This is a genomic window from Streptomyces cyslabdanicus, assembly GCF_052663305.1.
Window position 1 is genome coordinate 1 of the sequence record NZ_JBQRUW010000058.1, and the last position, 56,413, is coordinate 56,413.

At 73.6% G+C, this 56,413-nt stretch carries 49 protein-coding genes, 3 pseudogenes and 1 riboswitch (1 of these 53 cut by a window edge); of the genes and pseudogenes, 24 read left to right on the top strand and 28 right to left on the bottom strand.

Annotation, left to right across the window (positions count from 1 at the left end):
• Window positions 1-1,116 (bottom strand): RNA-guided endonuclease InsQ/TnpB family protein (locus ACTYVM_RS30835; RefSeq protein ID WP_445529122.1); only part of this gene is annotated, 1,116 nt, incomplete at its 3' end.
• A 75-nt stretch (window positions 1,117-1,191) separates the two neighbouring features.
• Between ACTYVM_RS30835 and tnpA the strand changes: the two are divergent.
• From tnpA to qcrB, 5 genes and pseudogenes are all read left to right on the top strand, one after another.
• Window positions 1,192-1,634 (top strand): annotated as a pseudogene (gene tnpA / locus ACTYVM_RS30840) (IS200/IS605 family transposase).
• A gap of 514 nt (window positions 1,635-2,148) precedes the next feature.
• A complete protein-coding gene (locus ACTYVM_RS30845) occupies window positions 2,149-3,414 on the top strand; it encodes a S1 family peptidase (protein ID WP_445529123.1) in 1,266 nt (421 codons plus the stop codon).
• A gap of 243 nt (window positions 3,415-3,657) precedes the next feature.
• The gene (locus tag ACTYVM_RS30850) at window positions 3,658-6,105 is read left to right on the top strand and encodes a SpoIIE family protein phosphatase (RefSeq protein ID WP_445529124.1); all 2,448 of its coding nucleotides are present in this window, start codon (window positions 3,658-3,660) and stop codon (window positions 6,103-6,105) included.
• A gap of 98 nt (window positions 6,106-6,203) precedes the next feature.
• Window positions 6,204-6,521, top strand: coding sequence for a hypothetical protein (locus tag ACTYVM_RS30855; RefSeq protein WP_445529125.1), 318 nt, complete (start codon window positions 6,204-6,206; stop codon window positions 6,519-6,521).
• Window positions 6,518-8,044 (top strand): cytochrome bc1 complex cytochrome b subunit, encoded by a 1,527-nt coding sequence (gene qcrB / locus ACTYVM_RS30860; protein ID WP_445529126.1) that lies wholly within the window; start codon window positions 6,518-6,520, stop codon window positions 8,042-8,044. The genes ACTYVM_RS30855 and qcrB overlap by 4 nt, the downstream gene beginning before the upstream one ends.
• Here qcrB and ctaF read toward each other — a convergent pair.
• From ctaF to ACTYVM_RS30880, 4 genes are all read right to left on the bottom strand, one after another.
• Entirely contained in the window at window positions 7,974-8,363 is a 390-nt protein-coding gene (gene ctaF / locus ACTYVM_RS30865) for an aa3-type cytochrome oxidase subunit IV (protein ID WP_445529127.1), read from the bottom strand. The two genes, qcrB and ctaF, sit on opposite strands and share 71 nt — an antisense overlap.
• Complete coding sequence (ctaD, locus tag ACTYVM_RS30870) at window positions 8,360-10,036, bottom strand: aa3-type cytochrome oxidase subunit I (protein WP_445529128.1); 1,677 nt, start codon at window positions 10,034-10,036, stop codon at window positions 8,360-8,362. Before ctaD ends, ctaF begins: the two co-directional genes overlap by 4 nt.
• A 492-nt stretch (window positions 10,037-10,528) precedes the next feature.
• The gene (locus tag ACTYVM_RS30875; protein WP_445529129.1) at window positions 10,529-11,116 is read right to left on the bottom strand and encodes a hydrolase; all 588 of its coding nucleotides are present in this window, start codon (window positions 11,114-11,116) and stop codon (window positions 10,529-10,531) included.
• A 49-nt stretch (window positions 11,117-11,165) separates the two neighbouring features.
• Complete coding sequence (locus tag ACTYVM_RS30880) at window positions 11,166-11,627, bottom strand: MarR family winged helix-turn-helix transcriptional regulator (RefSeq protein WP_445529130.1); 462 nt, start codon at window positions 11,625-11,627, stop codon at window positions 11,166-11,168.
• A gap of 125 nt (window positions 11,628-11,752) precedes the next feature.
• On the opposite strand from ACTYVM_RS30880, the gene ACTYVM_RS30885 reads away from it, so the two are divergent.
• Window positions 11,753-12,259 (top strand): metallophosphoesterase family protein, encoded by a 507-nt coding sequence (locus ACTYVM_RS30885; protein ID WP_445529131.1) that lies wholly within the window; start codon window positions 11,753-11,755, stop codon window positions 12,257-12,259.
• 402 nt (window positions 12,260-12,661) lie between these two features.
• Here ACTYVM_RS30885 and ACTYVM_RS30890 read toward each other — a convergent pair whose 3' ends face one another.
• Genes ACTYVM_RS30890 through ACTYVM_RS30920 form a run of 7 tightly spaced genes read right to left on the bottom strand, consistent with a single transcriptional unit; the run spans window position 12,662 to window position 20,358 of the window.
• The gene (locus ACTYVM_RS30890; RefSeq protein WP_445529132.1) at window positions 12,662-13,345 is read right to left on the bottom strand and encodes an SRPBCC family protein; all 684 of its coding nucleotides are present in this window, start codon (window positions 13,343-13,345) and stop codon (window positions 12,662-12,664) included.
• Window positions 13,346-13,360: 15 nt separating this feature from the next.
• Window positions 13,361-14,467: an XdhC family protein gene (locus ACTYVM_RS30895; protein ID WP_445529133.1), complete on the bottom strand. Its 1,107-nt coding sequence runs from the start codon at window positions 14,465-14,467 to the stop codon at window positions 13,361-13,363.
• Window positions 14,468-14,469: 2 nt separating this feature from the next.
• A complete protein-coding gene (locus tag ACTYVM_RS30900) occupies window positions 14,470-15,711 on the bottom strand; it encodes a vWA domain-containing protein (RefSeq protein ID WP_445529199.1) in 1,242 nt (413 codons plus the stop codon).
• Entirely contained in the window at window positions 15,711-16,595 is an 885-nt protein-coding gene (locus tag ACTYVM_RS30905; RefSeq protein WP_400028684.1) for an AAA family ATPase, read from the bottom strand. The genes ACTYVM_RS30900 and ACTYVM_RS30905 overlap by 1 nt, the downstream gene beginning before the upstream one ends.
• Window positions 16,596-16,601: 6 nt before the next feature.
• Window positions 16,602-17,456 carry an FAD binding domain-containing protein gene (locus tag ACTYVM_RS30910; protein WP_445529134.1) on the bottom strand — a complete coding sequence of 285 codons (855 nt, stop codon included), beginning with the start codon at window positions 17,454-17,456 and terminating at the stop codon, window positions 16,602-16,604.
• Window positions 17,453-19,855 (bottom strand): xanthine dehydrogenase family protein molybdopterin-binding subunit, encoded by a 2,403-nt coding sequence (locus ACTYVM_RS30915; RefSeq protein WP_445529135.1) that lies wholly within the window; start codon window positions 19,853-19,855, stop codon window positions 17,453-17,455. Before ACTYVM_RS30915 ends, ACTYVM_RS30910 begins: the two co-directional genes overlap by 4 nt.
• On the bottom strand, window positions 19,852-20,358 hold the full coding sequence (locus ACTYVM_RS30920) for a (2Fe-2S)-binding protein (RefSeq protein ID WP_445529136.1): 507 nt from the start codon (window positions 20,356-20,358) through the stop codon (window positions 19,852-19,854). The genes ACTYVM_RS30915 and ACTYVM_RS30920 overlap by 4 nt, the downstream gene beginning before the upstream one ends.
• 263 nt (window positions 20,359-20,621) lie before the next feature.
• On the opposite strand from ACTYVM_RS30920, the gene ACTYVM_RS30925 reads away from it, so the two are divergent.
• On the top strand, window positions 20,622-22,592 hold the full coding sequence (locus tag ACTYVM_RS30925) for a GTP-binding protein (protein ID WP_445529137.1): 1,971 nt from the start codon (window positions 20,622-20,624) through the stop codon (window positions 22,590-22,592).
• A 73-nt stretch (window positions 22,593-22,665) separates the two neighbouring features.
• Here the strand turns inward: ACTYVM_RS30925 and ACTYVM_RS30930 are convergent, their stop codons facing one another.
• Both ACTYVM_RS30930 and ACTYVM_RS30935 read right to left on the bottom strand, forming a co-directional pair.
• Window positions 22,666-23,895, bottom strand: coding sequence for a glycosyltransferase (locus ACTYVM_RS30930; RefSeq protein ID WP_445529200.1), 1,230 nt, complete (start codon window positions 23,893-23,895; stop codon window positions 22,666-22,668).
• Window positions 23,896-24,034: 139 nt separating this feature from the next.
• A complete protein-coding gene (locus tag ACTYVM_RS30935; protein ID WP_445529138.1) occupies window positions 24,035-24,883 on the bottom strand; it encodes a bifunctional 5,10-methylenetetrahydrofolate dehydrogenase/5,10-methenyltetrahydrofolate cyclohydrolase in 849 nt (282 codons plus the stop codon).
• Window positions 24,884-24,905: 22 nt separating this feature from the next.
• Window positions 24,906-24,991: riboswitch (ZMP/ZTP riboswitch) on the bottom strand.
• Between the two features lie 430 nt (window positions 24,992-25,421).
• Here ACTYVM_RS30935 and ACTYVM_RS30940 point away from each other — a divergent pair.
• The 6 genes from ACTYVM_RS30940 (at window position 25,422) to ACTYVM_RS30965 (ending at window position 30,306) form a co-directional block, all read left to right on the top strand.
• The gene (locus ACTYVM_RS30940; protein ID WP_445529139.1) at window positions 25,422-26,507 is read left to right on the top strand and encodes an S-(hydroxymethyl)mycothiol dehydrogenase; all 1,086 of its coding nucleotides are present in this window, start codon (window positions 25,422-25,424) and stop codon (window positions 26,505-26,507) included.
• On the top strand, window positions 26,507-27,136 hold the full coding sequence (locus ACTYVM_RS30945) for an MBL fold metallo-hydrolase (protein WP_445529140.1): 630 nt from the start codon (window positions 26,507-26,509) through the stop codon (window positions 27,134-27,136). The genes ACTYVM_RS30940 and ACTYVM_RS30945 overlap by 1 nt, the downstream gene beginning before the upstream one ends.
• Before the next feature lie 180 nt (window positions 27,137-27,316).
• Window positions 27,317-28,231 (top strand): SDR family oxidoreductase, encoded by a 915-nt coding sequence (locus ACTYVM_RS30950; protein WP_445529141.1) that lies wholly within the window; start codon window positions 27,317-27,319, stop codon window positions 28,229-28,231.
• Between the two features lie 143 nt (window positions 28,232-28,374).
• The gene (locus ACTYVM_RS30955) at window positions 28,375-29,181 is read left to right on the top strand and encodes an SDR family NAD(P)-dependent oxidoreductase (RefSeq protein ID WP_445529142.1); all 807 of its coding nucleotides are present in this window, start codon (window positions 28,375-28,377) and stop codon (window positions 29,179-29,181) included.
• Between the two features lie 137 nt (window positions 29,182-29,318).
• The gene (locus ACTYVM_RS30960) at window positions 29,319-30,014 is read left to right on the top strand and encodes a L,D-transpeptidase family protein (protein ID WP_445529143.1); all 696 of its coding nucleotides are present in this window, start codon (window positions 29,319-29,321) and stop codon (window positions 30,012-30,014) included.
• A gap of 106 nt (window positions 30,015-30,120) precedes the next feature.
• Window positions 30,121-30,306, top strand: coding sequence for a hypothetical protein (locus ACTYVM_RS30965; RefSeq protein WP_445529144.1), 186 nt, complete (start codon window positions 30,121-30,123; stop codon window positions 30,304-30,306).
• Between the two features lie 59 nt (window positions 30,307-30,365).
• Here the strand turns inward: ACTYVM_RS30965 and ACTYVM_RS30970 are convergent, their stop codons facing one another.
• On the bottom strand, window positions 30,366-31,745 hold the full coding sequence (locus tag ACTYVM_RS30970) for a S1 family peptidase (RefSeq protein ID WP_445529145.1): 1,380 nt from the start codon (window positions 31,743-31,745) through the stop codon (window positions 30,366-30,368).
• Window positions 31,746-31,977: 232 nt separating this feature from the next.
• Here ACTYVM_RS30970 and ACTYVM_RS30975 point away from each other — a divergent pair, with 232 nt between their 5' ends.
• On the top strand, window positions 31,978-32,358 hold the full coding sequence (locus ACTYVM_RS30975) for a PPOX class F420-dependent oxidoreductase (protein ID WP_445529146.1): 381 nt from the start codon (window positions 31,978-31,980) through the stop codon (window positions 32,356-32,358).
• Between the two features lie 122 nt (window positions 32,359-32,480).
• Window positions 32,481-33,743: a glycosyltransferase 87 family protein gene (locus ACTYVM_RS30980; RefSeq protein WP_445529147.1), complete on the top strand. Its 1,263-nt coding sequence runs from the start codon at window positions 32,481-32,483 to the stop codon at window positions 33,741-33,743.
• A 49-nt stretch (window positions 33,744-33,792) separates the two neighbouring features.
• Here ACTYVM_RS30980 and ACTYVM_RS30985 read toward each other — a convergent pair whose 3' ends face one another.
• Both ACTYVM_RS30985 and ACTYVM_RS30990 read right to left on the bottom strand, forming a co-directional pair.
• Complete coding sequence (locus tag ACTYVM_RS30985; RefSeq protein WP_445529148.1) at window positions 33,793-34,206, bottom strand: Zn-ribbon domain-containing OB-fold protein; 414 nt, start codon at window positions 34,204-34,206, stop codon at window positions 33,793-33,795.
• A gap of 144 nt (window positions 34,207-34,350) precedes the next feature.
• Entirely contained in the window at window positions 34,351-35,115 is a 765-nt protein-coding gene (locus ACTYVM_RS30990) for a TetR family transcriptional regulator (protein WP_445529149.1), read from the bottom strand.
• Between the two features lie 180 nt (window positions 35,116-35,295).
• On the opposite strand from ACTYVM_RS30990, the gene ACTYVM_RS30995 reads away from it, so the two are divergent.
• Entirely contained in the window at window positions 35,296-36,129 is an 834-nt protein-coding gene (locus ACTYVM_RS30995) for an ATP-grasp domain-containing protein (protein WP_445529150.1), read from the top strand.
• Between the two features lie 53 nt (window positions 36,130-36,182).
• Here the strand turns inward: ACTYVM_RS30995 and ACTYVM_RS31000 are convergent, their stop codons facing one another.
• Window positions 36,183-36,842: a nucleoside/nucleotide kinase family protein gene (locus ACTYVM_RS31000; protein WP_445529151.1), complete on the bottom strand. Its 660-nt coding sequence runs from the start codon at window positions 36,840-36,842 to the stop codon at window positions 36,183-36,185.
• A gap of 142 nt (window positions 36,843-36,984) precedes the next feature.
• Here ACTYVM_RS31000 and ACTYVM_RS31005 point away from each other — a divergent pair, with 142 nt between their 5' ends.
• Both ACTYVM_RS31005 and ACTYVM_RS31010 read left to right on the top strand, forming a co-directional pair.
• Window positions 36,985-37,737 (top strand): HAD family hydrolase, encoded by a 753-nt coding sequence (locus ACTYVM_RS31005; RefSeq protein ID WP_445529152.1) that lies wholly within the window; start codon window positions 36,985-36,987, stop codon window positions 37,735-37,737.
• Window positions 37,734-40,076, top strand: coding sequence for a glycoside hydrolase family 65 protein (locus ACTYVM_RS31010; RefSeq protein ID WP_445529153.1), 2,343 nt, complete (start codon window positions 37,734-37,736; stop codon window positions 40,074-40,076). The genes ACTYVM_RS31005 and ACTYVM_RS31010 overlap by 4 nt, the downstream gene beginning before the upstream one ends.
• Before the next feature lie 47 nt (window positions 40,077-40,123).
• Here ACTYVM_RS31010 and ACTYVM_RS31015 read toward each other — a convergent pair whose 3' ends face one another.
• Window positions 40,124-41,017 (bottom strand): M56 family metallopeptidase, encoded by an 894-nt coding sequence (locus tag ACTYVM_RS31015; RefSeq protein ID WP_445529154.1) that lies wholly within the window; start codon window positions 41,015-41,017, stop codon window positions 40,124-40,126.
• Entirely contained in the window at window positions 41,014-41,397 is a 384-nt protein-coding gene (locus ACTYVM_RS31020; RefSeq protein WP_400028621.1) for a BlaI/MecI/CopY family transcriptional regulator, read from the bottom strand. The genes ACTYVM_RS31015 and ACTYVM_RS31020 overlap by 4 nt, the downstream gene beginning before the upstream one ends.
• 176 nt (window positions 41,398-41,573) lie before the next feature.
• Between ACTYVM_RS31020 and ACTYVM_RS31025 the strand changes: the two genes are divergently transcribed.
• Window positions 41,574-43,070 (top strand): hypothetical protein, encoded by a 1,497-nt coding sequence (locus ACTYVM_RS31025; protein WP_445529155.1) that lies wholly within the window; start codon window positions 41,574-41,576, stop codon window positions 43,068-43,070.
• Entirely contained in the window at window positions 43,067-44,014 is a 948-nt protein-coding gene (locus ACTYVM_RS31030) for a lysylphosphatidylglycerol synthase domain-containing protein (protein WP_445529156.1), read from the top strand. Before ACTYVM_RS31025 ends, ACTYVM_RS31030 begins: the two co-directional genes overlap by 4 nt.
• Window positions 44,015-44,044: 30 nt before the next feature.
• On the opposite strand, the gene ACTYVM_RS31035 is transcribed toward ACTYVM_RS31030, so the two are convergent.
• The 5 genes and pseudogenes from ACTYVM_RS31035 to ACTYVM_RS31055 all read right to left on the bottom strand — a co-directional run bounded on the left by ACTYVM_RS31035 (window position 44,045) and on the right by ACTYVM_RS31055 (window position 49,643).
• Window positions 44,045-44,779 carry a response regulator transcription factor gene (locus ACTYVM_RS31035; RefSeq protein WP_445529157.1) on the bottom strand — a complete coding sequence of 245 codons (735 nt, stop codon included), beginning with the start codon at window positions 44,777-44,779 and terminating at the stop codon, window positions 44,045-44,047.
• A 29-nt stretch (window positions 44,780-44,808) separates the two neighbouring features.
• Window positions 44,809-47,451: an FtsX-like permease family protein gene (locus tag ACTYVM_RS31040; protein ID WP_445529158.1), complete on the bottom strand. Its 2,643-nt coding sequence runs from the start codon at window positions 47,449-47,451 to the stop codon at window positions 44,809-44,811.
• Window positions 47,448-48,020, bottom strand: a pseudogene (locus ACTYVM_RS31045) (ABC transporter ATP-binding protein); the annotation flags it as partial. The pseudogene ACTYVM_RS31045 and the gene ACTYVM_RS31040, both read right to left, overlap by 4 nt.
• Before the next feature lie 244 nt (window positions 48,021-48,264).
• Window positions 48,265-49,017, bottom strand: a complete 753-nt coding sequence (locus ACTYVM_RS31050; RefSeq protein WP_445529159.1) for an ABC transporter ATP-binding protein — start codon at window positions 49,015-49,017, stop codon at window positions 48,265-48,267.
• The gene (locus ACTYVM_RS31055) at window positions 49,008-49,643 is read right to left on the bottom strand and encodes a hypothetical protein (RefSeq protein ID WP_445529160.1); all 636 of its coding nucleotides are present in this window, start codon (window positions 49,641-49,643) and stop codon (window positions 49,008-49,010) included. Before ACTYVM_RS31055 ends, ACTYVM_RS31050 begins: the two co-directional genes overlap by 10 nt.
• 180 nt (window positions 49,644-49,823) lie before the next feature.
• Here ACTYVM_RS31055 and ACTYVM_RS31060 point away from each other — a divergent pair, with 180 nt between their 5' ends.
• Window positions 49,824-51,116, top strand: coding sequence for a sensor histidine kinase (locus tag ACTYVM_RS31060; RefSeq protein ID WP_445529161.1), 1,293 nt, complete (start codon window positions 49,824-49,826; stop codon window positions 51,114-51,116).
• Window positions 51,091-51,288, top strand: a pseudogene (locus ACTYVM_RS31065) (hypothetical protein); the annotation flags it as partial. The gene ACTYVM_RS31060 and the pseudogene ACTYVM_RS31065, both read left to right, overlap by 26 nt.
• 87 nt (window positions 51,289-51,375) lie before the next feature.
• Here the strand turns inward: ACTYVM_RS31065 and ACTYVM_RS31070 are convergent.
• Window positions 51,376-51,594 (bottom strand): response regulator, encoded by a 219-nt coding sequence (locus ACTYVM_RS31070; RefSeq protein ID WP_445529162.1) that lies wholly within the window; start codon window positions 51,592-51,594, stop codon window positions 51,376-51,378.
• Window positions 51,595-51,823: 229 nt separating this feature from the next.
• Between ACTYVM_RS31070 and ACTYVM_RS31075 the strand changes: the two genes are divergently transcribed.
• The gene (locus tag ACTYVM_RS31075; protein ID WP_445529163.1) at window positions 51,824-52,201 is read left to right on the top strand and encodes a hypothetical protein; all 378 of its coding nucleotides are present in this window, start codon (window positions 51,824-51,826) and stop codon (window positions 52,199-52,201) included.
• Window positions 52,202-52,409: 208 nt separating this feature from the next.
• On the opposite strand, the gene ACTYVM_RS31080 is transcribed toward ACTYVM_RS31075, so the two are convergent.
• Window positions 52,410-53,804, bottom strand: coding sequence for an NAD(P)/FAD-dependent oxidoreductase (locus tag ACTYVM_RS31080; RefSeq protein WP_445529164.1), 1,395 nt, complete (start codon window positions 53,802-53,804; stop codon window positions 52,410-52,412).
• Between the two features lie 132 nt (window positions 53,805-53,936).
• Entirely contained in the window at window positions 53,937-54,653 is a 717-nt protein-coding gene (locus tag ACTYVM_RS31085) for a TetR/AcrR family transcriptional regulator (protein WP_445529165.1), read from the bottom strand.
• A gap of 265 nt (window positions 54,654-54,918) precedes the next feature.
• On the opposite strand from ACTYVM_RS31085, the gene ACTYVM_RS31090 reads away from it, so the two are divergent.
• A protein-coding gene (locus ACTYVM_RS31090; protein ID WP_445529166.1) for an amidohydrolase crosses the window boundary here: on the top strand, window positions 54,919-56,413 show its 5' portion. Its footprint extends 143 nt past the window's final position; 1,495 of the gene's 1,638 nt are visible here — the first part of the coding sequence; its start codon is at window positions 54,919-54,921; the stop codon falls past the right edge of the window.

Genomic DNA, 56,413 nt, shown 5'->3' on the forward strand with positions numbered 1-56,413 from the left:
GGCGACGATTCGGCGTCCTTCGAAGAGGACGTTGCGTGCTGCGTTGTGGTCACGGTCGTGCACGGTGGCACACTGGCCGCACGTCCACTCCCGGACGTGCAGGGGCTTGGGTCCGTCCCTGAATCCGCAGGCCGAGCAGATCTGAGAGGACGGGAAGGTCCGGTTCACCTTGGCGAAGGTGCGGCCGTGCTTGACCGCCTTGTACTCCAGCATGCCGACGAACGCGGACCATCCCGCGTCGTGCACGGACTTGGCGAGTCGGGTGCGCCCGAGGCCGGACACCGCGAGGTCTTCCACGTACACCGCTTGATTGTCGCGAATGATCTGTGTGGAAGCCTTGTGGTGCCAGTCCCGGCGCCGGTCCGCCACCCTGGCGTGCTGGCGAGCGACCTTGATACGGGCCTTGGCCCGGTTCTTCGATCCCTTCACCTTGCGGGACAGCTCCCGCTGAAGGCGCTTGAGCTTCTTCTCGGCCCGGCGCAGGAAGCGGGGGCTGTCGATCTTGCTGCCGTCGGACAGGACGGCGAAGGCGGACAGGCCCAGGTCGATACCGGACTCCGTCTCCAACTCGGGGAGGATGTCCGGCTCGGTGTCCACGACGAAGCTGAGGAAGTACCGGCCACAGCTGTCCTTGGTGACAGTCAGGGACGTGGGCGCCGCCGGAAGCCGACGGGACCACCTGGCCTTGAGATGGCCGACCTTGGCCACGTACACCGTGCCGTCTTCCTTCAGGGAGAAGGCGTTGGTGTTGAGGCGGATCGACTGCCGGGTGTCCTTCTTCGACTTGTACCGGGGCGGGCCGACCTTGTGGCCCTGTCGCTTGCCCTTGATCGAGTCGAAGAAGTTCTGGTAGGCGGTGTCCAGGTCCCGCAGGGACTGTTGCAGGACGACCGCCGACACGTCGGCGAGCCAGGCGCGTTCTTCGGTGCGCTTGGCCTGGGTGATGCGCAGTCGGGACAGATCTGCCGACTTCGGGTACGGCAGTCCTGCCGCGTGCGCTTCCTTCCGGTCGCGCAGGCAGTCGTTCCACACGACGCGGGCGCACCCGAACGCACGCGCCAGCGCACGGCGCTGGGAGGCGTCCGGGTAGGCCCGGTAGTTGTAGCGGAGCTGCATGACCACGACCCTACTTCGATTGGTCTCGTGGATCAGGAGAACGACTACAGGCGTGGCAGGCACGTTGTCTCGGCGATGCATGTGCACTTGGTCTTTGTGACCAAGTACCGGCGCGGCGTCTTCAACGACGAGATGCTGACGCGCTGCGAAGAGATCATGCGCAAGGTGTGCGAGGACTTCGAGGCGGAGCTGAAGGAGTTCAACGGCGAACGCGATCACATCCACCTCCTGGTGCACTACCCGCCCAAGGTCACCGTCTCCAAGCTGGTCAACAGCCTCAAGGGCGTTTCCGCCCGCCGGATACGGCAGGGGGTACCTCCCGGCCGAAGGCTGGGGGAGAGTTCGCCGGCCAGATCAACCGCGCCATCATGCACGGGCACCTGTGGTCGCCCTCGTACTTCTCCGCATCAGGCGGCGGAGCACCGTTGGCGATCATCCGCCAATACATCAAGCAGCAAAAACACCCGCTCCAAGGTGCACGTCAGAGCAGTCTTGAGACGCATTCATCCCCGGCGTGAACGCCGGGGCCTTCTGCAAGAGTCCCGGTAAGCGCGGCGCGGCCCGCCGCTTCCACTCAACCAGGCATCCCACCAGGGGAGTTGTCGGTAGGGCCGGACAACCGTGCAGGCCCGGCAACGGCATGGCGGCGACTTCTTCACGCACCGCACCGCATCGGTACAGGGCCTCCCTTGCCCATGCGCCGGTGTATCCGGAGCCGGACGCCGAACGCCTCGTGGGGGGCGCGCGGTTGTTCGGATCCTCCGACCGCGGTGACCTCACTGGGCATTCGATGTGCAGATTCGCTGAAGCCCGGATTCCGCTTCCTGTTCGCGACCGACCGTCGCCGTGCGATCACGAGGTGTGTCAACGGATCGCGCCGGGCCGGTGAGTTGACGGATTCCGCATGACCCGCGGGCAGTTGGCGAACGGGATTGAACGCGGCGCCCGCCTCCTGCGTACCAACAGCCGTCCAGGCGTCCCCCAACCGCCACGGACGGCGGCACGGGCCCCGTCCCCAGGAGGTCGAGAAGTTTGAGTCACAAGCGAATTCCGAAGCGCAGGGCCGCGATAGCAGCGGGCGGCGCGGTGGCGCTCGGCGCGGCGGCGATGCTGCTTCCGAACGCCAACGCCTCCCAGGACGGCGCGGCGGACGACGCCACTCCCAGGACCCTCGCGGCCGCGGACGCCTCCGGCCTTTCCGTACGGCTCGCCACGACGCTCGACGACTCCTTCGCCGGCTCCTACTACGACAGCGCCGAACGGCGGCTCGTCGTCAACGTGGCGGGCGGCGACGCCGACGCCGTCCTCCGGGCGAGGAAGGCGGGCGCGACCGTCCGCAAGGTCGGCAACAGCACCGCCGCCCTGCAGTCCGCGGCGCGGACCCTGAAGGCCGACGCCTCCATCCCCGGCACCTCCTGGGCGGTCGACCCCCGCACCAACAAGGTCGTCGTCACCGCCGACAGCACGGTCACCGGCGCCGACTGGGACAGGCTCCAGTCCACCGTCCGCGTCCTCGGCTCCGGCATGGCGACGCTGAAGAAGTCCGCCGGCACCTTCAGGACCTTCGCCGCCGGCGGCGACGCCCTCTTCGCCCGCACGCAGGGCGGCACCGTCCGCTGCTCCCTCGGCTTCAACGTCACCGCGGGCGACGGCAGCCCCGCCTTCCTGACCGCCGGGCACTGCGGCGTCGCGGCCGGGCAGTGGTCCGACTCCCAGAACGGCGCACCGGTGGCCACGGTGGACCAGGCCACCTTCCCCGGCAGCGACCTCGCCCTGGTCACGTACGACGATCCGAACACGCGGGCGCCGAGCACGGTCGACGTCGGCAACGGGCAGAGCGTCGAGATCACCGGGGCGGCCGAGGCCACCGTCGGCGCGACGGTGTTCCGCATGGGCAGCACCACCGGACTGCACAACGGCACGGTCACCGGCCTCGACGCCACCGTCAACTTCCAGAGCGAGACCGGCGGTGTCGACACCGTCACCGGCCTCATCCAGACCGACGTCTGCGCCGAGCCAGGCGACAGCGGCGGCCCCCTGTTCACCCAGGACGGCGGCGCGGTCGGCCTCACCTCGGGCGGCAGCGGCGACTGCACCCGGGGCGGCGAGACCTTCTTCCAGCCGGTCACCACCGCCCTCAGGGCGACGGGCGCGACGCTCGGCGCGAGCGACGGCGACGGTGCCGCGGCCGACGCGGGTGCCGCCGACGGTCAGCGGTCCGGCGGCGACGACCACTCCGGCGCCGGCACCCACAACCCCGGCGCGTCGTACGGCGCCGGGCGCACCCGGACCCACTGAACGGCCCACCGAACGGCCACTGAACGGCCCGCCGAGCGGCTGTCCCCTGAGCCGCTCGCCCGGGTCGCTGACCGGCTCCCCCCCCCACGCCACCGACCGGCCTGCCGGCCGGCGGCACCGGCCGGTCAGCGGATCGGTCCGGCCCTCCCCGTGAAGGGCCGGACCGATCGTCCCCCCAGAACTTCCGGAACAGAAATCCCGGAACTGTCCCAGGGGCTGCGTAACCGGCCGATACGCGCTGTAATGACCAACGTGGTCAGTGAGGGCGCTACAGCACGAAGAACGGGAACCCCGCGCGCCGAACTCGCTCTCAGGACGCTCATCTCCGCACCGGCCTCCCCCGACCGGCTGCGCCGCGTGCTGGAGCAGGCCCTGGTCTTCACCGGGGCCGCGTTCGCCGGCGTCTACGTCCGCGCCGCCACGGGCGAGGCCCTGTGCCTGTCCGAGTCGGCCGGCGTGCCCCGGACCCTGTACGGGCTGCGGGACAGCTACCGCCTGGCCGGCCGCTCCCCGGTGGCCGACGCCTGCCGCACCGGGCAGGCCGTGTGGCCGGAACCCGAGGAACTCGCCGGCTCCGCCGACTTCCGGCGGATGCCGGCCCAGGACGCCTTCTTCCTGGCCGCGCTGCCCCTGCGCGGGCCGGACGGCGGCGCGCTGCTCGCCGTCACCGGCCAACCGGCCGGCTTCGGCAGCGAGGACCGCGACACCCTCGCACTGATCGCCGAGGCCGTCGCGTGCCCCGCCGCCGCGGAGGCCGCCCAGGGCGGGGAACTGCCGCCGGACGCGTTCAGCCTCGCCATGGACAGCGGGAGAGTGGAGGTCGGCGAGCACATCCTGGACCTGTTCGGCATCGTCCGGTCCGGCTTCGACGGCAAGGTGGAGACGCTGCTCGCACGGACCGAGCCGGAGGACCTGCCGTCCCTGATGTCCGTGGTCGAGGCCGACCACATGTCCATCGGCGAGCGCGAACTGGAATTCCGCGCCCTGCGACCGGGAGGCCCGCCCAGGTGGCTGCGGCTGCGCGGACGGCTGCTGCCCGGCGGCGAGGGCCACCCGGCCCGCCTGGTCGGCACCGTCGCCGACGCCTCCGCGCCGCGCCCCGGCGTCACCGACGTCGCCCGCGTCCAGCGGCTCGCCGCCGCCCTGGCGACCGCCGGCACCGTCCGGGACGTCGGCCGGGCGGTGGTGGCCGCGCTGCGCACACCCCTGGGGGCCGACCGGATCGCCCTGGCCGAGCTGGAGAACGACCGGTTGGTCGTCACCGTCCTCGACCCGCCCGCACCTCAGGCCTGGCCCGAGCTGTGGCGCCTCCAATGGCGCACCGAGTGGCCGGACGCGCCGGTGCGGACCATGCCCACCCTGGCTGCCGCGCTGCGCGAGGGCCGCCCCCAGATCTGGCCCGCCGGGACCGCCCTCGAACCGGCCCTCGCCGACGTCGGCCCGGGCGGCCTCGCGGTCCTGCCGCTGCCCGCGGCCGGCCGCATGGCGGGCGCCTGCCTGATCGGCTGGGACCGCCCGCACGACTTCGGCCCCGACGAGCGCGCCCTGCTCACCGCCTCGGCCGGCCTGGCCGGGCAGGCCCTGCTGCGTGCCCGCGCCTTCGACGCCGAGCACGAACTCGTCGGCATGCTCCAGCGCACCCTGCTGCCCCGCCGCCTGCCGGAGCTGCCCGGTGCCGAGGCCGTGGCCCGCTATCTGCCGGCCACGGCCGGACTGGAGGTCGGCGGCGACTGGTACGACGTGATTCCGCTGCCCGACCACCACGTGGCCCTCGTCATCGGCGACGTGCAGGGCCACAACGCGGGCGCCGCCACCCTGATGGGCCAGATGCGCACCGCCCTGCGCGCCTACGCCGCCGAGGGCCACCCGCCGGACGTGGTCGTCTCGCACGCCAACCGCCTCCTGCTGGAGATGGAGACCGACCTGTTCGCCACCTGCGCCTACGTCGAGGTCGACATGGAGCAGGGCTCCGCCTGGTGCGTACGCGCCGGGCACCCTCCGCCCGTGCTGCGCCACCCCGACGGCCGTACCGAGATCGCGGAGGGCGAGGGCGGGCCCCCGCTCGGCGTACTGGCGCAGGCCGACTTCCCGATGACGCCGCTGCGCCTGCAACCCGGCACGGTGCTCGCCCTGACGACCGACGGCCTGGTCGAGTCCGCGGACACCGACATCGACGAGGGCCTGGCGCGGCTCGCCCACGGCCTGGCCGCCGCCGACCCCTCCCGTCTCGGCCCGGTCGCCGACCTCCTGCTGACCGGCGCGGGCCGCGACGACGACATCGCGCTGCTGCTGATGCGCTACGACGGCATGGCCGTACGCCCGCTCAGGGAGAGCTGGTCGGTGTGGCGGGTGCCCGAAGCCGTCCGGCACGCCCGCCGCTTCACCCGGCGCACCCTGCGCTCCTGGGGTGTCACGGAGGACACCGACGCCGTGCTGCTCGTCGTGTCCGAACTGGTCACCAACGCCCTCGTGCACACCGACGGCCAGGTCCGCCTGGACCTCACCCTCGTCGACCGGCGGCTGCGCGTGGCCGTCGCCGACGCCTCTCCCCGCACCCCGGTCAAGCCGACCAGCATCGGCTGGCAGGCCACCGGCGGCCGCGGCATCCTCCTCGTCGAGGCCGTGTCGGCGGCCTGGGGCGCCGTGCCGGCCGGCGGCGGCAAGCAGGTGTGGAGCGAACTGGTGCTGTGAGACCGCCCGCGGGCCCCGACCCGCCACACGGGTGCGCCGCGTCCCCGCCCGGCAGGTCGGGCCCGCCGCGCGTGCCGGTCGTGCTTAGGGTCCGGGCTGTGTCACACACCTTCGAAGAGCTCGTGGCCAAGCAGCGGGCGGCCGACGAGGCACACGCCCGGGTCGAGCAGCTGCGGCTGAACTACGGACCGCCCGCGCAGGCGCAGTGGACCGGAACGCAGAGCGAGACGTACGAGACGGCGTGGCGGGCCTGGCGCGACCTGGCCCGTGATCTCCAGGGCGCCCTGGGCGAGTACGCGAGCGACGAGGGCAAGCCGCGCACCGAGATCGAGGCCGACGTGGAGAGGGCCGCGCGTTCGGCGCCGGAGCCGGGCGAGGGCGGCCGGGACGAGGGCGGCGGAGCGGGGCGGACATGAGCCCCGCACGGCGCGGGCGCACGGCGCGCGGCGCCGGGGCCGGTGAGCGGCTCACCGGCTACCTGGACGCCCGGCTCCCGGTGTCCGAGGGCGGCGGCCTGATGCGCAAGGCGTTCCCCGAGCACTGGTCGTTCCTGCTCGGCGAACTCGCCCTGTACAGCCTGCTCGTGCTGGTCCTGACCGGTGTGTGGCTGACCCTGTTCTTCCAGCCGGGGATGAGCGAGATCGCCTACACGGGCTCGTACGCGCCGCTGCGCGGGGTGCTCATGTCGGAGGCGTTCGACTCCACCCTGCGCATCAGCTTCGACATCCGCGGCGGGCTGCTGCTGCGCCAGGCCCACCACTGGGCGGCGCTCGTCTTCGTCGCCGCGATCGGCGCGCACCTGCTGAGGATCTTCTTCACCGGCGCCTTCCGCAGGCCCAGGGAGATCAACTGGGTCATCGGGGTGACGCTGTTCGCCCTCGCCGTCGCCGAGGGCTTCGCGGGCTACTCCCTGCCCGACGACCTGCTCTCCGGCACCGGGCTGCGCATCGCCCAGGCGATCATGCTGTCCCTGCCGGTGATCGGCACCTACGTCAGCTTCTTCGTGTTCGGCGGCCAGTACCCCGGGCAGGTGATCATCCCCCGGCTGTACAGCCTGCACATCCTGCTGCTGCCCGGTGCCCTGATCGCGCTGGTCGTCGTGCACCTGATCCTCGTCTTCTACCTCAAGCACACCCACTGGCGGGGCCCGGGCCGCGGCAACCGCAACGTACGGGGCAAGCCGCTCTACCCCCAGTTCACCGCCTCCTCGCTGGGTCTTCAGTTCACCGTCTTCGGCGTGCTGGTCCTGCTCGCCGGGATCGCCCAGATCAACCCGGTGTGGACGTACGGCCCCTACCGGCCGGACCAGGCGTCCACGGGCTCCCAGCCGGACTGGTACGTCGGGTTCCTGGAGGGCTCGCTGCGGCTGATGCCGGCCTGGGAGACGAACGTGGCCGGGCACACGATCATGTGGAACGCCCTCCTGCCGGCGGTCGTCCTGCCGGCACTGCTGTTCGCCGTCCTGTACGCGTATCCGTTCGCCGAGCAGCGGCTGACGGGGGAGTGGCGCGAGGAACACCACCTGTGCGACCGGCCGCGGGAGCGTCCCGTGCGCACCGGCCTCGGCGTCGCCGGGATCGTCTTCTACGGCGTGCTGCTGCTGGAGGGCGGCAACGACGTCATCGCCGCCGCCTTCCGGGTCTCCGTGAACACGATCACCTGGGTGCTGCGGATCGCGTTCGTGCTGGCCCCCGTCGTCGCCTTCCTGGTCACCCGGGCCCTGTGCCACGCCCTGCTGGCCAAGGAGCGGGAGACCCTCGCACAGGGCGAGGAGACCGGCGAGGTGCGCCAGTCCGTCACCGGGGGCTACGAGAGCGGCCACCGCCCCGTCGAGTCCCGCCGCCCCGGGGCCCCGGCCGGGCCGGTCGTCACTCGCCCCGGTGCACGTACTGGAAAGCCATCCCCGCAACCCCCCGCGCGAGCACCCCGAGACCGATGAGGAACAGCCACAGCCCGTAGACCACGCCCAGCGCGCTGACCGAGAAGCCCAGCGCGGTGGTGATCGGCCAGGTGCTCTCGGGCGGGAAGAACTCCAGCGGCCCGGTGGCGTCGGCGACCTCGGCCTCACGGCGGTCCTGCGGGCGTACCCCCTTGCGCCGGTACTGGATCAGGCAGAAGAAGGAGACCAGCGCCGCCATCCCGCACGCGATGACCAGTGCCGCGGTGCCGGCCGGCTCGCCCGACCAGACGCCGTACAGGGCGGCGCTGCCACCGAAGAAGAGCGCGACGCCGCCGAAGAGCAGGGACTCCACCTTCATCGGTGTCCCTCCAGTTCCGCCCGCTGCACGATGTCGGGGTGGTGCAGGTCGAAGGCGGGGGCCTCCGAGCGGATCCGGGGCAACGCGTCGAAGTTGTGCCGCGGCGGCGGGCAGGAGGTCGCCCACTCCAGGGCGCGCCCGTACCCCCAGGGGTCGTTCACGGTGACCCTCCGTCCGTACCGCGAGGTGTGCCAGACGTTGTAGAGGAAGGGCAGGGTGGACGCGCCGAGCAGGAACGCCCCCGCCGAGGAGAGGGTGTTCAGGAGGGTGAAGCCGTCGGCGGGCAGGTAGTCGGCGTACCGGCGGGGCATCCCCTCCGCGCCGAGCCAGTGCTGCACCAGGAAGGTCAGCTGGAAGCCGGGGAACAGCAGCCAGAAATGGATTTTGCCGAGGCGTTCGTCCAGCATCTTCCCGGTCAGTTTGGGCCACCAGAAGTAGAAGCCGGCGAACATCGCGAACACCACGGTGCCGAACAGCACGTAGTGCAGGTGCGCCACGATGAAGTACGAGTCGGTCACGTGGAAGTCCAGCGGCGGCGAGGCGATCAGCACCCCGCTGAGCCCGCCCAGCAGGAACGACACCATGAAGCCGAACGACCACAGCATCGGCGTCTCGAACGACAGCGAGCCGCCCCGCATCGTCCCGATCCAGGCGAAGAACTTGATCCCGGTGGGCACCGCGATCAGGAACGACATGATCGAGAAGAACGGCAGCAGCACCGCGCCGGTGGCGAACATGTGGTGCGCCCACACCACCGCGGACAGCATGGTGATCGCGATGGTCGCCCCGATCATCGGCAGGTACCCGAACTGCGGCTTGCGGGAGAAGACCGGGATGATCTCACTGACGATCCCGAAGAACGGCAGCGCGACGATGTAGACCTCCGGGTGGCCGAAGAACCAGAACAGGTGCTGCCACAGCAGCGCCCCGCCGTTGGTCGCGTCGAAGACGTGCGCCCCGAACTTCCGGTCCGCCTCCAGGGCGAGCAGCGCGGCGGTCAGCACCGGGAAGGCGGGCAGCACCAGGACCGAGGTGAACAGCACGTTCCAGGTGAAGATCGGCATCCGGAACATCGTCATCCCGGGTGCGCGCAGGGTGATGATCGTGGTGATGAAGTTGACCGCGCCGAGCGTCGTCGACACACCCGTCACCACCAGCCCCATCACCCACAGGTCGCCGCCCGCGCCGGGGGAGTAGTACGCGCTGTTGAGCGGCGCGTAGGCGAACCAGCCGAAGGCCGCCGAGCCGCCGGGCACGAGGAAGCCCGACACGACCATGAGCCCGCCGAAGAGGTACATCCAGTACGACAGGGCGTTCAGGCGGGGGAAGGCCACGTCGGGGGCGCCGATCTGCAGCGGCATCACCGCGTTGGTGAAGCCCGCGAACATGGGCGTGGCGAAGAGCAGCATCATGATCGTGCCGTGGATCGTGAAGAGCTCGTTGTAGGTCTGCTCGTTCATGAACTGGAGGCCCGGCCGCGCGAGCTCGGCGCGCATCCCCATCGCCAGCAGACCGGCCAGCAGGAAGAAGCAGAACGCGGTGACCATGTAGAGCCTGCCGATCACCTTGTGATCGGTCGTCGAGGCCCACTCCAGCAGTTTCCGGCCGAACGGGCGGACGCGGGCGGCGGGCCGCTCGGTGGCGGATGCGGATGCTTCGGACATGTCGGTCATCGGCGGCGAGGCTACCGCCCTGCCTCGCGACCGGGCCCGCGCCACGCCCTCGTCGGCCCGGCGTGCGTCGGGGGCTGCGACGGCAGGTGACCTGGGGGCGGGTGCCGGTCGGGGTTTGTCGGGGCCGCATCCGGGGGACCCGGCCGCCTGGAGTGCGATGTCCCGGAGGGAACCGCTCCACAGCACCCGACGCGGAAGGAAGATGAGGCGTCGTGACCGCGCGCACCAGTGGGAAACACCTTGTCCGGCACCCCGAGACGGGGTGGGCGCAGGCCCGCCGTAGGCGGGAGGAGGGCGTGCGCACCTGTATTCCCGCGCGCGAGGAGCGCGGCGGCCCCCGGAAGGACCGCACGGGGGCCGAGTCGAACAGCGTCGAGTCGAACATCGTGCGGGGTGAGGACTGAGCCCCGGGCCCGAGGCGGGTGCCGGGGCGCCGGGGCCCGGGGAGGCGGTCGGGGAGGGGCGCGGCGCGGGGCGCGCCCCTGCGCCGCGTCAGCCGTGCGTCTTGGCCAGCAGTTCGAGGACCTCGGCGGTGGTGCCGGTCTCGCCCAGGCGCGGGAAGATCCGCTCCACGCTGCCCCGGTGGGCCTCGGCGTCCATGTCGCTCATGGCGTCGGTGGCCAGGGTGACGTGGTAGCCGTGCTCGTGGGCGGCGCGGGCGGTGGACTCCACGCCGATGCTGGTGGCGACGCCGGCCAGCACGATCTGCGTCACACCGCGGCGGCGCAGCTGCACGTCGAGGTCGGTGCCGTGGAAGGCGCCCCAGTTGTGCTTGGTGACGGTGATGTCGCCGGGGTGCCCCGCCAGTTCGGGAACGATCACGTCCCAGCCCTCGGGACGCGCGCCGCCGCCCGGCCGCACCGCCTCGGTGCGGCCGGGCGGGACGTCGGCGAAGTCGTCGGCGAAGGAGACCCGGACCAGCACGACGGGCAGGTTCCTGGCGCGGAACGCGTCGGCGAGCGCGACCGCGCGGGAGACCACCTCGGTGCCGGAGTGCGGGACGGTCGGCGCGGCGACGATGCCGGCCTGGAGGTCGATCACGACGAGTGCGGTGCGCGGGTCGAGTGCGGTGAGTGCCATGGGGGGCAGGCCTTTCGGGGGTGAGCTGTTCGGGGTGATGGGGTGCTTGTCAGGGCTGGATCAGCCGCTCCAGCAGGGCGAGCGCCTCGAGGAGCGTGTCCCGCTCGGCCTCGGTGTAACGGTCCTGCAGGGCCCGGGTCAGCCACTCCTCGCGGGTCTGCCGGTCGCCCGCGATGCGCTCACGGCCCCCCTCGGTCAGGGTGACGAGCTGGCGCCGCCCGTCCTCGGGGTCGGGGCTGCGCAGAATGAGCCCGTGCCGCTCCAGGGCGGCGAGCGTGGCGGCCATGGACTGCGGGCGGACCCCCTCGGCGGCGGCCAGGGCGCTGGCCGTGGCGGCGCCGTGCTTGCCGACCAGGGTGAGCGCCGACACCTGGGGCGGGGTCAGGTCCTCGTCCCGCGCGACCTCGCGGATCCGGCGCCGCAACCGGCTGAACACCACGCGCAGGTCGCGGGCGGCCCGCGCGGCGGAGACGGAGGTGCCCGGCGGTACCTCGCCGGCCTGGTGATCCATGACAGCACCGTAGGACCGCTCGAACCGAACTGTCCAGTCTGGACTGAACAGTCTTGACTGAAGATTTGTACCGCGCCGGATGTGTGCCGCGCCCCCGCGACAGCGCCCCGCAGTACGCTCACCCCGTGCGTCTGCTGCTGATGTCCGACACCCATCTGCCCAAGCGCGCCAAGGAACTGCCCGCGCGACTGCTCGCCGAACTCCCGCACGCCGACGTCGTCCTGCACGCCGGGGACTGGGTCGACAGCGCCACGCTGGACCTGCTGGAGAGCCGCAGCCGCCGCCTGATCGGCGTGTACGGCAACAACGACGGTCCCGAACTGCGCGCCCGGCTGCCCGAGGTGGCCGAGGCCGACCTGGACGGGCTGCGCCTCGGCGCCGTCCACGAGACCGGACCGGCGCAGGGCCGTGAGGCCCGCTGCGCCGCCCGCTTCCCCGACCTCGACGTCCTGGTCTTCGGCCACAGCCACATCCCCTGGGACACCACCGCGCCCTCCGGCCTGCGCCTGCTCAACCCGGGCTCGCCGACCGACCGCCGGCGCCAGCCCTACTGCACCTACATGACCGCGACCGTCACCCGCGGGCGTCTGACCGACGTGGAACTGCACCGGCTGCCGCGCCGGACCGCGTGAGGCCCCGGGACCGCGCGGCGTCGTGACCACGCAGGAGGGCAGCCCCTGAACTCAGGGGCTGCCCCGGGGTCACTCTTCCCTTTCTCGTTTCCGACTTCTCGGCGAGATCCGGGCCGCTGTGTGCGTGGCGGCGGCCCGGGCGCTGCGAGTGTGCGCTGTCACGGACCTCCTTCCCACTGGGATGTGCGGCACATGTGCTGCGGAGGCCATGCATGCCTCATCCGTTGATGGCGCGCGTACCCTTCCCGCACCACCTCACACCACCGAATCCGCAAAACCCGGCCGAAAGCCGAAACACGTCGAAACAGCAGGGCACAGTGGCAACGAGGGGCTGCTCGCGGCTCACGCGCACCCTGCGCACCGGACACGGACCGGCGACCGTCCGCTCCGGCGGCCGGCCGGTCAGGGGCGCCGGAGCCGGCGTACGCCCGCGATCAGCAGCGCCACCGCCAGGGCCACGCAGACCGCCGCGGCGGCACGCTTGGCGACCGGTACGCCGGCGGTGCGCAGCAGGTCGAGCGGCTCCGGCTCCGGCTCCGCGGACCGGGGTGCGTGCCGCGCGGGCTCCTCGCGCACCCCTGCCGGAGCGCTCCCTGCGGCACCCTCGGCGGCGCGGGGAGGAGACTCGGCGGCGCCGGGAGGCGTCTGTGCGAGGCGCTGCGAAAGACACTCGGCGAACTGCCCCACCAGCCGGTCGCCCACCTCCGCCAGCACCCCGCGCCCGAACTGCGCCGGGCGGCCGGTCACCGTCAGATCGGTCCGCACCGACACCGCCGTGCCGCCGTCACACTCCTGAAGCGTGCCCGTGACGGTGGCCCGCGCCGTGCCCTGCCCGCGCGTCTCCCGGCCGTTGGCGAGGAGGACCATGCGGTGCGCCGCCTCGTCCTGTTCCTCGAAGACCGCCGTCCCCTTGTACGTCACCATGATCGGCCCCAGCCTGACCTTGACCGAACCGGTCACGGTCCTGCCGTCGTACTCCTGCACGGAGGCCCCCGGCAGACACGGCGCCACGCGCTCGATGTCCAGGAACGCCCGCCAGGCGTCGTCGACCGGCACGGGCACGGTGAACTCGTGGTGCATCTCCATGACGTCTCCTCGTCCTCAGGCGGAGCCGGTCGCGTGGATGGCTCCGGCGGTCGCGGTCAGGGGCGCACCGGTGCCGCCCCAGCGCAGCGCGACGATCTCGGCCGCCACGGACACGGCCACCTCCTCCGGGGTGCGGGCGCCGAGGTCGAGACCCACCGGGGAGCGCAGCCGGGCGAGTTCGTCCTCCGTCAGGCCGGCGTCGATCAGCCGTTCGAGGCGGTCGTGGTGGGTACGGCGGCTGCCCATCGCGCCGACGTAGGCGGCGGGCCGGCGCAGCGCCTCCTCCAGCAGCGGCACGTCGAACTTCGGGTCGTGGGTCAGGACACAGATCACCGTGCGCTCGTCGGTGTCCGTACCGTGCAGATAGCGGTGCGGCCAGTCCACGACCACCTCAACACCCTCGGGGAAGCGTTTCGGCGTGGCGAACACCGGGCGGGCGTCGCACACCGTGACGCGGTAGCCGAGGAAGGCGCCGATGCGGGCCACCGCGGCCGCGTAGTCGATCGCGCCGAACACCAGCATCCGCGGCGGCGGCGCGAAGGACTGGAGGAACACCGTGACGGCGTCCTCGCGGCGCTCGCCGTGCGCCCCGTAGTGCCTGAGCCCGGTGGCGCCCAGGGCGAGTTCGCCGCGGGCGTCGGCGGTCACCGCCACGTCGAGGCCGGACGCGCCCAGCGTGCCCGCCACCGCCCGGGGCCACACCGTGAGCGTCGCCCCGCGCGGGGCCGGTCCGTCGACCACCGTCGCCACGGTCACCGGGTCGCCCGCCGCGACGGACGCGGCGAGCGCCCCGAAGCCCGGGTCGGACTCCTGGGTCACCCGCCTGACCAGCACGGAGATCTCACCACCGCAGGTGAGCCCCACCGCGAAGGCGTCCTCGTCGCTGTAGCCGAACGTCGCCACCCGCGGCGCGCCGCCGGCCGCGACCTCCTGGGCCAGGTCGAACACCGCCCCCTCCACGCATCCGCCGGACACGCTCCCCACCACCTCGTCGTCCGGGCCCACGGCCATCGCCGCACCGGGCTCGCGCGGCGCGCTGCGGCTGACCGTGACGACGGTGGCGAGGCCGAACGGCACCCGCGCCGCGTACCAGCGCTCCAGCACCGGAAGAATGTCCCGCACGCTCAGCTCCTCTCCCGCGGCCCCGGCACCCCGCCGGCCGCGTCCGGGCCGGCGCCCCGCACCACCGCCGCCAGACGCTCCAGGGCGGCCAGGCTGTGACCCTCGACGAAGTCGTCAACGCTGGGCAGCGCCGCCGCCATCCCCGCGGCCAGCGGCGCGTAGCCGGGGCGCGCCTTGCGGGGGTTGGACCAGACCACCCGGTGCGCGAGCCGGTGCAGGCGCCGCATCTGGGCGGCGAGCACCTGCGGGTCGCCGCGCTCCCACCCGTCGGACAGCAGCACCACGACGGCACCGCGCGCCATGCCCCGCTGGCCCCAGCGGTCGAGGAACTCCCGCAGCAGCTCGCCCAGGCGGGTGCCCCCGCGCCAGTCGGGCACGGCCTCGGCGACCGCGGCCATGGCCAGGTCCGGCTCGCGGTGCGACAGCTCCCGGGTCACCCGGGTCAGCCGGGTGCCGATGGTGAACACCTCCGTGCGCCGTCCCCGGGCGGCGGCGTGCGCGAACCGCAGCAGGGCGTCGGCGTAGGGCCCCATGGATCCGCTGACGTCGACCAGCAGCACCACCCGTCGCGGCCGCTTCGCGCGCGTGTGCCGCCGCGGCGGGGCGGGCTCGCCGCCCCGCCGCAGCAGTTCCCGCACGGTGCGGCGCGGGTCGACGTCCCCGCGCCGGGCAGGCCGTCGCCGCGCGGTGCGCCGCGGCTGCCCGCGCAGCGCGAACGCGGCGAGCAGCCGGCGCACCTGCGCGCGTTCCGCGGGGTCCAGCTCCGCCACGTCGCGGTGGCGCAGCACCTCGGCGGAGCCGGCGAGCGTCGCGGTGGGCGGCCCCTGGCGCTCCTCTCCGGGCGGGCCGGTGCGAGACCCGGCGGGCGCCTCCCGCAGCACCAGCCGCGGCGGGGGCGGGGGAGCGGTCCGGGCCGGGCGGGCCGGTGTCCCGTCGGTGCCGAAGTACGCGGCGAACACCCGTTCGTAGCGTGCCAGGTCGTCCCGGTCCCCGCACAGCGTCACCCGGCCCGCCCAGTACACGTCCGTCCGCAGTTCGGGGCGCAGGGCGTCCACCGCGCGCAGGAAGGCGTGCACCCGCTCGGCGCTCGCCGCGACCCCGGCGGCCCGCAACGCCCGGGCGAAACCCAGCAGCGCGGCATCACCCCCCGGCCCACGGCCACCGGTCCCGGTGCCCGTGCCGCGTCCCGCGCCGCCGCCTTCGTGCGCCTCGGGGTGTCCCTGCCCTCGCCCGGTCACGCCGATCACGCTCCCCGTCCCGCGAGGACCGCCGCGAAGTCCAGGGAGCGGGCCCGGTCCGTGTCCTCGCGGTACTTCAGGACCGAGCCCAGGGTGGCGACCGCCAGCTCCGCGTCCACCTCGTCCGCGCCGAGGGCGTCCAGGGCACGTGCCCAGTCCAGGGTCTCGGCCACGCCCGGCGGCTTGAGCAGGTCCTCGGCGCGCAACGCCTGCACCAGCGCGGTCACCTGCTCCGCGAGCCGGGCCGACACCTGCGGCAACCGGCGCCGGACGATGGCGAGTTCGCGGCCGAAGCCGGGATGGTCGAACCAGTGGTACAGACACCTGCGCTTCAGCGCGTCGTGCACCTCGCGGGTGCGGTTGGAGGTCAGGACGACCACCGGCGGAACCTCGGCCCGCAGCGTGCCCAGCTCCGGAATCGTCACCTGGAACTCCGACAGCACCTCCAGCAGGAACGCCTCGAACTCGTCGTCGGCCCGGTCGATCTCGTCGACCAGCAGCACCGACGGCTGGGTCTGCAGGGCCCGCAGCAGTGGCCTGGCGACCAGGAACCGCCGGTCGTACAGCTCGTGCTCCAGCCGCTCGGCGTCCCTGACCCCGGCGGCCTCGGCGGCCCGCAGATGCAGCAGCTGACGGGGGAAGTCCCAGTCGTACAGCGCCTGGGAGGCGTCGATGCCCTCATGGCACTGGAGCCGGATCAGGGGCGCGTCGAGCACCTCGGCGAGGGCGGAGGCGAGCGCCGTCTTGCCGACGCCCGCGTCGCCCTCGCAGAAGACCGGCCGGTGCAGCCGCAGCGCCAGGAAGCAGGCGACGGCGAGCCCGTCGTCGACGAGGTAGCCGGTCTGCTCCAGGCGGGAGCGCACCTGCTCGGGGCTGTCCAGGGAAGTGATCGGCGTTCACCCCATTCCGGCGGCGGCCAGGACCGCCCGCTTGGTCAGCACCCGCGCCAGATGCGCCCGGTACTCGGGCGAGGCCGACGCGTCCCGCGAGGGCCGGGTGCCCTCGGCCGCCGACCCGGCGGCCCGCGCCACCGCGTCGGCGTCCCCGGCACCGGCCAGCGCCTCCTCCGCCGGCGTGGCCCGCAGCGGGGTCGCGCCCATGTTGGTCAGGCCGATCCGCGCCTCGGCGATGTGCCCGGCCTCGCGCCGCACCAGGGCGGCCACGCCGACGATCGCCCAGGCCTGGGCCACCCGGTGGAACTTCTCGTAGTGGAACCCCCAGCCCTCCCGCTTGGGCACCCGTACCTCCACCAGGAGTTCGTCGGGGGCCAGCGCGGTCTGCAGATAGTCGGCGAAGAACTCGCGCGCCGGGATAGCGCGCCGCCCGCCCGGCCCCTCGGCGACCAGTTCGGCGTCCAGCGCCAGCGCCACCGCGGGCAGGTCCCCGGCCGGGTCGGCGTGCGCGAGCGAGCCGCCGAGGGTGCCCCGGTGCCGTACGGCGGGATCGGCCACCGTCCCGGTGGCCTGGGCGAGCAGGCCCGCGTGCCGCCGCACCAGCGGGTCGCGGACGACATCGTGGTGCGTGGTCAGCGCGCCGATGGAGAGCGTGTCGCCGTCCTCGCGGACCCCGCGCAGCCCGGGGATCCGCCCGATGTCGACGACGAGTTCGGGGAAGGCCAGGCGCAGCCGCAGCAGCGGCAGCAGGCTCTGCCCGCCGGCCAGCACCTTGGCGTCCTCGCCCGCCTCGGCGAGGGTGCGTACGGCCTCGTCGAGGCTGGTCGGGCGGGCGTAGTCGAATGCGGCGGGAATCATGCCGAGGCCTCCTTCCCCGGCGAAGTGGACGACTGAGCCGACCGCGCGGACCGCACGGCCTCCCAGACCCGCTCGGGGGTGCACGGCATCCGCACGTCGTGCACGCCCAGCGGGCGCAGCGCGTCCACGACCGCGTTGACGACGGCGGGGGTCGAGGCGATGGTGCCCGCCTCGCCGACGCCCTTGGCGCCGAGCGGGTTGGAGACCGCAGGCGTCTCGGTCCGGTCGGTCACGAACTCGGGCAGGTCCGCCGCCGACGGCACCAGGTAGTCGGCCATCGTGCCGGAGACCAGGTTGCCCTCCGCGTCGTACACGGCCTCCTCGTACAGCGCCTGCGCGATGCCCTGGGCCAGTCCGCCGTGCACCTGCCCCTCGACGATCGCCGGGTTGACCACCCGGCCCACGTCGTCCACGCACACGTAGGAGCGGATACGGGTCTGCCCGGTCTCGGTGTCGACCTCGACCGCGCACAGATGGGTGCCGTGCGGGTAGGAGAAGTTCTCCGGGTCGAGCAGGTACTCGGAGTTGAGGGTGGGTTCCATGCCGTCGGGCACGTCGTGCGAGGTGAACGTCGCGAACGCGACCTCCTGGATGGTCCTGCGCGCCTCGGGCGAGCCCTTCACCGAGAACACGCCGCCCTTGAACTCCAGGTCGTCCTCGCCGGCCTCCAGCAGGTGCGCCGCGACCCTCCGCGCCTTGTCCACCACCTTCTCGGCGGCCCTGTGCACCGCCGAACCGCCCACGACCAGCGAGCGCGAGCCGTAGGTGTCCATGCCCTGCGGCGCCGCCAGGGTGTCGCCGTGCAGCACCTCGACGTCCTCGAACGGCACACCCAGCACGTCCGCGGCGATCTGGCTCCAGCAGGTCACGTGCCCCTGCCCGTGCGGGCTGGTGCCGGTGACCACCTCGACCTTGCCGGTGGGCAGCATGCGGATGCCCGCCGCCTCCCAGCCGCCGGCCGAGTACCTGAGGTCCCGCAGCACCCGGCTGGGCGCCAGCCCGCACATCTCCGTGTACGTCGACACCCCGATGCCCAGGCGCACGCTGTCCCCGCGCTCGTCGCGCCCGCGCTGCTCGGCGCGCAGGTCGTCGTACCCGAACAGGGCGAGCGCCTTCTCGGTCGCCGCCTCGTAGTTCCCGCTGTCGTAGGTCAGGCCCGCGACGGAGGTGTACGGGAACTCCTCGTGCCGGATCCAGTTCCGCCGCCGCACCTCCACCGGGTCCAGGCCGACCTCGGCGGCCAGTTCGTCCATGGCCCGCTCGATGGCGTACGTGGCCTCCGGGCGCCCGGCGCCGCGGTAGGCGTCGGTCGGGGTGCGGGTGGTGAACACGCCGGTGCAGTGGAACTCGTAGGCGTCCATCTTGTAGATCCCCGGGTACATGAACGCGCCCAGGATCGGGATGCCGGGCGTCACCAGCATCAGGTAGGCGCCCATGTCGGCGAGCAGGTCCACCTTGAGTCCGAGCAGCCGGCCCTCGCGGGTCGCGGCGATCTCGACGTCCTGGATCATGCCGCGGCCGTGGTGGGTGGCCAGATAGCCCTCGGAGCGGGACTCGGTCCACTTCACCGGCCGTCCCAGCCTGCGCGCGACCTCGACGGCGATGGCCTCCTCGCCGTACACCTGGAGCTTGGAGCCGAAGCCGCCGCCCACGTCGGGCGCGACCACCCGCAGTTTGTGCTCGGGCACGCCGGTGACCACCGAGAGCATGACCCGCAGGATGTGCGGGATCTGCGTCGCCGAGTACACCGTGAACTCCCCGGAGGCGGCCAGCGGGGTGACGACGACCGCACGCGGCTCCATGGCGTTGGGGATGAGGCGCTGCTGCCGGTAGCGGCGTTTGACGACGACGTCGGCGAGCTGCCTGACGGCCTCGAAGTCCTCGCCGGTCCTGAACGGCCACACATAGGCGCGGTTGGTGCCCTTCTCGGCGTGGACCAGCGGGGCGTCCTCGGCGAGCGCCTCCTCCAGGTCCAGGACCGGCGGAAGGGGCTCGTAGTCGACCTCGACCGCCTCCAGCGCGTCGGCCGCCGCGTACCGGTCGCGGGCCACCACGACCGCCACCGGGTCACCGGCGTGGCGCACCTCGTCGACCGCGACCGGCGGATGGTCCGGCAGCACCATGTCCTCGGTGACCGGCCAGGCGCAGGGCAGCGAACCCAGTCCCGCGGCGAGGTCGCGGCCGCTGAAGGCGGCGACGACCCCGGGCCGCTCGAGGGCGGGGGAGACGTCGATCCGTTCGATGCGGGCGTGGGCCATGGGGCTGCGCAGGACGGCCAGGTGCAGCAGTCCGGTGACGCTGATGTTGTCGGTCCAGTGGGTCTGACCGGTGATCAGCCGGGCGTCCTCCTTGCGGAGCCGGGCCCTGCCGACCTCGCGTTCGACGGCCTGGTCGGTCATGCCGTCACCTCCTGGGCGGACCCGGTCCGCTCACCGGAGGCCGCCTTCCCCTCGGCGACGGCGAGCACCGCGCGGACGATGTTCTGGTAACCGGTGCACCGGCACAGGTTGCCCTCCAGCGCCTTGCGCACCTCGCCGGGACCGGGGCGGGGGTTCTCCCGGAGCAGATCGCGCGCGGCCATGATCATCCCGGGGGTGCAGTAGCCGCACTGGAGCGCGTGCCGCTCGTGGAACGCGCGCTGGAGGTCCGTCCACTCGCCGTCCTTCGCCAGCCCCTGGATCGTGGTCACCACGCCGCCGTCCGCCTGGACCGCCAGCACCGTGCAGCTCTTGACGCTCGCGCCGTCCAGCTCGACCGTGCAGGCTCCGCAGTTCGAGGTGTCGCAGCCGATCGGGGTACCGGTCAGTCCGAGGCGGTCGCGCAGATAGTGGACCAGCAGAAGACGGGGTTCCACCTCGTCCTCGTACACCGTGCCGTCCACCGTGACCGAGATGTGGGCCATGTTCCCTCCAGGGAACCGTATGGGCAGGGTTGGGGAATGGGCGAAATGTCGCCGACCGGGTGGTGTACGTCACTCTATGACCGCGTCCGGGCGGCGGCGAGTGCTGCGAAAGGCTTAGTTGACGGTTAATCCATTGCCCTGACGCTCCCGGCTCTGCTGCACTGCACGTCACCACGTCGTCACCGAGCGAGGAGCACCCATGCGCACAGCGTCCATGTCCACCCCGGAAGGAATCCCCGCCATCAAGAAGGACATGACGCCCTGTGCACTTGCTCAACCTCGGCATTCTCGCGCACGTCGACGCAGGTAAGACCAGCCTGACCGAACGGCTGCTGCACTCCGCGGGGGTGATCGACGAGATCGGCAGCGTCGACGCCGGCAGCACGCGGACCGACACCCTCGCGCTGGAGCGGCAGCGCGGCATCACCATCAAGTCCGCCGTCGTCTCCTTCCCGGTCGACGACGTGACCGTCAACCTCATCGACACCCCCGGCCACCCCGACTTCATCGCCGAGGTGGAGCGGGTGCTCGGCGTGCTCGACGGCGCGGTGCTCGTGGTCTCCGCCGTCGAGGGCGTCCAGGCGCAGACCCGCGTCCTGATGCGCACCCTGCGGCGGCTGCGCATCCCGACCCTGCTCTTCGTCAACAAGGTCGACCGGCGGGGCGCGCGGCAGGAGGAACTGCTGCGCGCCGTCGCCCGGCGGCTGACACCGGCCGTCGTGCCCATGGGGCGGGTGACGGGGATCGGCGCCCGCGAGGCCCGCTTCGTCCCCGGCCTCGGCCCGTCCGCGCCGGACGTCCTCGCCGAGCACGACGACGACCTGCTGGCCGCGTACGTCGACGGCAGGCTCTCCCGCGACCATCTGCGCGCCGCCCTCGCCGCCCAGACCCGGCAGGCCCTCGTGCACCCGGTGTACTTCGGCTCCGCGATCACCGGTGCCGGAGTGGACGCACTGGTCGCAGGCATCAAGGAACTGCTGCCCGCCGCGGGCGGCGACCCCGGCGGACCCGTCTCGGCCACCGTGTTCAAGGTCGAGCGGGGCCTCGCGGGAGAGAAGGTGGCGTACGCGCGGATGCTCTCCGGCACGCTCCGGGTGCGGGACCGGGTGCCGTACGGTGACGCCCGCACGGAGGGCAGGGTCACCGCGATCGGCGTGTTCGACCACGGCACGGACGTCCGCGCCGACGCCGTGTCCGCGGGGCGCATCGCCAGACTGTGGGGCCTGGCCGACGTCCGGATCGGCGACGCCGTCGGCGAACCCGGCGCGGCCCGCGAGCGCTTCTTCGCGCCGCCGACCCTGGAGACCGTCGTCGTACCGGGCCCCGGCGTGAGCGGCGGGGCCCTGCACCTCGCGCTCACCCGGCTGGCCGAACAGGACCCGCTGATCGGGCTGCGCCACGACGAGCTGCGGCAGGAGACCTCCGTGTCCCTCTACGGGGAGGTGCAGAAGGAGGTCCTCCAGGCCACGCTCGACGACGAGTTCGGGCTGTCCGTCTCCTTCCGGGAGACGACGCCGCTGTGCGTCGAGCGGCCGGTGGGCACGGGCGCGGCCGCGGAGTTCGTCAAGAAGGGCGGCAACCCCTTCCTGGCCACCGTCGGACTGCGCGTCGACCCCGCGCCGGCCGGCTCCGGGGTCGGCTTCCGCCTGGAGGTCGAGCTGGGCGCGATGCCGTACGCCTTCTTCAAGGCGGTGGAGGACACCGTGCGCGAGACCCTCGGGCAGGGGTTGCACGGCTGGCAGGTCACCGACTGCACGGTCACCCTCACCCACTGCGGCTACTGCCCCCGGCAGAGCCACGCCCACCAGGGCTTCGACAAGAGCATGTCGAGCACCGGGGCCGACTTCCGGGGCCTGACCCCGCTGGTGCTGATCGAGGCGCTGCGCCGCGCGGGCACGCTGGTCCACGAGCCGGTGCACCGCTTCCGCGTCGAGGCCCCGGCGGACATGCTCGGCGCCCTGCTGCCGGTGCTGTCCGCACTGCGGGCCGTGCCGCGGACGACGGTCACCCGCGGTTCCGTGTGCCTCCTGGAGGGCGGCGTCCCGGCCGCCCGGGTCCACGCGCTGGAGCAGCGGCTGCCGGGGCTGACCCGCGGCGAGGGCGACCTGGAGAGCGCCTTCGACCACTACGCCCCGGTCACGGGCGACACGGTCCCCGAACGCCCCCGCACCGACCACAACCCACTGGACCGCAAGGAGTACCTGCTCAACCTGACCTGCCGGGTGGGCCGCTGACCCGGCCGCCGCGGACCGGCGGAGCCGCCGCCGGCCCGCGGGTGTCCGGTCGGCGGCGGCCCGGAGGCGGTGCTCAGCGGGCGAGTTGTTCGACCGCGCCCAGTACCGGCGCCAGGCCGTTCTCCGCGCGGATGCGGGCGCCGAGGGCTCGCGCCCGTTCGCGGTGCCCGTAGTCCCGGGTGGCCCGGATCAGGGCCGCGGCGAGGCGGTCCGCGGTGAGGCCGCGCAGCGGGACCGCGCAGGGTGCCACGCCGAGACCGACGAGCCGATCGGCCCAGAAGCCCTCGTCGAACTGCACGGGCACGGGCACCGCGGGGACGCCGGCCCGCAGCCCGGCCGCGGTCGTGCCCGCCCCGGCGTGGTGCACCACGCCCGCCAGCCGCGGGAAGAGCGCCGCGTGCGGTACCTCGCCGATGGTCAGCATGTCCTCGCCGGACGCCTCAAGACCGGCCCAGCCCCGCTGGACCACACCACGCAGCCCGGCCCGGCGCAGCGCGCGCACGAGGGTGTCGCTGAACCGCCCGGGGTCGGGCACGGTGGCACTGCCCAGCCCCACGTAGACCGGTGGGGGCCCCGAGTCGAGGAAGTCCCACAGACCGTCGGGGAGCTGTGTGTAACGGTCGTACGGCCACCAGTACCCGCACACCTGGAGCGCACCGCGCCAGTCACGGGGCCTGGGCACCACGAGCGGGCTGAAGCCGTGGTACACCGGCCGGTACTGTCCCCGGCGGCCGAGCCACCCGGTGCCGGCGGGGGCGGACGGCAGCCCCAGCCGGGCCCGCACGGCGGGTACGGCCGCCGAGAAGATCCGTTCCACGGCCAGGTTCACGCCGTGCCCGGCGAGGCGGTTCGCGGCCGCCCCCCAGTGTCCGCCGCCCAGCAGCGGAGGGGCGAACTCCCTTGTGGGGGAGAGGGGTTGGAGGTGGGCGCCCAGGCTGGGCAGGTTCAGCCCCTCGGCGATGGCGTGCCCGACCGGCCCGAGCGAGCCGGCGAGCACCAGTACGTCGCTCTTCTCGGCCGCCGTGATCAGGTCGTCCGTCATCCGGCCGATGGCCGCCCGCACCAGCCCCACGGCGCGGAGCACCTTGCCCGCGCCGGTCGCGCTGCGGTGCAGCCCCCGGCCGCGCGAGGACTCCAATTCGGCCCGCGGGTCCACCGGCAGTGGGTGGAAGCCGAGGCCCGAGCCCGCGACCAGCGGTTCGAAGCATGCGTGCGTGACCAGGGTGACCTCGTGACCCGCGAGAGCCAGGCCGTGTCCCAGTCCGGTGAAGGGGGCCACGTCGCCCCGGGATCCCGCCGTCATGATCGCTACGCGCACGACGGTCAGTATGGCCGCGCGGCCGCCCGCCGCCCGTGAACGACCCGACGGGTGTCGGCGCCATCACCCCCTGCTCGGGCCCCGCCGCGGGCCGGGGACGAGGGCACCACCCGGGACGCGCCGGTCACACGCCCTGCTGCCGGGCGGCGGCCGTCACGGTCTGCTCCAGCAGCGTGGCGATCGTCATCGGGCCCACACCACCGGGCACCGGGGTGATCAGCGAGGCCCGCTGCACGGCGGAGTCGAAGTCGACGTCGCCGACGTTGCCCGGGTTGTAGCCCGCGTCGATCACCACGGCACCCGGCTTGACGTCCTCGCCGCGGATGAGCCGGGGCCGGCCCACGGCGGCGACCACGATGTCCGCCTCGCGCACGGCGGCCGCCAGGTCGGAGGTCCGCGAGTGGCAGTACGTCACCGTCGCGTCCCGCGCGAGCAGCAGCATCCCCACCGGCTTGCCGAGGATCGCGCTGCGGCCCACCACCACGGCACGGCGCCCGCCGAGCTCGACGTCGTACGCGTCGAGCAGCCGCAGGATGCCGCCGGGGGTGCAGGACACGAACCCCGGCAGACCGAAGCTCATCGCCGCGAACGAGGCGCAGGTGACTCCGTCGACGTCCTTCTCGGGCGCGATCGCCTCGAACGCGGCCCGCTCGTCGATGTGCTCGCCGACGGGATGCTGGAGCAGGATGCCGTGCACGGCGGGATCCCCGGACAGCGAGCGCAGCGTGCCGACCAGCTCCTCGGTGGTGGTCGCGGCCGGAAGTACCACACGGCGGGAGTCGATGCCGGCCTTGCGGCAGCGGTTCTGCTTCATCCGCACATAGGTGACGGAGGCGGGGTCCTCACCGACCAGCACGGTCGCCAGACAGGGCGCCGTACCGGTGCGCTCGGTGAGTGCGGCGGCCTTCTGCGCGGTCTGCTCGACGACACGGCGGGCGAGCGCGGTGCCGTCCATCAAACGGGCCTGGGACATGGTCCACTCCTGGGCGTTCGAGGGAAATCGCCCAGGCGCGCGGCTCACGACTCTGCGTGGGCCGCTCCCCGGTGGTGCTCCACCTCAGCGCCAGTCACGGCCCCGCCTCACCCTAACCGACCCGGCCCGCCGCGGTCGCGTGCCGTGCGCGCCGCACGACGAACTGCTGCATCCGGTGCGGCGTGTCGCGGTGGTGCGAACGCGGTCCGGGCGTTGCGCCCGACGGGTGAGCGCGGCCCGCGGACCGTGTCCGGGCCGGCCCGGACGGAGTTGCCGAGGGCATGACCCGCACTCGACGCCCGGCCGCCGCCCTCGGACGCGCCGTCTCGGTCACGGGCCGGACCGCGCTGCCCGCGAGCGCTTCGTCCGCCGGCGGGTTCCAGCTCCTTTGGCCCACCGCCGGGGAGGCCGGGCGCTCACGCCCCGCCGCCCCGCCCGTCCACCCATCCGCGCAGATCAGGGGCCCCTCGGTGCCCTTACCGATCAGTCGGACGTAGGGTCGGGGGACGTACATCGCTCGACGGAAGGGACCACCACCATGGCGCAGGAAGTGCGCGGCGTGATCGCACCCGGAAAGAACGAACCGGTGCGGGTCGAGACGATCGTCGTGCCGGACCCCGGGCCGGGAGAGGCCGTCGTGCGGATCCAGGCCTGCGGCGTCTGCCACACCGACCTGCACTACAAGCAGGGCGGAATCAACGACGAGTTCCCGTTCCTGCTCGGCCACGAGGCCGCGGGCGTCGTGGAGTCGGTCGGCGAGGACGTCACCGACGTCGCGCCCGGCGACTTCGTGATCCTCAACTGGCGGGCCGTGTGCGGCAAGTGCCGCGCCTGCCTGCGCGGGCGGCCCTGGTACTGCTTCGACACCCACAACGCCCGTCAGCGGATGACCCTGACCGACGGCACCGAACTCTCCCCGGCGCTCGGGATCGGCGCCTTCGCCGAGAAGACCCTGGTGGCGGCCGGTCAGTGCACCAAGGTCGACCCGTCGGTCTCCCCGGCGGTGGCCGGGCTGCTGGGCTGCGGCGTGATGGCCGGCATCGGCGCGGCCATCAACACCGGCAACGTCGGCCGCGGCGACTCCGTCGCCGTCATCGGCTGCGGCGGCGTCGGCGACGCGGCGATCGCCGGGGCCTACCTGGCGGGCGCGGCGAAGGTCATCGCCGTCGACATCGACGACCGCAAGCTGGAGACCGCCCGCACCATGGGCGCCACGCACACGGTCAACTCCAAGGAGAACGACGCCGTCGAGGCCATCCGTGAGCTGACCGGCGGCTTCGGTGCCGACGTCGTCATCGACGCGGTCGGCCGCCCCGAGACGTACCAGCAGGCCTTCTACGCCCGCGACCTGGCCGGCACGGTCGTCCTGGTCGGCGTGCCGACCCCGGAGATGAAGCTGGACCTGCCGCTGCTGGACGTCTTCGGACGCGGCGGGGCGCTGAAGTCGAGCTGGTACGGCGACTGCCTGCCCTCCCGGGACTTCCCGATGCTCATCGACCTGCATCTGCAAGGGCGCCTGCCGCTGGACAAGTTCGTCACCGATACCATCCAACTGGACGAGGTGGAGAAGGCGTTCGAGCGGATGCACCACGGCGACGTGCTGCGCTCGGTGGTGGTGCTCTGATGGCCGCCCGTATCGAACGCCTCGTCACCTCCGGGCAGTTCACGCTCGACGGCGGAACCTGGGACGTCGACAACAACGTGTGGATCGTCGGCGACGACCATGAGGCCGTCGTCATCGACGCCGCCCATGACGCCGAGGCCATCGCCGCGGCGGTCGGCGACCGCCGGCTGACCGCCATCGTGTGCACCCACGCCCACAACGACCACATCGACGCGGCCCCGGCGCTCGCCGACCTCACCGGCGCGACGATCTGGCTGCACGCCGACGACCTGCCGCTGTGGAAGATGACCCACCCGAACCGGGATCCCGACGAGCACCTGGTCGACGGCCAGGTCATCGAGGCGGCCGGCGCCGACCTGAAGGTCCTGCACACGCCCGGCCACGCCCCGGGAGCGGTCTGCCTGTACGACCCCGGACTCGGCGTGGTCTTCACCGGCGACACGCTCTTCCAGGGCGGCCCCGGCGCCACCGGCCGTTCCTACTCCCACTTCCCGACGATCATCGACTCGATCCGCGACCGCCTGCTGACGCTGCCGCCCGAGACGAAGGTCCTCACCGGGCACGGCGCCCCGACCACCATCGGCGCCGAGGCCCCGCACCTTCAGGAGTGGATCGCCCGCGGGCACTGACGGAGCACGACCGGACCGGGAGCCGACGACCCGGAGGGCGGGCCGCACGAGACCGAGAGGCACTCGTGCGGCCCGTTCCGTCTCTCCGCCTCCCGCGCCCGAAAATGGCGACAGAAGGTGTCCGGTTTCCCCGGCATTCTTGATGGCGGCAACGACACAGGACGCATCGGGAGGTCGGACATGCCGGGCCCACTGGAAGGCAAGGTCGCGCTGGTCGCGGGGGCGACGCGGGGAGCGGGCCGGGGAATCGCGGTGGAACTCGGCGCCGCCGGTGCCACCGTCTACGTCACCGGGCGCACCACCCGCGCCCGCCGCTCGGAGTACGACCGCCCCGAGACCATCGAGGACACCGCGGACCTGGTCACCGAGGCGGGCGGCCACGGCATCGCCGTACCGGCCGACCACCTGGAGCCGGACCAGGTCCGCGCCCTCGTGGACCGCATCGCGCGCGAGCAGGACCGTCTCGACGTCCTCGTCAACGACATCTGGGGCGCCGAGCACCTCTTCGCGTGGGACACCCCGGTGTGGGAGCACGACCTCGACGACGGACTGCGGCTGCTCCGGCTCGCGGTGCAGACGCACGCGATCACCAGCCACCACGCCCTGCCGCTGCTGCTGCGCCACCCCGGCGGCCTGGTGGTGGAGATGACCGACGGCACCGCCGAGTACAACCGGGACACCTACCGCGTCAACTTCTTCTACGACCTCGCCAAGGCGTCCGTCCTGCGGATGGCCTTCGCGCTCGGCCACGAACTCGGCCCGCGCGGCGCCACCGCGGTGGCCCTCACTCCCGGCTGGATGCGCTCGGAGCTGATGCTCGACCACTTCGGGGTCCGCGAGGACAACTGGCGCGAAGCCCTGGACCGCGTCCCGCACTTCGCCATTTCCGAGACCCCGCGCTTCGTGGGCCGCGCCGTCGCCGCCCTGGCCGCGGACCCGAAGGCGGCCCGCTGGAACGGCCGCTCCCTCTCCAGCGGCGGCCTCGCCCGGGTCTACGGCTTCACCGACCTGGACGGCAGCCGTCCCGACGCCTGGCGCTACCTCGTCGAGGTCCAGGACGCGGGCCGGCCGGCCGACCCGACCGGGTACCGCTGACCGCAACCGCCGGGCCGCCGCTCCTCCTGGTCCGCAGGCCACCGTGCCGAGGGGCGCGGGGGAGCCGTGAGGGTGCCGCGGGAGGGCGAGGTCGTACCGCGCGCTGCTGCCCAAGAGGCCCTTCGTGGCAGTAGGTTCGGCGCATGACGGACGGCGGGCGCTTCCACGGACACGGGGTTCTCATCACCGGCGCGGGCCGGGGCATCGGCGCGGCCACCGCGCTCAGGCTGGCCGAGGAGGGGGCCGGGGTCCTGGTCACCGACGTGGACGGGGACGTGGCGGAGCAGACGGCGACGGCGCTGCGCGAGCGCGGACTCACCGCGCGGGCGCACGCGTTGGACGTCGCGGACCGGGACGCGGTCCCGGCGGCCGTGGAGCTGGCCGTCCGGACCTTCGGGTCCCTCGACGTCCTGGTCAACTGCGCGGCGCACTGCACGCCCGACACCCCGCTGTTCGAGGACGACCCGGAAGCGGTGTGGGCCCGCGACCTCGACGTCACCCTGACCGGCGCCTACCGCTGCTGCCGCGCCGCCCTGCCCCACCTGGCGGCGGGCGGCAGAGGAGCGATCGTCAGCATCGGATCGGTCAACGGCCTCCAGGACTTCGGCAACCACGGCTACAGCGCGGCCAAGGCCGGGCTGGCCTCGCTCACCCGCCCCCTCGCCGGACACGCCGCCGCCCGCGGGGTCCGCGTCAACCTGGTGGTGCCGGGCACGGTCCGCACCTCGGCCTGGGAGGGACGGGAGGCCGAACTCGACCGGGTACGCAGCCTGTACCCGCTGGGCCGGATCGGTGAACCGGAGGACATCGCCGCCGCGGTGGCCTTCCTCGCCTCCCGCGACGCGGCCTGGATCACCGGCACCACGCTGACCGTGGACGGCGGACTCACCGCGGTCAACACCGCCTTCCGCGCGGCCGTTCAGGCGGAGCGGGAAGAGGCCGACACCTGAGTGGAACCGCCCGCGGCCCCGACGGCCGGGCGAGTGTCACCGTTTCGTATCGGCATGCGACGGTTCACAACCGATGCGCCCCCTCCGTGGTCTAGGTGTCGGAAAGCACCGGAACGCACCGAGGGGGAGAGCTCGACATGAGGGACATCGGCAGGCGGGGAGCGGTCGTACTGGGCGTCACGGGACTGGTGGCGCCGCTCACACTCGCGCTCGGTACCGCACCGGCGCAGGCGGCGAGTTGCACGACGCAGACGGGGCCGAACCAGAAGCAGGTGGAGAAGTTCCTGGGGCGGCCGGTGGACGGACGGCAGTCGGCCGCCGACTGCAAGGCCATACGCGCCTTCCAGAACAAGCACGGCATCACCCCGAACATCGGCTACGCGGGTCCCGTCACCTGGGGCGTGATGGACCTCATGAACAAGCAGAAGGCCGTGGGCAAGAAGCCCAACAAGAGCGGCAAGTGCCCGGTCAACAAGGGCCGTATCGCCTGCGTCGACCTCACCCTCCAGCTCAGCTGGATCCAGGACGGCGGCCGACTCGTCTACGGGCCGGTACCGGTGCGCACCGGACGCAAGGGGTACGCGACCCGCACCGGCCTGAAGAAGATCTACTGGCGGCACATCGACCACTACTCCACGCTCTACAACGTGCCGATGCCCTACAGCCAGTTCTTCGACGGCGGCGAGGCGTTCCACTCCGTCAGCCTGAGCATGTGGAACCCGCCGGGCTCGCACGGCTGCGTGAACATGACGAAGAAGGACGCCAAGAAGTACTGGTCGCTGTTGAAGAAGGGCAACGCCGTGTACGTCTACGGCCGCAAGCCCGGGACCTGAGCGGCGCCGTCCTTCAGGGCGGGCAGCGCGTCAAGTGATGAGCGACACGGTCCGATATGCCGGTATCGGTCATACTTATTCACGGCGCCTTCACGTCGGGCGGCATATGCTGCACGGCATGTCCACCAGTGTTGAACCCGTCTCCGAGCGATCGGCCGCGGAGGTCAACGAGGAGATCCGGGCGCTGTGGCGCAGGTCGGGAGGGATCCTGACCACCGAGCAGCGCGAGGAGTACCAGCGCCTGGTGATGGAGTGGGCCGCGGCCGCCCCGCACTCCGCCAAGGCGGCCTGACGCGGCCCTGACCTCCGCCCTTCGACCTCCGCCGACAGGCAGGCCGTCACCGCCCTCCGTCAGTTCCACGTCGCCGAGTAGTACCTCTGGTAGGCCCTGCGGTCCCGTTCCGTACGGATCCAGCGGGTGGCGACCAGGGCGATCAGGCTGCCGCCCATGACCAGGAGGCCGGGGCCGACGGCGCGCGGGTCGGAGAGCCGGGACAGCGGCGTGGTGCCGTCGGCGGCGCCGGTCACCGGCGCCGAGGAGCCGGGGGAGGCCCCGCCGGGCGCGAGGGCGCCGTGGGTCGCGGGGGCGGACGGCTTCGCGCTCTGCCCCGTGCCCTGCCGCGCGTCGGACACGATCAGCCGCACATCCAGTGCGGAGAGCGCCTCGGTGACCGGCTGGAAGAACGTCGTACCGCCCGTCGTGCAGTCGCCGCTGCCGCCCGAGGTCACCCCCAGCGCGATGCCTTCGGAGAACAGCGGACCGCCGCTGTCGCCCGGCTCGGCGCACACCGTGGTCCGGATGAGGCCCGTGACGGTGCCCTCGGGATAGTTCACCGTCGCGTCCAGGCCGGTCACCTCGCCGTCGCGCAGCCCGCTCGTGCTGCCGCTGCGGAACACCCGCTGTCCCACGGCCGGCTCGCCCGCCCCCGTGATCCGTACGCCGTTGCCGCCCCCGATCGCCACCACGTCGGCGCCCCGGCCCGCGCTGCCGGAGTCGTACCGCACCAGTGAGAAGTCGCCGCCGGGGAAGGAACCGGCGACCGTCCTGCCGAGCCGCCGGTCGCCCTGGCCGTCGGCGAACCAGACGGAACCGGCGGGCCCGCAGTGGCCGGCGGTGAGGATGAAGTCGCCGCGCCCGTCGGTCACGTTGAACCCCGCCGAGCAGCGCCCGCCGACCGACCGGATGGGCTGCGCCCCGTTGAGACGGGTGGTGAAGGCGCCCTCGGCGCGCTCCATGCGCACGAAACCGCCGACCCTGCCGGCGACCTCGGCCATCCGGTCCCAGTCGGCGGCGGACACCGTGCTGTCGGCCTCGACCGTGACCCGGTTGGCGCGGTAGTCCACCGTCCAGGCCGTGCCAGCCACGCGGGGCGCCGCGCGCAGCGCCGCGGTGGCCGCCCTCAGCTCGTTCATGCTGTGCCGCACGACCGTCGCCCCGGCGCCCGCCCGCCGCACTTCCGCCGCCGCCCGCTCGTCGGTCACGGCGACCACGGGGCGCCCGTCGGAGCCGATCCAGCTGCCCGCCGTGCGCGAGGTACCGAGCCGGGCCACCAGGTCGGCGCCGGACGCGCCGGACATGCCGGACGGCCGCGCGGAGCCGCGTGCGGCGGCGGCGTCGGGAGGCTCGCTCGCCATCGCCGCCTGCGTGACCATCGCTCCTCCCAGGAGGAGTCCCACGACGGCCGTCAGCCGTGTCACCCGCCGGACGACCCGTCGTCGTGCGTGCCTCATGCATGGCTCCCGAACCCGAACACGCGGTCTCAAACACCGCGGGGCCCTACGGTCGTTGAGCGCCCTTCCCCCATACGTGGCACGGCACGGCCCTGTTCAGCGCCCGGACGGTCTTCTCGACTGCCCGGCGGTCCTGGTCCGCTTCGGCGTGGGACCGGGAGCGGCGGCGTGACCAGCGTCGTGCGGCGCCGCGACGTGTGAACGTAGGCGCCTGCCGCTTAGACTGCGGTGCGTGGACGACACTCTGGCGGAGCGGCTCGGGGCGGGGAAGTACCTGCTCGTCACCAGCTACCGCGGGAACGGCACCCCGGTCGCCACCCCGGTCTGGGTGGTGCGCGACGGCGACGCGCTCGGGGTGTGGACGGCCGCCGACTCCTGGAAGGTCAAGCGGATCCGCAACCGCGCCGAAGTCCTCGTCGGCCCCTGCGACCTGCGCGGGCACCCGACCGGGGAACAGGTGGCTGCGCGGGCGGAGATCTGCGACCCGGCCACCACCGCCCGCTACCGGGGCCTGATCGCCCGCAAGTACGGTCTGATCGGGCGCCTCACCCTGCTGGGCAGCAGGCTGCGCCGCGGCCTCGGAGGAACCGTCGGAATCCGCGTGACCCTCTGACCGCGTGGCAGCCGCCTGACGCGGTACCCGCTCGGCTAGGGTCTTTCGCCTGGATCAGCCCGGTCTGATCCAGGCGAGAGGCCCTGGGGTCCGGGGCGTTGCGAGACGACGGGGCTGGTGCGGTGGAAGGGATCGGGGCCAGGATCCGGGGGATCGGACAGTGGCTCACCGGCCATGCCGGCTGGTGCCTGGCCGTCTCCCTGGCGGTGCACGTCGTCGCCGTCGTCACCCATCCGACGCAACCGCTGGACCTGCGCGTCTACCGCGAGGCAGCACCGCATGTCCTCTCCGGAGGCCTGTACGACTACGCGCTGCACACCACCCCGCCCATCCCGCGGCTGCCGTTCACCTACCCGCCCTTCGCCGCCCTGGTGTTCCTGCCGCTGTCGCGACTTCCCTGGCCGGCGCTGGTCGCGCTCTGGCAGACGCTGTCCGTGGCCGCCCTGGTCGTCGTCGCCCTCTGCGCGGTGCGGCTGCTGGGCCCGCGTCCCGGCGGCCGGGCGGACCGCCGGCGCGCCCTGCTCTGGGCCGCCGCCGGGTTGTGGCTGGAACCCGTGCGCCACACCCTCGACCAGGGCCAGGTCAACCTGCTGCTGGGCGCTGTGGTCCTGTGGGGCCTGGCCGTGCCGCGCGCGGCGCCGGGCAGGGGAGCGGGGGTGGGCCTGGCGGCGGCGGTGAAGCTGACCCCGGCCGTCGGCGGACTGTACCTGCTGGCGACCCGCCAGTGGCGGGCAGCCGCGTGGGCGGTCGCGACCGCGGCCCTGGCGACGGCGCTCGCCTGGGGCGTCGCCCCGCGCGAGTCCGCCCGCTACTGGTCCGCGCTCGTCACGGACACCCGCAGGATCGGCCCGGTCTGGTCGGTGCGCAACCAGTCGCTGCGCGGGGCCGTCGCCAGACTGCTCGGCCAGGACGCCACCGCCACCGTGGTCCTCTGGTCCGTGCTCGCGGTGCTGACCGTGGCACTGGCCTGTGCCCTGCGCTCCGCGGTACGGCGGCACGACCCGCTCGGCGTCCTGGTCGCCGTGGAGCTGTACGGGCTGCTGGTGAGCCCCGTCTCGTGGAGCCACCACTGGATCTGGTGCCTGCCCGCCATGATCTGGCTGGCCCACGGCCCCCTCCACCACCGCCTGCTGGGCCGCGTCGCGCTCGCGCTGTGGGCCGTGGCCGCCGTCGTCCGAGTGGTGCCCTTCCTGATCGGTGCCGAGGACCGCCTGGCGCGCCCCGCCCCCTACCCGCCGCTGCTCGCCTGGCCCGGCTGCGTCTACGCCCTGTGCGCCGTGCTGACGCTCGCCGCCGTGGCACTCGGCCGCGGGGTGTGCGACCGGCCGGTCCGCGCGCGCGCCGGCGCGCCGGAGCGGGATCGCTCGGAGACCGTGGCCGGTTGACGGCCGGTCGGCTCCAGGCGCCGTACGGTCGGCTCCAAGTGTCGTACCGTCAGTTCCAAGCGCCGTACGCCTCGTCGAACAGGTGGAAGACCGGCTCGCCGCGCACCGGGTCCTTCGCCATGGACAGCCGGACCCGGTCGCCGCCGTGGACGCCGATGGGCGGCCCCGCGACCCGGCCCCGTACGACGAAGCCCTCGCGCATCTCGACCAGCGACACATTGCGCGCGGCGGGGGAGTTGCGGTTCACCACCGTGGAGTGGCGGACCGTGCCCGTCCCCGTGCTGCGCTCGGTGCGCAGGTCGCTGCCCCGGCAGACCGGGCACAGCAGCCGGTGGTACACGGCCGTCCCGCACCAGGTGCAGCGCTGGAAGTACAGGGCCTGCGTGTCACGGGCCACGGGCTCGAGAAGACCGGTCGCGGAGCCGGCCACCGGAGGAACGGTGTTTCCTGAGAGGTAGTGCACGCTGGTCAACTCCCTGGGCTCGGCCGGAATCCCGGGTGCGCGCGCACCCGGGCACGCACGTGCGCGTCGTCGTGCCGCCGTGCACGACCACAGCGTATGGCACTGGGTGTCACCCGTAAAGGCACTGCGTACCCTCAATTGCCCTCAGCTCGGGGGCGGTAGGCCTTCCGCGAACGCCGTCTCGACCTCCCGCACCACCTGCCACAGAGGCGCGCCGCGCCGCGCGACCACGACGACCACGTCGTCCGGGGCCGCCCCGGGCCGCGGCTGGGCGCGGGCGTCGGCGGGCGGGGCGCAGAAGGCGGCCTGCACATGGTTCAGCGCGTGGTCCACCGCCGCGGCCGGGTCGCCCCGTCCGTCCGAACGCAGCCACGAGCGCAGGGCGTTGTTGTGCGCCGCCACCACCGCCGCCGCGATCACGTCCGCCCGCAGCGTGCCGTCGCGCCGACCCGCGAACCGGGCCCGCAGATACCCGGCGAGGGCGCGCTCGTAGCGCCACACCACCGACAGCTCGTGGGCCCGCAGCCCCGGTACCCGCTTGGCGATCCGGTAGCGCTGAACGGAGAATGCCGGGTCCTCGGCGTACATCCGCAGGACGAGCCGGGCCGCGTCACAGACCCGCCGCACGGGCTCGTCCTCCTCGTCGCCGGCGGCGAGGAAGGCCGTCATGTCGGCGAGGTACCGCTCGTGGTCGGGGAAGACCACGTCCTCCTTGGAGGGGAAGTAGCGGAAGAACGAACGCCGTCCGACCCCGGCGAGCGTCACGATGTCGTCGACGGTGGTCTGTTCGTAGCCGCGCTCCAGGAACAGCCGGAACGCCGCCGCCACGAGGGCCTCCCGCATGGGCGGCCGCCCGGCCGCCGTCCGCGCCTTCTCGCCGCGGCGGGGCGCGGCACTGCTGGAGCTCATGGCCGGGAACGTAGCACCCGGACGGGCCCTGATGGCACTCGGTGCAGCCGGTGGGGGAACCGAGTGCAACGGGAGCCACCGGACGGCCCGCGCAGTAACCTTTCCCCACCTTCTCGACCGTTCCCCGCCTTTCCCCGCTCCCCGTCCGTCCCATCGGACACCACGTCCCAGGAGACGCCCATGGCGCCCGTACGCTCCCGTCTGCTCTACGTCACCGACCTGGCGTACCCGGCCCGCGGGCGCCGCTACGGCGACGAGGACATCCGGCTCACCTCCCGCCTGCGCGAGGACTTCGACCTGGCCCTGTGCCATCCGCGGGACGCCGCCGCGCTGATGGACGCCTTCGACGCCGTCGTCGTCCGCAACAGCGGGCCCGTCCTGGAGTACCGGGAGGCCTACGACGACTTCCGGGCCCGGGCCCTGGCCCGGGGGACACGGGTCTACAACCCGCTCACCGGCCGGGCGGACATGGCCGGCAAGCAGTACCTCCTCGACCTGAGCGCCGCGGGACGCCCGGTCATCCCCACCGTCGACCGCCCCGAGGACCTGTGCCGTCTGCCCGCGAGCGACCGCTACGTGGTCAAGCCCAAGCTGGGCGCCGACTCCATAGGCCTGCGCACCGTCCCCGCCGGGGAACTGCCCGGCCTGGCCGACGGCAGCGTCCTCGTCCAGCCGCACATCGACTTCGCCTACGAGGTCTCGTTCTACTTCGTCGACCACGACATCCAGTACGCCCTGTACGCCCCGGACCCGGAACGGCGCTGGGAGCTGCGCCCCTACGAACCCTCCCGCGAGGACCTGGAGTTCGCCCGGAGCTTCGTCGAGTGGAACACCCTCGCCCACGGCGTCCAGCGGGTCGACGCCTGCCGTGCCCCGAGCGGCGAACTGCTGCTGGTCGAACTGGAGGACCTCAACCCGTACCTGTCCCTGGACGCCGTCGACGACACGCGCCGGGACGCCTTCGTCGCCGCGCTGAAGTCCTCCCTGCGCCGCTTTCTCGCCGTCACCGGGTGAGCCGGCCGCCGGCTCCGCCCTGCGGACCTCCCACCGCGCCCCGCCCGGCGCGGTCAGGCCGCGTGCGGCGCGGGCGGCAGGGCCGACCTCGGCACGATCAGATCCGCGCGACCCCGGGTCGCCGCGACCAGGTCCGCGTTGCGCTGGTCGGTGCCCAGGACCCAGGCCACCGCCTCCCGGTGCGACTTGCCGAACTCCTCGTGGCGGGCGACCAGGCGGCGTACCCGCTCCGGCTCGTCGAGTTCGCAGAACCACACCTCGTCGAGGCGGGACCGCACCCGCGCCCAGGGGCCGGTGTCCAGCAGCAGGTAGTTGCCCTCCGTCACCACCAGCCGGGCCGACGGCGGAACCGGGATGGCGCCCGCGAGGGGCTGCTCCAGGACGCGGTCGAACCCGGGCGCGTACACCGTCTCGTCCGTCTCCTCGCGCAGCCGGCGCAGCAGCGCCGCGTACCCCGCCGCGTCGAACGTGTCCGGCGCGCCCTTGCGGCCTTGGCGGCCGAGCCGGTCGAGTTCGGCGTCGGCGAGGTGGAAGCCGTCCATCGGGACGTGCGCCGCCCATGGCTCCCCGTCCCCGTTGAGCGCCCGCACCAGGTGCGCGGCCAGGGTCGACTTGCCCGCGCCGGGGCTGCCCGCGACACCGAGGACCGCCCGGTGTCCGGCACGGGGCAGGGCCCGGGCACGGGCGAGGAGGTCGTCGAAGGCCGTCAGCACACGGCACAGTGTGTCACCCGGTCGGTGAGGACGGACCACGGAGCCGCCGGGAGGGACCTGACGGCTACGGCGAGCGGATGGCATCGGCCGTATGTGGCACCCGACACCTTGTCAAAGCCGCGATGCGGGGAAAGGTGCCTGTATGACACAGCTCGGTCTGCCCGAAGACATCACCGTCTGCCTCTTCGACCTCGACGGGGTGGTCACCAAGACGGCCGTGGTGCACGCGGCCGCGTGGAAGGAGACGTTCGACGCCTTCCTGCGTGAGCGGGAGGGGGACGGGTTCCGGCCCTTCGACCAGGCCGCCGACTACGACGAGTACGTCGACGGCCGCCCCCGCGCCGACGGGGTGCGCACCTTCCTCGCCTCCCGCGGCATCGAACTGCCCGAGGGAAACCCCGACGATCCGCCGGGCGCGCGGACGGTCAACGGCGTCGGCAACCGCAAGAACGAACTCCTCCTGGAGAAGATCCGTACCGAAGGCGTGGAGGCGTACGAGGGCACCCTGCGCTACATCGGGGCCGTCCGGGCCGAGGGCCTGCGGACCGCGATCGTCTCCTCCAGCGCCAACACCCGGGACGTCCTGCACTCCATCGAGGCCGAACACCTCTTCGACGTCCGCATCGACGGGGTGGTCGCCCGCGAACGCGCACTGCCCGGCAAGCCCCACCCCGACACCTTCCTGGCCGCCGCCCGCGACCTGGGGGTCGACGCCGGGCGGGCCGCCGTCTTCGAGGACGCGCTGGCCGGCATGGAAGCGGGCCGCTCGGGCCGCTTCGGATACGTCGTCGGCGTCGACCGCGTGGGCCAGCGCGACGCGCTCTACGCGCACGGCGCCGACGTGGTCGTCAAGGACCTCGCCGAACTTCTCGGCGCGGGAGGAGGAGCCGCGTGATCACCCACCGTTCGTACGCCGTCGAGCCGTGGTCCGTGCGCGAGACGGAACTCAGCCTCGACGTCCTCGCCCAGAGCGAGTCCGTCTTCGCACTGTCCAACGGGCACGTCGGCTGGCGCGGCAACCTCGACGAGGGCGAACCGCACGGACTGCCCGGCTCCTACCTCAACGGTGTGTACGAGGTGCACCCGCTGCCGTACGCGGAGGCCGGCTACGGCTACCCCGAGTCGGGCCAGACGCTCATCAACATCACCAACGGCAAGGTGCTGCGGCTGCTCGTCGACGACGAGCCGTTCGACCTGCGCTACGGCCGGCTGGTCTCCCACGAGCGCACCGTCGACCTGCGCCGCGGGGTGATGGAGCGGACCTGCGAGTGGATCTCCCCCGCCGGTACGAGGATCCGGGTGCGCTCCACCCGGCTGGTCTCCCTGACCCAGCGGTCGATCGCCGCGGTCGCCTACGAGGTGGAGCCCGTCGACTCCCAGGCCCGCGTGGTCATCCAGTCGGAGCTGGTGGCCAACGAGCAGATGCCCCAGTCCGACGGCGACCCCCGGGCGGCGATGGCCCTGGAGTCCCCGCTGGAGCCGGAGGACGACTTCGCCTCCGGCAAACGGCTGCGGCTGGTCCACTGCACCCGGCACAGCGGCCTGCGGGTGGCCGTGGCCGCCGACCACGTCGTCTCCGGTCCCGAGCACACCACGATCGACAGTGAGAGCCACCCCCACCTGGCCCGGCTGACGGTCGCCTCCATCCTCGAACCGGGACAGCGGCTGCGGGTGGAGAAGTTCGTCGCGCACGGCTGGTCCGGCGCCCGTTCCCTGCCGGCGATGAGTGACCAGGTCGACGCGGCCCTGGCGGTCACCGCGCACGGCGGCTGGACCGGCCTGCTCGACGAACAGCGGGCGTACCTCGACGACTTCTGGTCCTGTGCCGACGTCGAGGTGGACGGTGACGAGGAGATCCAGCAGGCCGTCCGCTTTGCCCTCTTCCACGTCCTCCAGGCCGGCGCCCGCGCCGAGGAGCGCGCGATCGCGGCCAAGGGGCTGACCGGCTCCGGTTACGACGGGCACGCCTTCTGGGACACCGAGATGTTCGTGCTCCCCGTGCTGACCTACACCGCGCCCGACGCCGTGACCGAGGCGCTGCGCTGGCGGCAGAGCACCCTGCCCGCCGCCCGGGAGCGCGCCGCCCAACTGGGCCTGCGCGGCGCCGCGTTCCCCTGGCGGACCATTGAGGGCCAGGAGGGGTCGGCGTACTGGCCCGCGGGTACCGCCGCCTTCCACGTGAACGCCGCCATCGCGCACGCCGTGGTGCGCTACGTCGCGTCGACGGGCGACGAGGACTTCGAACGTGACACCGGAGTCGAACTGCTCGTGGAGACGGCCCGGCTGTGGCGCTCGCTGGGCCACCACGACCACCACGGCACCTTCCACATCGACGGCGTCACCGGCCCCGACGAGTACAGCGCGATCGCCGACGACAACACGTACACCAACCTGATGGCCCGGGCGAACCTGCTGGCCGCGGCCGACGTCGTCGAACGCCATCCGAAGGCGGCGGAGCGGCTCGGCGCCGACGACGAGGAGAGCGCCACCTGGCGGGACGCGGCCGAGTCGATGAACATCCCATACAACGCCGAACTGGGCGTGCACGAGCAGCACGCGGGTTTCACCCGCTACCAGCGCTGGGACTTCGCCGGCACCCGGGCCGACCAGTACCCGCTGCTGCTGCACTTCCCCTACTTCGACCTGTACCGCAAGCAGGTGATCAAGCAGGCCGACCTGGTGCTGGCGATGTACACCTGCAGCAGCGAGTTCGACGAGGAGCACATCGCCCGCAACTTCGCCTACTACGAGCCGCTGACCGTGCGCGACTCCTCACTGTCGGCCTGTGTGCAGGCCGTCATCGCCGCCCAGGCCGGCCATCTGCGCCTGGCCTACGACTACGCGGCCGAGGCCGCCCTCATGGATCTGGAGGACCTGGAGCACAACACCCGCGACGGGCTGCACATCGCCTCCCTGGCCGGTACCTGGCAGGCGCTGGTGGTCGGGTTCGGCGGCACCCGCCGGGCCGGTGAGGAGCTGTGGTTCCTGCCGCGGCTGCCGGAGAGGTTCAGCCGCCTCGCCTTCACCCTGCAGTTCCGCGGCCGACGGCTGCGCGTGGAGGTCACCCAGCAGAGCGCCACCTACTCGCTGATGGACGGGCCGACCATGACGATCCGTCACCACGGCGCCCCGGTCACGCTCCGCCCGGGCACCGCAACGGCCCGCCCGGTCCCGCCGCCGCAGCACCTGCCGGCCCCGGAACAGCCCCCGCACCGCAAGCCCAATGCCCGCTGACCCGGTGGGCACCCCTCGCACGGGCCCTCGTACGGGACGCCGTCGATCTACGGGAGAACGTGCGCCACCAGGCGCAGCAGGTCGCCCGTGGCGTCGGCGGCGCCCAGGGCGGGCAGCGCGCCGAGGGCGAGGACGGCCGCCGCGACGGAGCGCAGATGCGGCGGCGGGGCGGCCTGGAGGGCCGCGATACGGCGGGTGACGGCGCGGTCGGAGAAGCCCGGCGCGCCCGACGGCTTTGCCCGCCCGGCGGTGAGTGCCGCGCGGGCGAGCGCGCGGGCGGTGGTGGTGCGGTCGCCGACCGCCGCGGCGGCCCGCTCGTCCGCCCAGCGTTCGACGAGGAAGGCCACCTGGTCGCGGACCGGCCCGAGCAGCGGGTTGGCCGCGCAGGCCAGCGTGGCCGCGGTCACCAGCAGCGCGTGCCGGTGCGTCAGATGGGCGCGTTCATGGGTGAGCAGCACTCGGCGCTCGACCGGCTCCAGCGCGCCGAGCAGCGCCGCGGTGACCAGGATCCGGCCCGGTGAGCCGGGGATGGCGAACGCCCGCGGCACGGGGGAGGCGGCGACGATGAGTTCGGTGTTCTGGGGCTGCCCCTCGCACAGCCGGCGCAGCGCGCGGCGCGTGGCGTACTCGGCGCGGACGGCCCGCCACAGCCGGTGGGCGATCAGGACGAGGGCCGGGCACGCGGCGATCCCGATCGCCTCGGGCACCGGGTCCGGGAGTCGGTGCCCGGCCTCCCGGGCCTCGGCGACGACCGGCGGCGCGTCGTCGAGGAGGGTGACGGCCAGCAGGACGAGGGACCACACGGTGGCGGCGGCCGTCACCACGGCGGCGGCGGTCAGCACGCGCGCGGCCAGGGCGGGGGCCACCCGCCGGCCGACCGCGGGGCTGATCGCGGCGAGCAGCGCGGACAGTGCCAGCGGGATGTAGACGTCCACCGTCACGCGGCTCCTCCGGTGAGCAGCTCGCGCAGGGCCCGCTCTTCCTCCGGGCTCAGCCCGGTCACGAACTGCTGGAGGGCGGCGATCGGATCGGGGCCGCGGTCCAGGGCGTCGTGCATCGCCTGGGCGGTCAGCTCCGCCGCGTTCTTGGCGGGCCGGTAGGCACCCCGGCGGCCGTCCACGTCGCGCAGCACCAGGCCCTTGTCGTACAGGCGCTTGAGGATGGTGTGCACGGTGTTGTAGGCCAGGCCGCCGCCGATCTCCAGCTGGATCTCGGCAGGGCTGAGCGGGCGGTCCGTGGACCACAGGGCCGCGAGGACCTCGCTCTCCAACTCGCCCGAACTGCGCCGTTCCACCCTGCCCTGAGGCCCTCTGCCAGCCATGCCCTCAACCTTACAGCGCGTAGGGGTTTGGGGCGTCCGGCGGTGTCCCGTCCGGCGTGCGGCCCGGCGCGGGGTAATTTGACCCTGTTTTCTCTGAAGTCTTACCTGGCTCCTGCATCGGTCGAGCAGAATGCGGGACTCAGAAACCCTACAGTGCGTAGGGGCGAGGGGTGGAGATGACCGACAGTACGCACGCCGTAGTCGCCGGGACGCGGAGAGCGGGACCGAGATCTGGCTCCGACCGCGTCCGCCTGGTCCGCGGCGACGTCCTCGTCGGAGCCGTGGCCGCCGCCTTCACCCTCGTCCAACTCCTCCTCGTCCGCCCCGGCATGGGCCTCGGCTGGGACGAGTCCGTCTATGTCAGCCAGGTCAGCGGGCACGCGCCGGCCGCCTACTTCAGCGCCCCGCGCGCCCGAGGCGTCCCGCTGCTCGTCGCGCCGGTGGCCTCCTGGTCGTCGTCCACCGTGCTGCTGCGCGTCTACCTCGCGCTGCTCTCCGGGGTCGCCCTCTACCTGGCCCTGCGCGTGTGGCGGCATGCCTTCCGCCCCGGTGTCCTGGCCCTGGCCGGCGCCCTGTTCGCGTCCCTGTGGGTGACGCTGTTCTACGGTCCGCAGGCCATGCCCAACTACTGGGTCGCCATCGGCGCCCTCGTCTGCGCGGGCTGCTGCCTGCGGGTCCGGGCCGACCGGCGGGACCGCGCCGCACTGTGGGGCCTGGCCGGCGGCGCCGCCCTCATGGCGTTGATGCGCCCCATGGACGCCGTCTGGGTGGCCCTGCCCCTGCTCGCCCTCGTCCTGCTGGAGCGGCACTGGAAGCCGCTCGCCGTGCTGCTCGCCGGACTGGTCGCCGGGGCCGCCGAATGGGTGATCGAGGCGTACGTCGCCTACGGTGGCCTGTTCCAGCGGCTGTCCGACGGCTCCGCCATTCAGGGCGGCCTGGGCTGGCACCTCGCGGTGGCCGACCAACTGCGCAGCCTGGGCGGGCGGGCCCTGTGCCGACCGTGCACCGGCGCGCAGCCGAACCCGGCGGTCACGGCCTGGTGGTACGTCCTGCCGCTGCTCGCCCTCCTGGGCCTCGCCCTCGCCGTGCGCGCCCGGCGCACCCCGCCCACGCTGGTCGCGGTGACCTGCGCGGCCACGGCCGCCTTCCCGTACCTCTTCATGATCGGATACGCGGCGCCCCGCTTCCTGCTGCCCGCCTACGCCCTGCTCGCGATCCCGGCCGCCGACGCCCTCCTCCAGCTCGTCAGGACGCCGAACGGCAGCTGGCGGCCCCTCGCCCTGTCCCTGGCCGCCCTCGGCCTCGCCGGGCACCTGGCCGTGCAGTACGACGTCCTCGCCCAGACCGTCCACCGCACCACCGTCGACCACCGCGCCTGGTCCGGCACCGCCGCCGCGCTGCACCGCCTCGGGGTGCGCCCGCCCTGCCTGCTCACCGGTGAGGCGGCCATCCCGATCGCCTTCTACACGGGCTGCGGCTCCGCCGCGGTCTCGGGTCCCAACGCCAACAGCACTCCCGGGGCCATCGAACGGGCCGCACGGCGCCTGCCGGTCGCCGCCCTCACCACCGCCGACGGCACCCCACCCGCGTACGCCCGCACCTGGCCCTCGCACCGCTTCGGAGACCTGCGCCTGTACGTCGCGCCGCAGGCGCGGACGGACACCGGCCCATGACCACCCAGCTCCTCACCGGCGCCACCACGCTGCGCCGACGGGCCTGGTGGCACACCGGCGCCGTGCTGGCCGTCCTGCTGTGCGCCGTGTACCTCGTCCGGAGCCACTGGCCGCTGCTCGCCACCGGCGCCGGGAAGCTCGCCGCCGCCGACCGGGGATGGCTGCTGGCGGCCGCTGCGGCCACGCTCGCCACCTGGGCCTGCTCGGCGCTCGCCCAGCAGGGCGCGGTGGCCGAGCCGCTGCCCGGCGGGCGGCTCGTGGCCGCGCAGTTCGCCGCCGGCGCCGCCAACCACGTACTGCCCGCCGGTCTCGGGGCGGGCGCGGTCAGCCTCCGGTTCCTGATGCGGTGCGGGCTGCCCGCGGGCCGCTCGGCGAGCGCGCTCGCGGTCAAGGCAACCGCGGGCGTAGTCGCCCGCGCCGCCCTGATCGCCCCGCTCGCCGCGGCCTGCCCGGGCGTCCTGCGGGCCCCGCACGTCCCCGGCACGGCCGTCGCCGTCGTCCTCGGCGCCGCCGTGCTGGTGGCGGTGCTGCTGCGCGGCCCGCTGCGGTCCCGGTGCCGGCACGCCGTGACGGAGGTGCTGGCCGACATCCGGGCCGTGCACACCCGGCCGCACCGGGCCGCCGCCCTGTGGGGCGGCTCGTTCGCCTTCGCCGCGGCCCACTCCTGTGTGCTGATCGCCGTCGCCCAGGCCGTCGAAATGCCCCTGTCCCCGGCCCGTGTGGCCCTGCTCTACCTCGCCGCGAGCAGCGCCGCGGCCCTGCTGCCCACCCCCGGCGGACTCGGCTCCCTGGACGGCGCACTCGCCTTCGCCCTCACCGCCACCGGGGCCCCGGCCTCCGCGGCAGCCTCCGTCGTCCTCGGCTACCGGCTGCTGACGGTCTGGCTGCCCCTCGTTCCCGGCCTGCTGGTCCTGGGCGTACTGATCCGCCGCAGGGCGGTGTGAGACGCCGCCCTGCGGCGGACCGGCACGGACCTACAGATCCGCCTCCAGGCGGTAGCCGTGCCCGCGCAGGGTGGTGATCCGCGGCAGCCGCGGGGGAGGCGCGGAGGCGTCCGCCGCGTCGGCCAGGCGACGGCGCAGGCTCGCCATGGTGACGTCGAGCGTCTTCGTCGAGCCGAACCAGTTCTCGTCCCACACCTCGGACATCAGCGTCTCCCGGGGCACGGCCTCGCCCACGTGCCGCACCAGCACGGCGAGCAGCTCGAACTCCTTGGGCCGCAGCGTGACTTCCTCACCGGCGACGCCGACCCGGCGGGCCGTGACGTCGACGACGAGATCGCCGAGCCGCACCGGCTCCCGCGGCGGCGAAACGCCGGCCCGGCGCCGCAGATGCGCGCGCAGCCGGGCCAGCAGGACCGTCAGGCTGAACGGCTTGACCAGGTAGTCGTCGGCGCCTGCGTCCAGCCCCGCGATCACGTCGATGTCGTCCGTACGGGCCGTCAGGACGACGATCAGCAGCTCGGGGGAGCGGGCCCGCAGGGCACGGGCGACGTCGAGCCCGTCCATGTCCGGCAGCCCCAGATCGAGCAGCAGCACGTCACAGGGGCGCCGCGCGGCCTCGGCGAGCGCGCCCGCCCCGGTGCGGGACCAGACGGGCGCGTAGCCGTTGCTGCGCAGTCCGGTCTCCAGATGACGGCCGATGATGTCGTCGTCCTCGACGACGAGGACACGGAAGCGGCCGGAGTCCGGGGCGGGGGGCGTGCGCATGCCTGGAAGCGTAGAGGCCTGCGGCCGGGTCACAGGTCCCGGAGCTCCTCGACGGCGGGCCGTCCGGCTCGCCGGACCCCGTTGAGGGCCGCGGCCAGCACCGCCGCCACGGCCGTCAGCGCGGTCAGCGCCAGATAGCCGCCGGGCACCGCCAGGGCGGACGGCGGCGGGTCGAAGACGCCCGTGAGGACCTTCACCAGCATCTCGGAGAGCACCCAGCCGATGAGCGCGCCCGCGGCCAGGCCCGCGACCGCCAGCAGGACCGCCTCGGTGAGGACCATGCCCCGCAGCCGCCGTCGGGTGGCGCCCAGGACGGTGGCGACGGCGAAGGTGCGGCGCCGTTCGGCGAGCCCCAGCGCCAGGACCAGACCGCCCGCCCCGGCGGCCAGCAGCACCGCGAACACCAGCTCGATCCTGGTCAGTCCGGCCAGGTCGACGGAGGTCAGACTGGTGCCGACCGTGCCGCGGGTCTGGGTCAGGTCGGTGACCGTGGCGCTCGTGCCCAGTCGGTGCCGCAGCCGCGCCGCGACGTCCTTGTGATGGCTGCCGCCGGTGTCGACCAGGAAGGCGCCGACCGTGTCGCTGCCGGTCGCACTGGCGATGTAGGAGGCGTTGGCGACGAAGAAGCTGTCCTTCGGCGCGGTCGGGAACTCCTTGACGATGCCGGCGTAGTGGAACGGCACCGTGCGCAGCGCCTTGGTGCGCGCGTCCTGGATGCGCAGATTGACGGTGTCGCCCAGGGAGAGCTGGAAGTCGCTCACCGTCTCGGCGCTGACCAGCAGGTTGTCGGGTCGCTGGGCCAGACGCCGCATGAGCTGCGCGGCGGTGCCGCCGGAGAAGTAGGCGTCCTGCAGCGAGGTCGCCCGGGCGATCGTGTCCGGCCGCACCCCGTAAAGGTCCTGCAGATCGGAGCCGACGTAGGCGAACCGGTGCTGGAGCGGCTCGACATGGCGCACGCCCGACACCTGCAGCGCAGTTCCCGCGCCCGGCGGGACGTGGGCGCCCGGCGGCTCGGTGACCGTGACGTCGGCGCCGTTGGTCAGCTGCGCGTCCACCTCCGCCTGCTGCTGGTAGGTGGAGTTGAACACGGCGGTGGACACGGCGAACGACACCGCGAGCGCCAGCAGCACCACCGAACGGGCCAGCGGGCGGCGACGGCGGGACAGCACGGCCGCGGTCGTGCCGGCCAGTGTCGCCGTCAGCGGACGCGACAGCCGCGCGAGGACGGGCCGGCCGTGCCGCAGCGCGAGCAGCGTCAGCCGCCACACCAGCAGCGCCGCGCCGATCCACAGCAGCGCGGGGCCGAGGAACGCCCAGTACGACACCGAGATGCTCGGCACCCCTTCCGGGGCCAGGACCAGCGCGTACTGGTTGCCGGACGAGGCGCGGAACACCAGCCACGCGCCGATCAGCAGCATCACGTCCAGACCGCACCGCATCCACCACGGCGAGCCGGTGGCCCGCCCGGACCTGCGGGAGTCGGCGACCGTCACCGCGCGCAGGTCCCGCAGCGCGGGGACGAGGACCGCGCCCGCGGCCACGGCGGCGCCGAGCGCGAAGGCGACCCCGTACCAGGCCCCCCAGGTGCCGGCGCCCGCGCCGAAGGAGGCCGTGCCGAAGGCCAGCCGGCCCGTCAGCGCGGCGGACCCCAGGCCGAGGAGCCCACCGGTGAGACCCACCAGCGCGGCCTCCAGGCCGGCCAGGGCGGCGATCTGACGTGGCCTCAGGCCGCGCAGTCGCAGCAGCGCCTGCTCCTGCCGGCGCCGTTGGCCGCCCGCGGAGGCGACCGCGGCGGTCAGCGCGGCGGCCAGGACCGCGCCGGGCACGCCCAGGAACAGGAACAGCAACTGCGCGTAGAGGGCGTCCTGGCGGGCGGAGTCGAGCGCGGCGCCGAGGTTGTCCCCGACGACGGCGCCGCCCGCCGACCCCGCCTCCAGGTTGTGCGCGGCTCGCGTCACGGCGGTGAACGCCGACGCGGGGTCGGAGGGCAGTTGCGCGTCACGGGCCACGTGGATCTGCGTGGTGACGTTCGAGGCGCCCCGGGTGAGCTGCGCGAAGGACGACGCGGGCAGCAGCAGCACGTTGTCCGGGGGTGCCGTCGGCTGCGACTGGCTCGGTGCGCCCACGCGCTGGAACAGCGAGTCGGCCTGCGGCAGGTCGACGACCCCGTCGACCCTGACCTGGCGCGGCCCGGTGCCGGGCAGCCGGACGGTGACCGTGTCCCCGGGCGCCACATGGAGGTTGGACGCCGTCTGCTGGGCCAGCAGCACCCCGGTGCCCTTGCCGCTGAGGGTGCGGATCCCGCCCGGGAACGTGCCCCGGTAGCCGTCGGGCAGGCCGAGCACCATGCCCGGCCCTGTGGTCTGCGTACTGCCCTGCACCAGGGCGGTGAAGCCGGTGCTGTGCGCGAAGCCGACCGGTACGGCGGCCCGCACACCGGGTGCCGAACGCACCAGGGGCAGCACCGAGTCGGGACCGGTGCCGGGCTGCACCTCGACCTGCCAGTCCACGGCGACCGAGCGCACGGCGCGCTGGGTCATCGTTGCCTTGGACGCGGTGAGGAACGAGCCGAGCGCGGCGATCAGGGCGACGGCCAGCGCGATCCCGGCCGCCGCGGCGACGAGCCGGCCGGCACGGTGACGGGCCAGTCCACCCGTCCATGAAGCGATCATGACGCCTCCTCGGCGGCGAGCAGCCGGCCGTCCCGCATGATCCGGCGCGTGGCGAGCCGGTCGGCGACGGCGGGGTCGTGGGTGGTGACGACGAGGGCGGCGCCGGTACGGTCGGCCGCGGTGAGCAGGGCGTCCAGGACGCGGCCCCCGGTGACGTGGTCGAGGCGGCCCGTGGGCTCGTCGGCGAGCACCAACCGCGGGGACCGGGCGAGGACCCGGGCCGCGGCGACGCGCTGGGACTGCCCGCCGGAGATCTCCTCCGGCAGCCGGCCGGCCAGGTCACCGGCGTCCACCAGGTCCAGTGCCTCCCGTGCCGCACCGCGGGCCTCGTCCTCGGAGCGCCCGGCGAGCACCAGCGGCAGCGCGGTGTTCTCCAGCACGTCGAGCGCCGGGATCAGACTGTCCCCCTGGAACACGAGGCCGATGTCACCCGGCCCGGCCAGGCCCGGCCAGGTGACGGTGCCGCTGGTGGGCTGCTCCAGGCCGGCCAGCAGGTGCAGCAGCGAGGACTTGCCCGACCCCGAGGGCCCCACGACGGCGAGCCGCTCCCCGGGCCGGACCGTCAGGCTCGCCCCGTGCACCGCCACGACCGCGCCCGCCCCCTGCCCGAACGTCAGGGCCGCCTGCCGGCACTCCACGAGCACGTCCTCGGCCGACATGGCGGGCCTCCTTGCCTGCGCGCCCCGGTGCCCGGGTGCCGGGGTCCGGTCCCGTCGTCCGGCGGGTGCCTGATCCGGAGGTGCGGCGGGTTCGCCTGCGGGCGTGGCCCGGTGCGCGGGTGCCGGGGTTGTGTCCCGGGGCTGGGCGGGTGTCTCAGCCGGCGGCATGGTGGGCCTCCTCCAGTCGGTCGGCCAGTCGGTCGGCCGGACGGTCGGCGTCGCGGACGCGGCCGTCGTCCAGCGTGATCACCCGGTCGGCGATGCGTACGGCCTCGGAGCTGTGCGTCACGACCAGCACCGCGCAGCCGTCGGCGGCGCGCTCGCGCAGCAGGTCGAGGATCATCCCCTCGGTGCCGCCGTCGAGTTCGCCGGTCGGTTCGTCGGCGAGCAGCACGGCGGGGGAGTTGGCCAGCGCGACGGCCAGCCCGGCCCTCGCCAGCTCACCGCCCGACAGCTGCCGAGGAAGTGCGTGCGCCCGTCCGGCAAGGCCCACCCGGTCGAGCAGCTCGGCCGCCGGCACGGCGGGCCAGCCGCGCACCGCGCGCTGCGCCAGGCGCACGTTGTCCCGCGCACTCAGGTGCGGCAGCAGATTGCGGTTCTGCAGCAGGACGCCGATGTGCCGGGCCCGCAGCCGGGCCCGCTCGGTCTCGGGCCGGTGGCTGACACGCACCCCGTCCACCCGCACCTCGCCGCCCGACGGCTCGTCCAGCCCGGCCAGGCACGCCAGCAGGGTCGACTTGCCCGCGCCCGACGGCCCGACCACGGCGACCGTCTCGCCGCGCCGCACCCGCAGGGAGACCCCGCGCAGTGCCAGCGTCTCCTCGTCACCGGCCCTGAAGAACCGGTACAGCTCGCGCGCCGACAGCGCATCGGCGGAACAGGTGGCGGGCATCTCGTTCACCGCCATGCGAAGGAGTCGCTGACGATGCGCCACGGGTCGACGTTGTCCGCGTTGACCGGCCCCGAGAGCGTGAGGTCGACCTCGTGGCCCTGCCGGTGGAAGGCGTACCGCTCGAACCCGTCCCGTACGACCTTGCCGGTCACCGGGTTCGGCGCGGAGTCGCCCTGGTACGTCAGCAGCACCGCCTGTCCGCCCTTCCGGGTGACCGACATGACCTTGGGATGCGCGAAATGCGGCACGTGCCTGCGCAACTCGGGGATCACCGTGTCGGTGACCGAGCCGACCGTGGGCGCACCGGCCGTGTTCACCGCCGTGATCTGAACGGTGTTCAGCTTGTCCGTGAAGACCGTCGTGGTGCCCTGGGTCGTACGAGCCCACCCCTCCGGCACCTTCACCGTGAACCCGGAGCCCTGGTAGGCGACGAAGGCCTGGTTGTCGGGGATGTCCCCGGGCGGATTGGACTCGGTGGGAGCGGGCGCGGCCGTGCCGCCGCCCGCGGAGCCCTGCGCCGGGGCGGACGACCGCGCGCCCGTAGCCCCCGGTCCCGCCCCGGACCCCGAAGAGCACCCGGCCGTCGTCACCGCCGCGACCAGCGCGAAGGAGACGACGACGATGCCGCGTGCACGTGTCATGCCACTGCCCTCCCGGGCCCGTCCTCGGGCCGTCCTCGGAACCGTCCTCGGAACCGGACGGTCGTGGCACCGACGCTAGGAGCGGCCCGGTTAACGTCCCGTCCGGCGAGGGTTAGACGACGGCAAAAGCGTGGCGAGGGGCACATCCGCCCTGGTCGGCGGCCCTGCATGATGAAGGGCATGAGACATCGCGTGGTGCGGGTGGCCCTCACCGCCGTCCTGGTCGCCCTCGTTCTGCTCGCCGTTCCGCTGGCCCTCGCCATCAGGTCCTCCCTGTACGCCGACCAGCGCGACGCACTGGAGCGGGCCGCCCTGAACGGCGCCGTCCGGGTCACCCCGGACTTCGCCACCGGCGACCCCGTGGAACTGCCCGCACCGCCCAGGGGCGGCAGCCTGGGCCTGTACGACCCCCGGCTGTACCTGCGGGAGGGCAGCGGTCCCGCGAGCGGAGACGCGGCGGTGCGCGGCGCACTCGGCGCCACGGTGTCCCGTGGGAGCAGCGGCGGCGAACTCGTCGAAGCCGTCCCCGTCTCGCACGCCGAGCGGGTCATCGGCGTCGTACGCGCGTCGTCACCCGTCCAGGACGTGCGCAACCGCGTCTTCGCGGGCTGGGCCGCCCTCGCCGGCGCCTGTGCGGTGGCGCTCACCGTCGCCGTCCTCGTCGCCCGCCGCCAGGCGCGGGCGCTGGCCGCCCCGTTGGAGAACCTCTCGCACCACTGCCGGGCCGTCGCCGCCGGGGACCTGAGCGCCCGGGCCGCCTCCAGCGCCGTCGCCGAGGTCGACCAGGTCGCCCGCACCCACAACGAGATGCTCGACCACCTCACCGAACTCCTGCGCCACGCACGCGGCTTCTCCGCCAACGCCTCCCACCAGCTGCGCACGCCGCTCACCGGCCTGCAACTCACCCTCGAGGCGGGCCTCGGCCGGGACGACACCTGTCTGCGGCCCGCCCTGGAGGAGGCGCTCACGGCAACCCGGCGGCTGCACGGCACGGTGGAGCAGGTGCTGCGCCTGTCCGCCGCGCCGGGTCTGAACCGTCCGCCCGCCCCCGACCGGTCCGTCGGGCAGGTGCTGCACGAAACGGAACGGCACTGGCACGGGCTGTTCGCCCGCGACGGCAGGCGCCTGGAGCGCAGCAGCCGGGACGTGCCGGATGACGTGCGGGTCCCGGGCGGCCCGGTGTCCGAGATCCTCGGAGTCCTGCTGGACAACGCCCGTGCCCACGGCCGCGGCACGGTGCGCCTCACCGTGCGGGATCTGGACGACGCCCTCGCCTTCGACGTGAGCGACGAGGGAGCGGCCGGGAGCGACGCCGGGCGGCTGTTCGAGCGCGGGCACTCCGGCGGCGCCGGGGCCGGCATCGGGCTCGCCCTCGCGCGGGACCTGGCCGTCTGTCTCGGCGGCAGGCTGTTCCTCGCGCGGCCCGATCCGACCACGTTCACCCTGCTGGTGCCCGTCCTGCCTGACCCGTGACCCGCTCGGCGCCTCGATCGGTGACTGCCTCTCCCAGCCGACCGGTGACGGCGGGCCGGGACTGGGCACCGTGGTGACCAGTGCCCTGTTCCTCGCGGTCATCCTCGGCCTCGTCGTCCACCTGTCGGTCAGCCGCGGGGACGTCACCGAGCCGGAGCGCGGCGCCACCTGACCCCAGGACGCGCGTGCCGGGTGGCGGCCGCACCCCGCGACCCGGGCACGCGCCACCCCGGGCCCCGTCCGCGCGAGGGCCCGGGGCTCACCCCGTGGGCAGGGCGACAGTGAAACGGGCCCCGGCCGCATACCCGGCATCGTGGGGCACCTCGCCGCCCGCCGAGGACCCGGCCGGCCGGTCGCTCAGCCAGTGGTGCGCGGTCGGGAGGACGGCCGGGGAGAGCAACCCGTTCGCGCGCATCGCCCGGCACACGTCCCGCCCCTCGGCGGTGGGCAGTGCGCTGTCCACCACGGCGGTGGCCACGCCGTCACCACCGCCGACGGCACCCCACCCGCGTACGCCCGCACCTGGCCCTCGCACCGCTTCGGCGACCTCCGCCTGTACGTCGCGCCGCAGGCGCGCGCGGGCACCGGCACCAGACGCCCCGGCTCCGCCCACCCGTCACCAACGCGCGCGTGGTTCGCCGCCGACGCCGCCGACCACGTAGCGCCCGCCGGCCTCGGGGCGGGCGCCAGTCAACCTGCGGTTCCTGATGCGGCGCGGCCCGTCCGCGGGTCGCACGGCGAGCGCGCACGCCGTCAAGGCCCCGGTCACGGTTCTCGGCCCCGTCGTGCTGGTGGCGGCGGTGGTGCGGGGCCCGCTGAGGTCGCGGTGCCGGCGCGTGGTCGCAGCGGTGCTGAGTGACATCGCGACCGTGCGCAGCCGGCCGCGGCGGGCCGCCGCCCTGTGGTGCTGCTCCCCTTCGCCGCGGCCCGCCCTGGTCCGGGTGGCGTTCCTCCACCTCGCCGCGACCAGGGCCGCCGCCCAGCTGCCCACTGCCGGCGGATGCGGCTCCCTGAACCGCGCACTCGCCTTCACTCTCGACGCGGGCGCCCGGCTGCCTCCGCCGTCCTCGGCTACCGGCTCCTGACCGTCTGGCTCCCCCTCCTTCCCGGCCTGCCGGCTCTGGCAGCACTCGTCCGCCGCAGGGCGGTGTGCAACGCGCGGCGTCGGAGGCCTGGGTCGCACGATGCCGCCCACTCGGCGGGCAGGGACCCTTTCGCGGCAGTCAGGATGCGTTCAGGTCTCCGCCCTCGCCCCGCGGCCCTGTCGTGCTGTCAGCTGTCAGCTGTCAGCTGTCAGCTGTCGAAGCCGAGGCCGAGCCGGTCGAGGGTCTTGAGCCAGAGGTTGCGGCGTCCCTCGTTCTCGTCCGCCCGGGCGAGGGACCACCTGGTGGCCTGGACTCCCGCCCAGCGGATCGGTTCCGGCGGGAACGGCAGGGGCTTGCGCCGCACCATCTCCAGGCTGGTGCGCTCGGTGCGCTCGTCGGCCAGCAGATCGAGCATCACCTCGGCGGCGAAGCGGGACGCGCCCACGCCGAGGCCGGTGAAACCGGCCACGTAGGCGACCCGGCCCCGATGGCTGGTGTCGAAGAACGCGCAGAAGCGGCTGCAGGTGTCGATCGCGCCGCCCCAGGCGTGGGTGAAACGCAGGCCCTCCAACTGCGGGAAGGTCCGGAAGAAGTGCCGGGCCAGGGTGGCGAAGGTCTCCGGTCGCTGGTCGTGCTCGGCGCGCACTCGGCCCCGGTAGTGGTAGACGGCGTCGTAGCCGCCCCACAGGATGCGATTGTCGGCGGAGAGCCGGACGTAGTGGAACTGGTTGGCGCTGTCCGAGAACCCCTGCCGATTGTGCCAGCCGACGGAGGCGAGCTGTTCGTCCGTCAGCGGCTCGGTCATCAGCGCGTAGTCGTACACCGGGATGGTGTACGGGCGGTGCCGCTTGACCAGGGAGGGGAAGACATTGGTCGCCAGCGCCACCCGGCCGGCGAGAACGCGGCCGTAAGGAGTCCGCGCCATGATGCCGGAGCCGTCCTCGGTGATGGCGGTGGCCCGGGTGTGCTCGTGGATGCGTACGCCGAGGCTCAGGCAGGCCTGCTTGAGCCCCCAGACCAGACGTGCGGGATTGACCAGCGCCGTGCTGTCCTTGTCCCAGACCCCGCCCAGGAAGGTCGGTGAGTCGATCTCGGCGCGGATCTGGTCGGCGTCCAGCACTGTCGGCGCGGGGCCGTAGCGGGCGGCGAGGTCGGCCAGCTCCCGCAGATCATCGAGTTGGAACTGCTCGGTGGCCACGCTGAGGGAGCCGGTGCGCTCCCAGTCGCAGTCGATGCCGTGGCGCTCGATCGTGTCCTCGATCGCCTGGAGATTCCGGGCGCCCAGCTTCTCCAGCTCGGCGATCTCACCGGGCCAGCGCTCCACGCCGTTGCTCAGGCCGTGGGTGAGGCTGGCCTCGCAGAAGCCGCCGTTGCGGCCGGAGGCCGCCCAGCCGACCTCCTCGCCCTCGATCAGCAGGACGTCGAGGGAGGGGTCGCGGTCCTTGGCGATCAGGGCGGTCCACAGGCCGCTGTAGCCGCCGCCGACCACCAGAAGGTCGCAGCGGGTATCGGCGACCAGGGCGGAAGCGGTCGGCGGGCGATCGGGGTCGTCCAGCCAGAATGGAGTGGGGCGGGCGTCCTGGATCGCGTGGACGGGATCCATGGCGGTGCTCCTTGCATGCGTGGAGGGGCTGGCCTCCGAGGTCCTGCTATCAGAACGCTGTACGCCAAGTAACGTCAATGCCGTTGACATAAGGCTTTCCGGCGCTGCGGGCCAGCGCGGACCGGCGGGCGCTCAGTACGCCTGTCCGCCTGCCCCGGGCAACCTGGCGGCGACGGCGTCGAGCAGCAGTTCCAGGGCGAACGGGTACCCGCTGAGCTGCATGTCGGCGGCCAGCAGGTGGGCGGTGGCGGCTATGTTGGGGTGGGTGCTTGCGTCCAGGCGGCCGTAGCGGGCTTGCCAGACCCTGCGCTCGGCCTCCTGTGCCGGGGCCGGCAGGGAGAGCGCCGCGGCGTCCAGGGCCGCGAAGGCGAGCCCCTGGTCCACGAAGGCGTGATAGATCCGCACCGCCGCCTCGTCCTGGAAGCCGGCCGAGCGCAGCAGGCCGAGGATCCCCTCCACGGCCCGGGTCTCGTTGTTTCGCCCGGTCGTCCGGTGCGCGGCCAGCAGCGCCGCCTGCGGGTGCGCCTGATAGGCGGCATGGATGCGCAGGCCCGCCTCGCGCAGGTCGGCCCGCCAGTCGCCGGTGGGCTGCCAGCCGTGCAGAGCGCGGCCGATGAGCTCGTCGGCGATGGCGAGCAGCAGGTCGTCGGTGTTGTGGAAGTACCGGTAGAGCGCGCTGGGGTCGGCGCCCAGTGCGGCTCCCAGTCGGCGGACCGTCAACGCCTCCGCGCCATGCTGGTGGATCAGTCGCAGGGCGGTCTCGATGATGATCTGCTCGGACAGTACCGTGCCCTGTTTGGTCGGCTTTCTGCGCCGCCGCTGCGGCTCGGGCACTACGCGCTCAGTCATGCCCCGAATCTTATGACAACAGCATTGACGTTCGTGTGAACCCAGGCTTTCATGCCTGTCGTCCGGCCCTTGGGCCACCTCCCCCTCGTGTGGCCCGCGGATGCCCTCGGAGTGTCTTCGCCTGCCCGCAGCCTGCGGCGCGGGCTCTGACGGTGACCCGAAAACGCCCCGGCGCCCCGGCTGTCCGGTGGCGCCACCACAGGCAACAGCACCTGGTTCCTCACTGCGGACCGCTCGCGGACCGCCGATCCCTTGGAGTACCACCATGACCAAGGCCGACCTGGTCTTCGTCCAAGGCCCCGTGCACACCGGGGACCCCGCTCGCACCCGGGCGAGCAGCCTGGCCGTCACCGGAGAGCGGATCTCGGCCGTCGGTCACGACGAGGTGAGGGAGCTGATCGGCCCCAGGACCGAGGTGGTCGACCTCACTGGCAAGCTGCTGCTTCCCGGCTTCCAGGACGCGCACGTCCACGCCGTATACGGGGGGTTGGAGCTCGGCGAGTGCGACCTCACCGGCACCGTGGGAGCCGACGAGTACCTGCGGCGCATCCGCGAGTACGCCGACGCTCACCCCGACATCCCCTGGATCACCGGTGGCGGCTGGTCCATGGAGAGCTTCGAGGGAGGCCTTCCCACCCGGCGGCTGCTCGACTCCGTGGTGCCCGACCGGCCGGTGTACCTGCCCAACCGTGACCATCACGGCGCCTGGGTCAACACCCGCGCGCTGGAACTCGCGGGCCTCTCCCGGGACACCCCGGACCCGACCGACGGCCGGATCGAGCGGGAGAGCGACGGCACACCGAGCGGCGTCCTGCAGGAGGGTGCCACCGCTCTGGTGGCCCGCCTGGTGCCCGACAAGACCGCCGCCGATCGACTGGCCGGCTTGCTGCGAGCCCAGCGGCTGCTCCACTCGCTCGGCATCACCGGCTGGCAGGATGCCCTCCTCGGCACGTTCAACGGCCAGTGCGACCCTTCCGACGCATATCTCACCGCCGCCCGCGAGGGCACCCTGACGGCCAGGGTCGTCGGCGCGCTGTGGTGGGACCGCAGGCGCGGCGCCGACCAGATTCCCGAACTGGTCTCGCGCCGCACCGAGTTGACCCACGAAAGATTTCGGGCCGGCTCGGTGAAGATCATGCAGGATGGCATCGCGGAGAACTTCACCGCCGCGATGAGCAGCCCTTACCTGGACAACTGCGGCTGCGTCACCGCCAACAGCGGCCTGAGCTTCGTCGACCCGGTCGAGCTGCGCTCGCACGTCACCGCGCTGGACGCGCTCGACTTCCAGGTTCACTTCCACGCCCTCGGTGACCGCGCGGTGCGCGAGGCGCTGGACGCCGTCGGGGCGGCCCGCACCGCCAACGGCCGCCGTGCCACCCGGCACCATCTGGCCCACCTTCAGGTCGTCCACCCCGATGACATCGCGCGCTTTGCCCGGCTCGGCGCAATCGCCAACATCCAGCCGCTCTGGGCCGCCCACGAGCCGCAGATGGACGAGCTCACCATCCCCTTCCTCGGACCCGAACGCGCCGCCTGGCAGTACCCCTTCGGCTCCCTGCTTCGCGCCGGCGCCACCCTTGCGGCGGGCAGTGACTGGCCCGTGAGCAGCCCCGACCCGATCGCCGGGATCCACGTCGCCGTCAACCGGGTGGCGCCCGAGACCATGCACGGCCGTGTCTTCCTGCCGGAACAGCGCCTCGACCTCGCCACCGCCGTCGCCGCCTACACCGCTGGTTCGGCCCATGTCAACGGCCTGGATG

Bases quoted from the DNA above. Each gene is read 5' to 3' on its own strand.
- ACTYVM_RS30970 (WP_445529145.1), bottom strand. From the start codon at position 31,745: ATGAGGCACGCACGACGACGGGTCGTCCGGCGGGTGACACGGCTGACG.
- ACTYVM_RS30995 (WP_445529150.1), top strand. From the start codon at position 35,296: ATGGCGCCCGTACGCTCCCGTCTGCTCTACGTCACCGACCTGGCGTAC.
- ctaF (WP_445529127.1), bottom strand. From the start codon at position 8,363: ATGAAGGTGGAGTCCCTGCTCTTCGGCGGCGTCGCGCTCTTCTTCGGT.
- ACTYVM_RS31025 (WP_445529155.1), top strand. From the start codon at position 41,574: ATGACCGACAGTACGCACGCCGTAGTCGCCGGGACGCGGAGAGCGGGA.
- ACTYVM_RS31040 (WP_445529158.1), bottom strand. From the start codon at position 47,451: ATGATCGCTTCATGGACGGGTGGACTGGCCCGTCACCGTGCCGGCCGG.
- ACTYVM_RS30960 (WP_445529143.1), top strand. From the start codon at position 29,319: ATGAGGGACATCGGCAGGCGGGGAGCGGTCGTACTGGGCGTCACGGGA.
- ACTYVM_RS31050 (WP_445529159.1), bottom strand. From the start codon at position 49,017: ATGGCGGTGAACGAGATGCCCGCCACCTGTTCCGCCGATGCGCTGTCG.
- ACTYVM_RS31080 (WP_445529164.1), bottom strand. From the start codon at position 53,804: ATGGATCCCGTCCACGCGATCCAGGACGCCCGCCCCACTCCATTCTGG.
- ACTYVM_RS30940 (WP_445529139.1), top strand. From the start codon at position 25,422: ATGGCGCAGGAAGTGCGCGGCGTGATCGCACCCGGAAAGAACGAACCG.
- ACTYVM_RS31085 (WP_445529165.1), bottom strand. From the start codon at position 54,653: ATGACTGAGCGCGTAGTGCCCGAGCCGCAGCGGCGGCGCAGAAAGCCG.
- ACTYVM_RS30945 (WP_445529140.1), top strand. From the start codon at position 26,507: ATGGCCGCCCGTATCGAACGCCTCGTCACCTCCGGGCAGTTCACGCTC.
- ACTYVM_RS30935 (WP_445529138.1), bottom strand. From the start codon at position 24,883: ATGTCCCAGGCCCGTTTGATGGACGGCACCGCGCTCGCCCGCCGTGTC.
- ACTYVM_RS30850 (WP_445529124.1), top strand. From the start codon at position 3,658: ATGACCAACGTGGTCAGTGAGGGCGCTACAGCACGAAGAACGGGAACC.
- ACTYVM_RS30930 (WP_445529200.1), bottom strand. From the start codon at position 23,895: ATGACGGCGGGATCCCGGGGCGACGTGGCCCCCTTCACCGGACTGGGA.
- ACTYVM_RS31055 (WP_445529160.1), bottom strand. From the start codon at position 49,643: ATGACACGTGCACGCGGCATCGTCGTCGTCTCCTTCGCGCTGGTCGCG.
- ACTYVM_RS30955 (WP_445529142.1), top strand. From the start codon at position 28,375: ATGACGGACGGCGGGCGCTTCCACGGACACGGGGTTCTCATCACCGGC.
- ACTYVM_RS31035 (WP_445529157.1), bottom strand. From the start codon at position 44,779: ATGCGCACGCCCCCCGCCCCGGACTCCGGCCGCTTCCGTGTCCTCGTC.
- ACTYVM_RS31005 (WP_445529152.1), top strand. From the start codon at position 36,985: ATGACACAGCTCGGTCTGCCCGAAGACATCACCGTCTGCCTCTTCGAC.
- ACTYVM_RS30950 (WP_445529141.1), top strand. From the start codon at position 27,317: ATGCCGGGCCCACTGGAAGGCAAGGTCGCGCTGGTCGCGGGGGCGACG.
- ACTYVM_RS31030 (WP_445529156.1), top strand. From the start codon at position 43,067: ATGACCACCCAGCTCCTCACCGGCGCCACCACGCTGCGCCGACGGGCC.
- qcrB (WP_445529126.1), top strand. From the start codon at position 6,518: ATGAGCCCCGCACGGCGCGGGCGCACGGCGCGCGGCGCCGGGGCCGGT.
- ACTYVM_RS30875 (WP_445529129.1), bottom strand. From the start codon at position 11,116: ATGGCACTCACCGCACTCGACCCGCGCACCGCACTCGTCGTGATCGAC.
- ACTYVM_RS30910 (WP_445529134.1), bottom strand. From the start codon at position 17,456: ATGATTCCCGCCGCATTCGACTACGCCCGCCCGACCAGCCTCGACGAG.
- ACTYVM_RS30965 (WP_445529144.1), top strand. From the start codon at position 30,121: ATGCTGCACGGCATGTCCACCAGTGTTGAACCCGTCTCCGAGCGATCG.
- ACTYVM_RS30915 (WP_445529135.1), bottom strand. From the start codon at position 19,855: ATGACCGACCAGGCCGTCGAACGCGAGGTCGGCAGGGCCCGGCTCCGC.
- ACTYVM_RS31075 (WP_445529163.1), top strand. From the start codon at position 51,824: ATGCGGCGCGGCCCGTCCGCGGGTCGCACGGCGAGCGCGCACGCCGTC.
- ctaD (WP_445529128.1), bottom strand. From the start codon at position 10,036: ATGACCGACATGTCCGAAGCATCCGCATCCGCCACCGAGCGGCCCGCC.
- ACTYVM_RS30920 (WP_445529136.1), bottom strand. From the start codon at position 20,358: ATGGCCCACATCTCGGTCACGGTGGACGGCACGGTGTACGAGGACGAG.
- ACTYVM_RS31020 (WP_400028621.1), bottom strand. From the start codon at position 41,397: ATGGCTGGCAGAGGGCCTCAGGGCAGGGTGGAACGGCGCAGTTCGGGC.
- ACTYVM_RS30890 (WP_445529132.1), bottom strand. From the start codon at position 13,345: ATGGAGATGCACCACGAGTTCACCGTGCCCGTGCCGGTCGACGACGCC.
- ACTYVM_RS31060 (WP_445529161.1), top strand. From the start codon at position 49,824: ATGAGACATCGCGTGGTGCGGGTGGCCCTCACCGCCGTCCTGGTCGCC.
- ACTYVM_RS30990 (WP_445529149.1), bottom strand. From the start codon at position 35,115: ATGAGCTCCAGCAGTGCCGCGCCCCGCCGCGGCGAGAAGGCGCGGACG.
- ACTYVM_RS30880 (WP_445529130.1), bottom strand. From the start codon at position 11,627: ATGGATCACCAGGCCGGCGAGGTACCGCCGGGCACCTCCGTCTCCGCC.